Raw genomic sequence first — 57,425 nt, forward strand, 5'->3', positions numbered from 1 at the left:
GGGGCGGCTCCCCCCCCGGCCGCCCCGCTTCTCGCGCCGTTTTGGGGTGGTTTTTTTTTGGGCGGTTTACACCGGCCAAAACACACCCACGACTACCCGAGCAGAGCGTCGACGAAGGCACCGGGCTCGAAGGGCGCCAGGTCGTCCGGCCCTTCGCCCAGGCCGACCAGCTTCACGGGCACGCCGAGTTCGCGCTGCACCTGGAAGACGATGCCGCCCTTCGCGGTCCCGTCCAGCTTGGTCAGCACGATGCCGGTCACGTCGATGACCTCGGAGAACACCCGCGCCTGCATCAGGCCGTTCTGGCCGGTGGTCGCGTCGAGTACGAGCAGGACCTCGTCGACCTTCGCGAGCTTTTCGACGACGCGCTTGACCTTGCCGAGCTCGTCCATCAGGCCCGTCTTGGTGTGCAGGCGGCCCGCGGTGTCGATGAGCACAGTGTCGACGCTCTGGTCGATGCCGCGCTTGACCGCGTCGAACGCGACGGCGGCCGGGTCGGCGCCTTCCTTGCCGCGGACGACCTCGGCGCCGACGCGCTCGGCCCAGGTCTGGAGCTGGTCGGCGGCGGCCGCGCGGAAGGTGTCGGCCGCGCCGAGCACGACGGTGTTGCCCTGCGCCACGAGCACGCGGCCGAGCTTGCCGGTGGTGGTGGTCTTGCCGGTGCCGTTGACGCCGGCGACCAGCACGACGGCGGGCTGCTTCTGGCCGTCGACCACGTGCGGGAGCGCGCGGACGGCGCGGTCGCGCTCGGTCGACAGGGTGGACGTGAGGACCTCGTGCAGGACGGCGCGGGCGTCTTCGGAGGTACGGACGGCACGGCGCGAAAGCTCGTCGCGCAGTCTCGTGACGATCTCGCCGGTCAGTGCGGCGCCCAGGTCCGCCACCAGCAGGGTGTCTTCGACCTCCTGCCAGGAATCCTCGTCGAGGTCACCGGCGCCGAGCAGGCCGAGCAGGCCCTGGCCGAACATCGAGCGGGACTTCGACAGACGGCCACGCAGCCGCTCCAGGCGGCCGGTCGCGGGCTCGATCTCTTCGACGGGCGCCACCGGCTCGGCTTCGGGGAGCACGATGTCGACGACCGGGCGCTGCGGCGAGTCCCTCGGGACGGCCGCGTCGTCGCCGACGGCGGGCTGGCCGTCGGTCTCCGGCCGGTCCTCGACCGGGTGAGTCTCGCCGCCTGGCGCCAGCGCGATCCCGCTGCCTGCCTGGTAACTACCGCCCTTGGGTTTCTGCTCGACCTCGGCGGCCGCCTTGTTGTCCAGGCTGATGCGGCGCTTGCGCGCGATGATCAGCCCCGACACCAGTGCGACGACCAGCGCGAGTACGACTACGACGACGATCCAGAACCAGGGCGCGTTTGACACGGCCGTCATCTTCGCAGGTGCGTAGGCGACCGCACGCACCCACCGCTCCGCCAACGGATAACGATGTGTCAACCCGTTGGGACAAGAGTCAACGCCAGGGGTTGCGTCACGCGCTGTCGTGGACTAGACCACTCCGCGTGGTGGTGCCTACTTACGACGCCCTGCGGGTCGTCGGCCTGATCTCCGGCACGTCGATCGACGGCATCGACGTGGCGGCCGCCGAGTTGCATGTCGAAGGCGATCTGGTCGAACTCGTCCCCCTCGGCCATCGCGAACTCGAGTATCCCGAAGGGCTGCGGACGGACCTGCTCGCCGCGCTGCCGCCCAAACCGTGCAGCGCGGCCATGCTGACCCAGCTCGACACCCGCGTCGGCCAGGCGTTCGCCGAGGCCGCCAGGATCGGCGTCAACCGGCTCGCAGGCGGGCACGCGCACGTCGTCGCGTCGCTCGGGCAGACGGTGTACCACTGGGTCGAGAACGGCGTCGCGCACGGCACGCTCCAGCTCGGCCAGCCTGCGTGGATCGCCGAGCGCACCGGGCTGCCGGTGGTCGCCGACTTCCGCGTCCGCGACATCGCGGCGGGCGGGCACGGCGCGCCGCTCGCGAGCACGCTCGACGCGCTCTGGCTGCGCGACCTCGCCGAGACGAACGGGCACGCGGTCGCCGGGCTGAACATCGGCGGGATCGCGAACGTGACGGTCGTCGAGCCCGGCGGCGAGACGCTGGCGTTCGACACCGGCCCCGGCAACGCGCTGCTCGACATCGCCGCCACCGAGATGACCGGCGGCGAACTCCGCTGCGACATCGACGGCGCGCTCGCGAGCCGCGGTGTCGCCAGGCTCGATCTGCTGGAACGGCTGCTGCGCGACTCCTACTACGAACAGCCGGCGCCGAAGTCGACCGGCAAGGAGCATTTCCACGCCGAATACCTGCTCGCGGCGATGGCGGGCCTGCCGGAACTGTCCGGCGAGGACCTGCTCGCGACCCTCACCGAGCTGACCGCGACCACGATCGCCGAAGAATGTATGAGGTATTCGGTCAAAACGGTGGTGGCTTCCGGCGGAGGGGTGCAGAATCCCGCTCTCATGGGGGCATTGGTCAAGAATCTGCCCGGCACGGCGATCAAGACCAGCGACGAACTCGGGGTGCCGAGCGTCGCCAAAGAGGCGTACCTGACCGCACTGCTCGGCTGGCTCACCTGGACCGGCCAGGCCGCGAACCTGCCGTCCGCCACCGGCGCGACCGGTTTTCGTTTGCTGGGCAGCATTACGCCGGGCGACGGGCCGCTGCTACTGCCCACCCCTCTGTCCGAAACCGTCACCCGTTTGCGGGTTTCCGGGGTTACCGCCGAAAGGGTAGGAGAGTCGAATGCGCCCTCTTGATTTAACGATCGTCATACTCTATTTGGCGGCGATGCCGCTGATCGGCGTACTGGTCGGCCGCAAACAGAAATCGTCGGCGGACTACTTCGTCGGCGAGCGGAGCCTGCCGTGGCCCGCGGTGATGCTTTCGGTGGTGGCGACGGAAACGTCGACCTTGACCGTCATCAGCACGCCAGGCCTGGTATTCGGCAACGGATTCCTGTTCCTGCAGCTGGCTTTCGGCTACATCATCGGCCGGACGATCGCGGCGCTCGTGCTGCTGCCGCGGTACTTCAGCGGAAACCTGGTGAGCGCGTACGAGTTCCTGGGCAAGCGTTTCGGCAAGGGGCTGCAGGGCACGGCCTCGCTGACCTTCGTGATCACCCGGCTGCTGGCCGAGGGCGTGCGGCTGTTCGCGGGCGCGATCCCGATCAAGTTCATCCTGGCGCACTACGGCATCCACCTGGACTACTGGGCGATCGTCGTCATCGTGACCGTGCTGACGCTGATCTACGCCTACGTCGGCGGGATCAAGGCGGTCGTCTGGGTCGACGTCATCCAGCTGTCGCTGTACCTCGGCGGTGCGGCCGTCGCGGCGATCGTGCTGCTGAACAAGCTGCCGTCGGACTGGGCGAGCCAGGCTTCGGCCGACGGCAAGTTCATGCTCGTCGACTTCGGCAAGCATCTGCTGACCAGCCCGTACGCGTTCATCACCGCCGTGCTCGGTGGCGCCGCCCTGTCGATGGCCTCGCACGGCGCGGACCAGCTCATCGCGCAGCGCCTGCTGGCCACCCGCGGCCTGCGTGACGGTCAGAAGGCGCTGATCGGCAGCGGGATCTTCGTGACCATCCAGTTCGGGCTGTTCCTGCTGGTCGGCTCGATGCTGTGGGTGTTCAACGGCCGCAAGACCGTCAGCCAGCTCGGCATGCAGAGCTCGGACGACGTCTTCACCCGGTTCATCATCGACGATCTGCCGGTCGGCGTGTCCGGCCTGTTGATCGCGGGTGTGCTCGCGTCGACCATGGGCGCGCTGGCGTCGGCGCTGAACGCGCTGTCGACGTCGACCGTCGCGGACCTGTACCAGCGCTTCACGCACAGGTCGGCCGAAGACTCGAAGCTGCTCAAGCATGGTCGTTTGTGGACACTGATCTGGGCGATCGTGTTCGCGATCTTCGCGTCGATGTTCTCGACGACGAAGAACGCGGTCATCGAACTGGGCCTCGGCATCGTCGGCTACACCTACGGCGCGCTGCTGGGCGCGTTCCTGCTCGGCCTGCTGATCAAGAAGGCACGCCAGCTCGACGCGATCATCGCGTTCGTGGCGACCGTGGTGGGCATGGCCTTCGTGATCCTCGGCGTGAAGTTCAGCGCGAAGACGGGCGCGTTCATCGGCATCGACTTCAGCAAGGCCGCCGGTGACAAGGTCGCGCTCGCGTACCCCTGGTACACCCTGCTCGGCGTGGTGATCACGCTGGTCGTGGGCGGGCTGCTTTCGCTGCGCCACAAGACACCCGCGCCCGAACCCGAGCCCGAGGAAGAGCCCGCAGCGGCGTAGGGGTCGTGAGTGGTACGGCCGGTTAGAACCGGCCGTACCACTCACGAGCCTTTAGACAGTGACCGGTTCTTCCACGGGCGCGGCCTCTTCGGTGCGCAGGCGCTGCGAGATGACCTTGGTGATGCCGTCGCCCTGCATGCTCACGCCGTAGAGCGCGTCGGCGATCTCCATGGTCGGCTTCTGGTGGGTGATGATGATCAGCTGCGAAGACGCGCGCAGCTGCTCCAGCAACCCGATGAGCCGTCGCATGTTGGTGTCGTCGAGCGCGGCCTCGACCTCGTCCATCACGTAGAAGGGTGAAGGGCGGGCACGGAAGATCGCGACCAGCATCGCCACCGCGACCAGCGATTTCTCGCCACCGGAGAGCAGTGAGAGCCGCTTGACCTTCTTGCCGGGCGGGCGCGCTTCGACGTCGACGCCGGTGGCGAGCAGGTCGTTCGGCTCGGTGAGGATCATCCGGCCCTCACCGCCGGGGAACAGCACGTTGAACACGATCTCGAACTCGCGCGCGACATCTTCGTACGCCGACGCGAAGACCTCCAGGATCTTCTCGTCGACCTCCTTGATGACGGTCAGCAGGTCCTTGCGCGTGTCCTTGAGGTCTTCGAGCTGCGTCGACAGGAACTTGTAGCGCTCCTCGAGCGCCGCGAACTCCTCCAGCGCCAGCGGGTTGACCTTGCCCAGCAGCGCGAGGTCCTTCTCGGCGCGCTTGGAGCGGCGCTGCTGTGTCGCGCGGTCGAACGGCATCGGCGGCGGCGGGGTGACGTCCTCGCCGCGCTCTTTCGCCGCCTCGTACTCGGCCATCTCGCCGGCGCTCGGCGGCACCGGGACGTCGGGGCCGTACTCGGCGACGAGGTCGCTCAGTCCCATGCCGAAGTCTTCGGCGATCTTGGTTTCCAGTTGCTCCAGGCGAAGCCGCTGTTCGGCGCGCAGCACCTCGTCGCGGTGCACGGCGTCGGTGAGCTTCTCCAGCTCGCCGGTCAGCTCGCGGACCTTGCCGCGGATGCCGGACAACGCGGTCTCGCGGCTTTGCCGCTGGGCCTGCGCCTCGTCGCGTTCGGCGGCGGCACGCTGGACGGAGTGCTCGATGCGCTCCAACGCGATCTCGCCGCCGTCGACCACCGCGGTGGCGATGTCGGCGCCGCGCTGACGGGCGACGCGGGCCTTCTCGGCGCGGTCACGGGCCTGGCGTTCGGCGGCTGCCGCGCGGCGCAGGGACTCGGCCTTGCCCGCGATGCTGCGCGAGCGCTCTTCGGCGGTGCGGAGCTGGAGCCTGCCTTCCATCTCCTCCTGGCGGACGGTGGCCAGTTCGTCGGCGGCCATGTCGCGCTCGGCGGTGTCCGGGTCCTCGTCGACGGCCTCGTCGGCGACCATCGTGAGCCGCTCTTCCAGCTCGGCGAGCTGGGTCAGCGCCTGCTCGCGGCTCTGCTCGACCTTGAGGCGCTGGTTGCGCAGGCGCTCGACCTCGGCCTCGGCGGCACGCGCGGCCTGCTGCATGCGGTTGAGCCGCTCGGACGAGCGCGCCTTGCGGACCTTCGCCTCGCCCAGCGCTTCCTTCGCCTGGCCGACCTCGTCGCGTCGCGCCTGCTGCTCGGCGCGCGCGCCTTCCAGCTCGGCGCCGGTGCGCTCGAGCGACCGTTCCGCGGCGAGCAGCCTGTCCTGCGCCTCGTCGACGGCGGCCTGCACCTCGATGACGCTCTCGCGCCGCTGCGAGCCGCCCGCGGCCCAGCGCGACCCGAAGACGTCGCCTTCGCGGGTGACCGTGCTGACCTCCGGATGCACCGCGACCAGCCGCCGCGCCTCATCCAGACCGTCCACAATGGCCACAAGCTCCAGCGCGCGCTCGACGGCGGGGCGCAACGCTTCGGGAGCCCGCGCGACCTCACGGGCCCAGCGCGCACCGCCGGTAAGCGACGGCCAGCCGGAGTGGTCCACAGTGGACGCTCCGCCGCCGAGCAGGATGCCGGCCCGGCCGGAATCGTTGGTCTTCAAGTACTTCAACGCGGCGAGCGCGTCTTCGCCGCCCGCGACGGCGACCGCGTCGGCGACCGGGCCCAGCGCCGCGGCCAGCGCGACCTCGAAGCCGGGCTCGACGGTCAGCAGCGCGGCGACGGACCCGAGCAGGCCGGGCAGCTCGTGCGAAGCGCCGAGCAGCGCGCCGGCGCCGTCCTTGCGTCGCAAGCCCATCGAGAGTGCCTCGACACGCGCGCGCTCGGAAGCGATCTCGCGCTCGGTGGTGCGCTCGGCTTTGACGAGCTCTTCGACACGCGCCTTGGCCGAGTTGTTGGCCTCGACCGCGCGGTCGTGACGTTCCTGCAGGTCAGCGTCGTCAGACTCCTCGACACCGCCCTCGGCGCGCGCCTCTTCCAGCTCCTCGACGGCGAACTCGGCTCGCGCGGCGGCCTCTTCGATCGACACCGAGATGCGCTCGATCTCGTCCGAGGTGGCGCCGTTCTTCGAGCGCAATGCCTCGACCTGGCCGGTGAGCTTCGCGAGCCCCTCACGGCGGTCGGCGATCGCGCGGACCGCGGCCATGTGCGCCCGCTCGGCTGCCTGGACCTGCCGTTCGAGCTGCTCACGGCGTTGCACGGTCATCGACAGCAGCTCACGCGCCTCAGCGACGCCCTCGGCGAGCTCCGCTTCCTGCTCGGCGGCCTCCTCGGCCTCCATGAGCAGCTCGTCGGGATCACGCCCGCTGCTGTGGCCCGCGACGTCGGCCGACAGGTGCCGCTGACGCTCGATGGCGAGGCGGACGGTGCCGCGCAGGCGCTCGGCCAGCGCGGAAAGCTTGTACCAGTTGTCCTGTGCGGCAGCGAGCAGCGGCGCGTCCTCGGCGAGCGACGCCTCCAGGTCGGTCTCCTGCGCCGTGACCAGCTCCAACGCCTGCTCGACCTCGGCACGGCGCGCGCGGGCGGTCTGCTCGTCGGCCTCTTCGCGGGCGATCGCGTCGCGCTGGGTGACAAGATCGTCGGCATACAGGCGGAGGCGGGAATCCCGCAGCTCGGACTGCACGGACTGGGCCTTGCGCGCGATCTCGGCCTGCTTGCCGAGCGGCTTGAGCTGGCGGCGCAGCTCGGTGGTCAGGTCACCGAGGCGGTCGAGGTTGGCCTGCATCGCGGTGAGCTTGCGCAGGGCCTTTTCCTTGCGCTTGCGGTGCTTGAGGACACCGGCGGCCTCTTCGATGAACGCGCGGCGCTCCTCCGGCTTGGCCTCGAGGATCTGCGCGAGCTGGCCCTGGCCGACGATGACGTGCATCTCGCGGCCGATACCGGAGTCGGACAGCAGCTCCTGGACGTCCATCAGGCGGCAGGTGCTGCCGTTGATCTCGTATTCGCTCGCGCCGTCGCGGAACATGCGGCGGGTGATCGAGACCTCGGTGTACTCGATCGGGAGCGCGCCGTCGGCGTTGTCGATGGTCAGCGTCACCTCGGCGCGGCCCAGCGGCGCGCGGCCCGCGGTGCCGGCGAAGATGACGTCCTCCATCTTGCCGCCGCGCAGGTCCTTGGCGCCCTGGGTGCCCATGACCCAGCGCAGCGCGTCGAGCACGTTCGACTTGCCGGAGCCGTTCGGCCCCACGACACAGGTGATACCCGGTTCGAAACGCAGCGTGGTGGCCGAGGCGAAGGACTTGAAGCCCTTCAGCGTCAAGCTTTTCAGGTGCACTGGGTGCAGACCCCTCTGGCCTCGGGTTTTCCTCTGTCAATCGCCGAATGTTACCTGGGGTGCTCCGCCACTTGTGGGACGTGGGGGGCTAGCGCTCCACGAAGCCGGTCAGGCCGCCTTTCGGCGCGGACCACCGCTCGATGACCTGATCTACACGTCCGGGTGATTCTCCGGACCTCAAGCAGGTCAACAACCGCTCACAGTGGTCACGAGTACCCTCCGCTACCACCTCAACACGCCCGTCGCGCAGGTTGTTCGCACTGCCGACCACCCCGATCTCGAGTGCTTTCGCCCGGGTCCACCAGCGGAAACCCACCCCCTGGACCTGCCCGTGCACCCACGCCGTCAACCGGACCTCGTCAAGTTCCTCACTCACAGGACTTATTGTGCCGGTTGCGGAGGGTGAACTGTGAGCGTGCTCTAGCTCGCTGAGGGTGAATCGACGGTGATAACGTCCCCGTCCAGGGGTCCCCCGACCGTGGGAGTTTCACGGTTTCCCCGCTATCCCCGAAGTCCCCCATCGAGGAGCAAACAGCATGTCCCCTGGGCCCGAGGCGAGCCCGCGTATCTCCGTGGCGCCGCCGCGTGAGACGAACGGACTGATGCAGCGCACCGGATACGCCGTACTGGCGGTGGGCGGTCTCGTCGTGGCGACGGCGTTCGCCGCGGTCGCCGAACTGGCCGGACCCGGCGTCGGCCACGACGCCAGCGGCCCGGGGCTCGGCGGTGGCACCGGCTCCGGCCCCGCCACCCAGGTCATCCAGGGCAACGGCACCGCGGGCGGCCCCGAGACGATCCCCGGCGCCGGCGCGCCAGGAGCCCCGTCGTCCTCGTCGGCGGCCCCGACGACGGTCGTGAGCGTGGGCCCGGACGGCAAGCCGACCACCACGGTCATCGCCCCGCCACCCCCGCCCCCGAACCCCGGCGACCCCGGCACCACCCCGAACGACCCCGGCACCCCCACGCCGCCGACGACCCGGCCGACCAAGCCGACTTCCTCGGCTCCGTCGTCGCCGTCGTCACCCTCGCCGTCGTCGCCCGGCTCCCCGACCTCGTCCCCGATCACGACCAAGGTCGACCCGCCCTCCTCGGGCACCTCGCCGGGCGGCTCCCCCAGCCCCACGCACCCCTAACGGGGGCCGAAATGCCGTCGCAGCGCGCCTCGCGCTCGGGTTGGGTGAACGCGACCTGACCGCTGTTCTGCGAGGAGGAACCGTGCGGCGTTTCGTTCGACTCGTGGTCATGGCGCTCATGCTGGCCACCCTGCCGGTGATCGGGAGCTCGGCGGCAGGCGCCGTCGAGCCCGTGCTGACGGTGGCGCAGCGGCGCGCCTACCTCAACTACTACGCCCCGGTGATCTTCAAACGGGCCAACGAGGACAACGGCCAGGACGGCCGTGACTGGCTGACCAACTTCGATTTCGACCAGGACCAGAACTTCGCGACCAACCGGGTCAACTGGGTCGAGAGCGAGCGCTATGTCGCGGCTTCGGCGGCGAACGCGACCACCAGCCCGTATGCCGGGTGGCGCATCCGCCCGACGCTGTACACGTCCTTGATCGAGTACACCAGCGGCGGTGTGAAGTCGCTGGTGCTGCTCTTCCACGTGTACAACGCGGCGGACAAGCAAGGCGACGCCATCCACGACTGGGAACGGATCGAGATCGTGGTCCGCGGCGTCACCGGCACACCGGGCGCGGCCGGTGAGTACGTGAACAACTCGACCATCACGCATCACCACGAGCACATCATCCGCAAGCGCGGCGACTCCGGCTTCAACTTCATGACCACGCCGACCGGCAAGCACCTGATGGTCTGGCAGGCCGACGAAGCGGGCAGCGTGCTCGCCACGCACGCGCACGAGCTGCGGTACGTGAAGGACAGCTACGCCTCGCTGATCAGCCAGCCGGTGACGAACGACGCCGAGGTGGAGATCAGCGGCAAGGACGTCAACGAGAACGTCCACTACATCTTCGTCCCGCAGGCGTCTTCGAGCGCGGTGAGCGCCTGGGGCGCGAAGACGCTGAGCTTCGCCAACGCGTCGACGCTGATCGCCGGGCACGACAACGAGCACACCGTCGACTGGTACCAGGCCAAGCGGATCACTTACGAGCTGCAGGACATCGCCGACCTCATCCCCACCCACTGGTCGCAGAACCCGGCCTGGTCCAAGCACTGGCTGTCGTCGGCCGTCGACGACGTCGAACTGGAATCGCCGGTGGTCAACGAGCTGGGCGCGACCGAGGTGAGCACCGGGCGCCAGCGTTTCTACAGCAAGTCCCGCGACAACGGCGCCTCCGACCTGACCGACGACCGCGAAGGCCTCATCCACAAGGATTGGCTCTACGGCGCGTATTCCGCCGAAGCGGACGAGGACCGCGAAGGCTCCTCCGACGACTTCCCCGCTTATCAAGGGACTGGCACAGACAGTTCCGGCTGGACCCGCCAGCTCGCGAGCGGACGCCCCGATTCACCCAACGTGTACTGGTGGCAGCACGACTTCTTCGTCCACGATGGCACGGTCAACACCGCCGCCTCCCGCGAGAACGGCACCTGGCTGCGTGGTGCGTGGTACGCGGCGGCGAACGGCGGCTTCGACGGCCGCTGGGCCCAGCTCTTCGACGACTAGCCGAGTAGCGTCGCCGCGCTGCCGATCAGGTCGTTCCCGGCTGGGGTGACCGGAACGCCTTGCTGGATAAGCAAAGGCAAGGCGCCGGTCACCCCATACGTGACCGGACTGGCCGCGCGGCGGGCCTCCGGATCCAGTCCTATGTGGACGAGAGCACGCTTGACACGGTCGAGGCCATCGAGGCGTGAGTAGTCGGCCAGCCCTGACGTGACGATCGCGGCCCGCACACTGCTGCTCTGGCCGGGATACTGGCCTTCGTCGAACCCCGGCGCGGTGCCGAGCAGCGCGGCCAGCGAGCCGCCCCACGCCCCGATCCGCGCCGGGTCGACACCCAGCGCGCCCGCGTGCGCCTTGAGGAACCGGACCGCGCATTTGGCGTCGGTGAGCTGGGCGGGCCATGGCGCGGCCGGGGCGAGCCGGTAGTCGATCGAAGCGACCACGAACCCGCGGGCGGTGAGCTCCTTGAACAACGCGCCGTCGGTACCCGCGAGCCACGCACCCGGCCCTGCCGCCTTGCGCCCGCCGAGCACGAACTCGCCGCCGTGGACGTAGAGCACGACCGGTGCGCGCCGCGTGTCCCGCACCGCGGGCATGTGCAAGTCCATAGGCAGCGGGACGCCCTCAGGACGGCAGTATTCGACGGTGCTCATCCGCCCTGCTGGCAGTGCTGAGGCGATGACCGCGTCGCCCGGAACACCCGTTCCGGTGAAGCCGTCGGAAGCGGCGGTCACTCCGGCCGCGCTCGCCGCCAGTGTCACGATCAGCAGCGGGAAGCCCACGATCCACGAGGCGACCCACTTCGCGATCGACGGCGGCCTCGGATCACCGGTCGCGACGATCAGCAGCCCGAGCACCGCCACCGCCTGCAATCCCACGGCGAGGTAGTCGGTCCCGCCGAACACGGCGTCGGCGGGCTGCCAGGGATCCGGATCGCCGAGCTTGCCGAGCCCGCGCCCCGCCAGCCACACCACGACCCAGGCGCCGGCCGAGGCGGCGCCGATCAGCACCGTGCGCCGCGTCGGCCTGCTCCACAGCGCGACCACGGCCACCGTCTCGATCAACGCCAGCAGGCCGAACACCATCGCGTGGAGCTGCCACATCCGCCACAACGGCGGCAGCGTCACCGCCGGGATGGCGGCGCCGCCGAGCGCGGCCACGAACGAGCTGACGAGCAAGGGACCCCGCCGCAGCAGCGGCGTTTCCGTGCTCGTCGGCATCCACGGCCCCGCCAGTGAGTTGACCACCTCACCAGTGTGCCCTCGCCCTGGGGTCGTGAGTGGTATCGCCGGTTCTAACCGGCGTAAACACTCACGACCCCTCAAAGCTCGAAGCGGTAGCCCATCCCAGGCTCGGTCAGCAGGTGTCGCGGCCGCGAGGGCTCGGGTTCGAGCTTCCGCCGCAGCTGAGCCAGGTAAACCCGCAGGTAGTGCGACTCCGTCTCGTAAGTCGGGCCCCACACGTCATGCAGGATCTGCTTCTGCGCGACCAGGCGGCCCCGGTTCCGCACGAGCAGTTCCAGCACACCCCACTCGGTCTTGGTCAGATGCACCTCGGCCCCGTCTTTACGGACCTTCTTGGCCGCCAGGTCGATCGAGAACGTCCCCGTCTCGACCACCGCGTCGGCGTCCTCGCCCGCGGAAGCCGTCGACCGGCGCACGGCCGCGCGCAGCCGGGCCAGCAGCTCGTCCATGCCGAAGGGCTTGGTCACGTAGTCGTCGGCGCCCGCGTCGAGTGCCTTGACCTTGTCCGACGAATCGCCACGGGCGGACAGCACGATGATCGGGACCAGCGTCCAGCCGCGGATGCCCGCGATGACCTCGGTGCCGTCCATATCGGGCAGGCCGAGGTCGAGCACCACCACGTCCGGCTTGGTCTCGGCGACCGCGCGCAACGCGGCCGTGCCGTCGTGCGCGGTGATCACCTTGTAGCCGCGCGCCGACAGGTTGATCCGCAGCGCGCGCACGATCTGCGGCTCGTCGTCGACCACGAGCACGGTGCTCATCGGATTTCCTCCATGGCAGAACGATAGGCTGGCAAGGAAATCACCACGGTGAGGCCACCGCCCGGCGTGTCCTCGGCGCGGATGCCGCCGCCCATGGCCTCGGTGAACCCCTTCGCCACCGAAAGCCCGAGCCCGACGCCGGGGGTCGCGTCGCGGTCGCCGAGCCGCTGGAACGGCGCGAACGCCGAGTCGGCCGTGCCCTTCTTCAGCCCGCGGCCGTGGTCGACGATGCGCAGTTCGACATGGTCGGAATGCTCGCTCGCCCGCGCGGCGACCGGCTCGGTCGAAGCGCCGTGGCGCAACGCGTTGTCGAGCACGTTCGCGACAACGCGTTCCAGCAGGCCAGGATCGGCCAACACCGCTGGCAACGTGTCGTCGACGCACACCAGCACCGACTCCGAGTTGTCCACATTGGACAACGCGTGCGCGACGACCTCGTCGTAGCCGACCGGCCTGAGCAACGGCCGCACGGCGCCGGTCGCCAGCCGCGAGGAATCCAGCAGATTCTCGACGAGCCCCGCGAGCCGGTCGGCCGACAGCTCGATCGCCTCCAGCAGTTCGGCGGTGTCCTCTTCGGACAGAGTCAGATCCTCCGCGCGCAGGCTGCCGACCGATGCCTTGATCGACGTCAACGGTGTCCGCAAATCATGCCCCACGGCGGAAAGCAGCGCCGTCCGCAGCTCGGTCGCCTCGGCCTTGCGTTCGGCACGCGCGGCGGCCAGTGCCATCCGCTGCTGCCGCAACGCGAGCAGCGCCTGCCCCGCGACGGCTTCCAGCACCCGGCGATCCGAAGCGGGCAGCGCCCGCCCGCGCAGGGTCAAATGCACATCCGCGGTGACGGCGATGTCGACGTCCGCCTCATCGGGATCCCGGCAGACATCCTCGCCGGCCTGCTCGACCAGCGCCCAGCCGCCGTCGCTCTTTTCCAGCAGCGCCACCGAAACCAGCCCGAAGTTCTCGCGCAGCTTTTCGAGCAGCCGCCGCACGGGATGCTCGTGGGTCAGCACCGTCCGCGCGTAGGACGCGAGCAACGCGGCCTCCGTCCGTGCCCGCGCGGCCTGCGCCGCCCGGCGCGCGGCGATGTCGACGACGGTCGCGACCAGCACCGCCACCACGACCATCGCGATCAGCGTGATCACATTGCGCGGCTCGTGCACGGTCAGCGTGTACAGCGGCGGAGTGAAGAAGAAGTTCAGCAACCCGGCCGAAAACAGCGCCGCGAGCAACGCCGGGCCGAGCCCGCCGACCAGCGCCACGATGACGGTCGCGAGCACGTAGTCGATCACGTCGGTCGAGAAGTCCAGCTGTCTCTTCAGCACCAGCCCGATTCCCGTCGCGAACGCGGGCAGCGCCAGCGAGAGCGCCCAGCCCATCATCCGGCGCGACGGCGTCAGCGGGCTGTGGTCGAACCGGGCGCGCAGCCGCCCGCCCGCCTGCTGGTGCGTGACCGTGTGCACGTCGATCGCGCCGGACGCCTGCACGACCGCCGCGCCGATGCCCTCGTCGAACAGCCGCGCCACCCGCGACCGCCGCGACGTGCCGATCACCAGCTGCGTCGCGTTGACCCCGCGCGCGAAGTCGAGCAGCGCGTTCGGCACGTTGTCGCCGACCACCTGATGGAACGTCGCGCCGACGTCCTCGGCCAGCTTCCGGTACTTCGACACCGCCGTCGGCCCGAGCCCGGACAGCCCGTCGCCGCGCAACACGTGCACGACCTGCAGTTCCGCACCGGCCCGGGTCGCGATCCGCCGCGCGCGCCGGATGAGCGTCTCGCTCTCCGGCCCGCCGGTGATGGCGACGACGACCCGCTCGCGGGCCTCCCAGGTATCGGTGATCTTCTGTTCGGCGCGATATCGCTGCAGCGCGACATCCACCTGATCGGCGACCCACAACAAGGCCAACTCCCGCAAGGCGGTCAGGTTCCCTGGCCGGAAGTAGTTCCCGAGCGCGGCGTCGATGCGCTCGGCCGGATAGACGTTGCCGTGCGCGAGCCTGCGCCGCAGCGCCTCGGGGGTGATGTCGACGAGCTCCAGCTGCTCGGCCTTGCGGACGACCTCGTCCGGGATGGTCTCCTGCTGCGCGACGCCGGTGATCCGCTCGACGACGTCGTTGAGGCTCTGCAGGTGCTGGACGTTCACGGTGGACAGCACGTCGATACCGGCCGCGAGCAGCTCTTCGACGTCCTGCCACCGCTTCTCGTTACGCGAACCCGGCACGTTGGTGTGCGCGAGTTCGTCCACAATGGCCACTTCGGGCTTGCGCGCGAGCAGCGCGTCGATGTCCATCTCGGTGAACTGGGTGCCGCGGTGCACGAACTCGCGGCGCGGCAGCACCTCGATGCCGCCGAGCAGCTCGGCGGTCTTCTTGCGGCCGTGCGTCTCCACGATGCCCGCGACGACGTCGGTGCCGCGGTCGATCCGCCGCCGCGCCTCGCCCAGCATCGAGAAGGTCTTGCCGACGCCCGGCGCCGCGCCGAGGTAGATCCTGAGTTCTCCCCGGCGCGGCTTCACGGGCCTGCTTTCGGTGTCCACGGGACTTATCTTGCTCCCCCGGCGGCGTCACGCACGGCGAGATTGAGCTTCAGCACATTCACGCCGGGTAACACTCCTGCCGTGTTCGCCGCGACCAGCTCCCGCACCTTTGCTTCGGGGAGCCCGTTGGCCCTGGCCACCCGCGCGACCTGCAGGTTCGCGTAGTCGACGCTGATCGCCGGATCGACGCCCGAGGCCGATGCCGTCACCGCGTCGAGCGGCACCTGCGACGGCTGCACGCCCTCGAGAGCGGCGACGGCGGCCCGGCGCTTGGCGATGGCGTCGAGCAGGTCAGGGTTGGCCGGTCCCTTGTTCGACGCGCCCGACGCGGACGGGCTGCCCGCCGACGGTCGCGAGTGGAACCACTGGTCACCCTGCAGATCCACGCCGATCAGCGAGGATCCGACGGGCTGGTTGTTCTGCGTGATGATCGAGCCCTCGGCGTTGGATTCCAGTCCGGGGATCCGCGACACCAGCCACACCCCGAGCGGGTAGAGCACGCCGAGCAGCACCGTCAAGACGATCAGCACGCGCAGCCCGGCGAGAGTCTGCTTCAACAAGCCATTCATGGTGTTACCCGATTCCAGGGATGAGACGGACGAGCAGGTCGATGAGCCAGATGCCGAGGAACGGGCTGACGATCCCGCCGAGTCCGTAGATCAGCAGATTCCGGCGCAGCAGCGCCGAGGCCGACGACGGCCGGTATCGCACGCCGCGCAGCGCCAGCGGGATCAGCCCGACGATGATCAGCGCGTTGAAGATCACCGCCGACAGGATCGCCGACTTCGGCGTCGCCAGGTGCATGATGTTCAGCCCGCCGAGCTGCGGGTAGATGGCCAGGAACATCGCTGGCAGGATCGCGAAGTACTTCGCGAGGTCGTTGGCCACGCTGAACGTGGTCAGCGCGCCGCGCGTGATCAGCAGCTGCTTGCCGATCTCGACGATCTCGATCAGCTTGGTCGGGTTCGAGTCGAGGTCGACCATGTTCCCGGCCTCTTTGGCCGCCGACGTGCCGGTGTTCATCGCGACACCGACATCGGACTGCGCGAGCGCGGGCGCGTCGTTGGTGCCGTCACCGGTCATCGCGACCAGCCGCCCACCCTCCTGCTCCTTGCGGATCAGCGCCATCTTGTCCTCGGGCTTGGCCTCGGCGAGATAGTCGTCGACGCCGGCGTCCTCGGCGATCGCACGTGCGGTCAGCGGGTTGTCACCGGTGATCATCACCGTCTTGATGCCCATCGCGCGCAGCTCCTCGAACCGCGCCTTCATGCCGGGCTTGACCACATCGGACAGCCGGATCACGCCGCGCACGAACGCCTTGCCGCCGTCGACCTCGGCGACCACCAGCGGCGTGCCGCCCTGGCCGCTGATCTCGTCGACGACCCGCTCGGTCTCGTCGGGGACCTCGCCGCCGCGCTCGCGGACCCACTGCCGGACCGACGCGGTGGCGCCCTTGCGGACCTCGCGTTCGCCGACGTTGATGCCGCTCATCCGGGTCTGCGCGGTGAATTCCACGAACTCGGCGAGCTTCTCGTCCTCGGACGCGGTCTCGGTCAGGCCGTGGTCGCGGGCGACCAGCTCCAGGATGCTGCGGCCTTCCGGGGTTCCGTCGGCCAGGCTGGACAGGCGTGCGGCATGGGCGAGTTCCTCCACTGTGGACGTTCCGACCGGGATCAGCTCGGTCGCCTTGCGGTTGCCGAAGGTGATGGTGCCGGTCTTGTCCAGCAGCAACGTGCTGACGTCACCGGCCGCTTCGACCGCGCGGCCCGAGGTCGCGAGGACGTTGCGCTGCACGAGCCGGTCCATGCCCGCGATGCCGATGGCCGACAGCAGCGCGCCGATCGTGGTCGGGATGAGACAGACGAGCAGCGCGGTCAGCACGACCACGGACTGCTGGCTGCCCGAGTACCCGGCCATCGGCTGCAGCGCCACCACGGCGAGCAGGAAGATGATCGTCAACGTCGACAACAGAATGGTCAGCGCGATCTCGTTCGGCGTCTTCTGCCGGGAAGCGCCTTCCACCAACGCAATCATGCGGTCCACAAAGGACTCGCCGGGCTTGGTGGTGATCTTCACGACGATCCGGTCGGACAGCACGGTCGTGCCGCCGGTGACCGCGCACCGGTCGCCACCCGACTCTCGGATGACCGGCGCCGACTCTCCGGTGATGGCCGACTCGTCGACCGTCGCGATGCCCTCGACGACGTCGCCGTCGCCCGGGATCACCTGCCCCGCTTCGACGACGACCAGGTCACCGATGCGCAGGTCGACACCGGGCACGCTCTCTTCCGAGCCGTCCTCGGTCAGCCTGCGTGCGACAGTCTCCTTCTTGGACTTGCGCAGGGTTTCCGCCTGCGCCTTGCCTCGGCCTTCCGCGACGGCCTCGGCGAGGTTCGCGAACAGGACCGTGAACCACAGCCAGACCGCGATGAGGATCGTGAAGACGCTGGGGTCAGTGATCGCGAAGACGGTGGTCAGCAGCGAGCCGACCCAGACCACGAACATGACCGGGTTCGCCAATTGGTGCTTGGGGTTGAGCTTGCGCAGCGCGTCGGGGACGGACGTCCACAGCTGCCGCGGGCTGAACACACCGACGCCGATCCGCCGGGTTTCTTCCGCGTGTTTCATGACAGGACGTTCTTCGGTGATGGTCACGCGAGTGCCTCCGCGATGGGCCCGAGCGCGAGCGCCGGGATGAAGGTGAGAGCGGCGACGAGCACGACCGTGCCGGTCAGCATCGTGCCGAACAGCGGTCCGGTGGTGGGCAGCGTGCCCGCCGTCTCCGGCACCTTCCGTTGCGCGGCAAGGGAACCGGCGAGGCAGAGCACGGCGATGATCGGGATGTACCTGCCGAACGCCATCGCCACGCCGAAGCTGCTCTGGAACCAGTCGCTGGTCGCGGTCAGGCCGCCGAACGCGCTGCCGTTGTTGTTGCCGGTGGAGGCATAGGCGTAGAGCACCTCGGACAGGCCGTGCGCGCCACCGTTGCCGAGCGCCGCCGTGGTCGAGGGGAACATCAGCGCCAGCGCGGAGCCGAGCAGCACCACGGTCGGCATCGCGAGCATCGCGACGGCCGCGCAGGTGACCTCGCGCTTGCCGAGCTTCTTGCCCAGGTATTCCGGGGTCCGCCCGACCATCAGCCCGGCGAGGAACATCGCGATGATCGCCATCACGAGCATGCCGTAGAGACCGGTGCCGACACCACCCGGCGAGATCTCGCCGAAGAGCATGTTCAGCAGCGGACCGCCACCGCCGAGCGCGCTGAGACTGTCGTGCGCGCCGTTGACCGCGCCGGTCGAGGTGCCCGTGGTCGTGTTGGCGAAGATCGAGGTCAGGCTGGCGCCGAAGCGCTGCTCTTTGCCTTCCATACCACCGGATTTCGCCTCGGAGATCCAGGTGACGGCGAGCATCAGGCCCCACAGCAGGCCCATCACCGACAGCAGCACGGAGCCCTGCTTGCGGTTGCCGACCAGCTGCCCGAACGTGCGGGTCAGCGAAACCGGGATGACCAGGATCAGGAAGAGCTCGACCAGGTTCGTCCAGTAGTTCGGGTTCTCGAACGGGTGCGCCGAGTTGGCGTTGAAGATGCCGCCGCCGTTGGTGCCGAGTTCCTTGATGGCTTCCTGGCTGGCGGCGGGCGCCAGCGCGATGGTGCCCGAGGTGCCGTCCGGGTTCGTCACGGCGATGCCGGCCTTGAGGCTCTGGACGACGCCGAGCGCGATCAGGACCAGCGAGAAGACGAAGGCCATCGGCAGCAGGACACGGATCGTGCCGCGGGTGAGGTCCACCCAGAAGTTGCCGAGGCGGTCAGCCTGCGAACGGATGAACCCGCGGGTCAGCGCGATCGCGACGGACAGCCCGACCGCGGCCGACAGGAAGTTCTGCACCGTCAGCCCGGCCATCTGCACGAAGTGCCCCATGGTCGATTCGGGCACGTAGGACTGCCAGTTCGTGTTGGTGACGAAGCTGATCGCGGTGTTGAACGCGACCGCAGGCGAGACGGCGCCACGGCCGAGATCCCACGGCAGCAGCGGCTGCAGGCGCTGGAGCAGGTAGAGCAGTACCACCGAGACGAACGAGAAGCCGAGCACGCCCGCGGCGTAGGTCGGCCAGCGCTGTTCGGAATCGGGGTTGACGCGGAAGAGCTTGTAGAGGCCCTTTTCCACTTTCGAGTGCTTCTCCGACGAGAACACTCGCGCCATGTAGTCGCCGAGCGGCTTGTAAGCCACCGCGAGAGCGACTAAGAGGAGGCCGAGCTGGAGCAGCCCGGCCGTCGTGTCCGACATCAGAATTTCTCCGGTTTGATCAGAGCGATGAACAAGTAGACGATCAGGCCCAGCGCCAGCACGCCGCCGACGATGTTGGCCACCGTGCCCGCCCCGTTCACAGCCGTTCCAATCCGCGCAGCGTGAGCGCGAGCACCACGAAGACGCCGATCAACAGGACGGCGTAGAGCAAATCGGCCACTGTGCACCTCTCTTGACGTGTCACCCATCTGGCGACACGGCAACACTGCGCCCGTAGCGCTCTGTAATAACGGGCCGCTTACGACTCCTTGATGCGCTGGTAGTGGCCGTTTACGCGATCTTGATAGCCGGTGATCCACATCACAGCAAGTAGTGAATCGAGCACACACCGCCCGATTCGGGCAGACAACGAACCGAAACCGTGTTACACCTGAGTTACGTGTAGTTGTAGTAACTAAATAAATTCCCGGGAGGCAACGCATGTGCGGGATCACCGGCTGGGTCGCTTACGACTCGGATCTGACCAGGCAGCACCACACTCTCGACGCCATGACCGCCACCATGGCGTGCCGCGGCCCCGACGACTCGGGCACCTTCCTCCGGCCGCACGCCGGCCTCGGCCACCGCAGGCTCGCGATCATCGACCTGCCGGGCGGCAAACAGCCGATGAGCACGAACTCGGTCGCGATGGTCTACAGCGGTGAGGCCTACAACTTCACCGAACTGCGCGCCGAACTCACCAAACTGGGCCACCGCTTCGAAACCGACAGCGACACCGAGGTCGTGCTGCACGGCTACCTGCAGTGGGGCGAAAGCGTCGCCGACCACCTCAACGGCATGTACGCCTTCGCGATCTGGGACGAGCGCGAAGAAAAGCTCGTGATGATCCGCGACCGCATGGGCATCAAGCCCTTCTACTTCTACCCCACCGCCGACGGCGTCCTCTTCGGCTCCGAACCCAAGGCGATCCTCGCGAACCCGCTGGCACGCAAGGTGGTCGACGCCGACGGCCTCCGCGACCTGGTCACCATGACCAAAACCCCCGGCTGGTCCCTCTGGAAGGGCATGGAGGAAGTCCCGCCCGGCGCGATCGTCACGGTCGACCGCGGCGGCATCCGCTCCCGCGCCTATTGGAAGCTCGACGCCGTCGAGCACACCGACGACCAGGAAACGACGGTCGAGCGCGTCCGCGAGCTCATGACCGACATCGTCCACCGCCAGCTCGTCGCCGACGTCCCCCGCTGCGTCCTGCTCTCGGGAGGCCTCGACTCGAGCGCCGTCACCGGCCTCGCCGCCGCCCACCTCGCTTCCCAAGGCGAGCAGCTCCGCACCTTCTCAGTCGACTTCCTAGGCCAGGAACAGAACTTCCACGCCGATGAAATGCGCGACACCCCGGACTCCCCCTTCGTCCGCGACGTCGCCGCGCTGGTCGGCTCGGCCCACCGCGACATCGTCCTGAATCCCAGCGACCTCACCGACCCGGCCATCCGCCGAGCGGTCATCACGGCCCGCGACATCCCAGCAGGCCTCGGCGACATGGACACGTCCCTTTACCTTCTGTTCAAAGCCATCCGCGCGGAGTCCACGGTCGCCCTGTCCGGCGAATCGGCCGACGAGGTCTTCGGCGGCTACCGCTGGTTCCACGATCCTGAGGCCCGCAACGCCAAGACCTTCCCCTGGCTGGCCTTCCGAAACGCACTGACCACCGACCGCGCATCCCTGCTCAACAAAGACCTCCGCGACCGCCTCGACTTGCCGGCTTATGTCGCCGACCAATACGCGACAGCGGTCGCCGAGGTAGACCACCTCGACAACGCCAGCCCCTTCGAACAGCAAATGCGCACCATCTGCCACCTGCATTTGACCAGGTTCGTCCGCATGCTCCTCGACCGCAAGGACCGCGCTTCCATGGCCGTCGGCCTCGAAGTACGCGTCCCGTTCTGCGACCACCGCCTGGTCGAGTACGTCTACAACACACCCTGGTCTCTCAAGACCTTTGACGGCAGGGAGAAGAGCCTCCTCCGCCACGCCACCAAGCACGTACTCCCCCAGTCCGTCGCGGAGCGGGTGAAGAGCCCTTATCCGTCCACACAGGACCCTGCATACGCAGCGGCCTTGCAGCTACAGGTCAAGGAGGTACTCGCCGAGCCTGACCACCCGGTCTTCGACCTCGTCGACCGAAGCTGGGTCCACTCGGCAGCCGAGCTGGACAGCCACACCATGCCGAGCGACATCCGCACCGGTCTCGACCGGACGCTGGATCTCTACCACTGGCTGGACATCTACTCCCCCGAAATCCAGTACTGAGCCGAGCGGCCAGCAGAGCTTGGGTCGTGAATGTTGCGGCCGGTTCTCTTGAGGGAAAAGCCAAATCTGGTATGCCTTCCGGCTGTCTGAGCCGAAGGTGAAGCGAAAGGAGGAATCTGGACGTTCAACGGCCAGATTCCTCCACTCGCGAAGATCATCATCCGGGCGGTGTAGCGACCCTGGGTTGACGCTCCCGGCGGGGCGGCGATCACGCCGCTTTCGCGTTTCCCTCAATAGCCGGCCACAACACTCACGACCTTCGCGACCGAGCCACTAAGAACTCGCGGCATCACTCTCGTAGGCAGTAGTGTCCGGCTCCATGGAGGGAGAACGGCCGCTCGTTCGCGACAGCTACCCGAACTTGATCACCGAGTTGGTGTCGCTCCTCGAAAGCGAGGGCGAACACGCGCTGGCAACCTGTGCGAAGGACTTGCGCCTGGTCGGCGAATGCCAGTGCGGCGACGACTTCTGTCGAAGCATTCATACGGCGGAACATCCGCGAGGGCAGCCCTACGGATCAGGACATCGGTGCCTGCCGCTCGCGCCCTCACAGGGCATGCTGATCTTGGACATCGTAGACGGCCGGATCATGTACATCGAGGTGCTCCATCGAGCTACCTTGACCTAGCGGAAAGCCACGGGTCGTGAGTGTTGAGACCGGTTAGAACCCGCAACACTCACGACCCGTGCGGGCTTAGCGGCGGACCTCGTCGACGCGGACGGGGCGGCGTTCGCGGCGGGAGATCTCGCAGGCTTCGGCTACGTAGAAGGCTTCGAGTGCGTCCGCGACTCCGCATGGGCTGGTGGCGCGGCCGGCGACCACGGAGACGAAGACCTCGAGTTCGCGGGTGTAGGCGGGGCGGAAACGTTCCATGAAGCCGGGGTAGGCCGGACCGGCCAGTGCGACGACGCCGGGCTCGACCGAGCGCAGGGGGGCGCGGTCGTCGAGGCCGACGATGACGTTCGATCGCGAACCGAGTACTTCGAGGCGGACGTCGTAGCCTGCCGCGTTGTAGCGGGTGAGCGAGACGACCGCGAGGGTGTCGTCGTCGAGGACGAGGGTGGCCGCGGCCGTGTCGACGTCGCCCGCGTCGGCGAAGAATCGCTCGCCGCGGTTGGTGCCGAGCGCGTAGACCTCGGTCACCTCGCGGCCGCTGACCCAGCGGATGATGTCGAAGTCGTGGACGCCGCAGTCACGGAAGAGCCCGCCCGAGTGCTTGACGTACTCCGCGGGCGGGGGCGCCGGGTCGAGCGTGGTCGCGCGCAGGGTGTGGATCCAGCCGAGGTCGCCCGAGGCCACGGCCTCGCGGGCGGTGGTGTAGCCGGCGTCGAAGCGGCGCTGGAAGCCGATCTGCACCGGCACGTCCGAGCCGCTGATGCGGTCGATCACCGCGAGGGTGCCGTCGATGTCCGCGGCGACCGGCTTTTCGCAGAACACCGGGATGCCGGCGTCGACGGCCGCGGTGATCAGCTTCGGGTGGGCGTCCGTGGCCGCGGTGACCACCAGACCGTCCAAACCGGACTGGAACAGTGCGTCGATGCCGTCGGCGAACTCGACGTCGAGCTTGGCCGACATGGCACGCGCCCGCGCCGAGTCCACGTCGGCGACGACGACCGAGGTGACCTCGTCGAAGCTCTTGAGCGTCTCGGCGTGCGAGGTACCGATCCGGCCGGTACCTGCGAGTCCCAACCTCATAAGAATCCTCCAGTAGATAAAAGCTCAGCCGTGGGTGGGGAAGCCGAGGTCGACACCGTGCGCCTGCCGCGGCCAGCGTGCGGTGACCGCCTTGCCCCTGGTGTAGAAGTGCACGCCCTCGGCGCCGTGGACGTGGGTGTCCCCGAAGAGGGAGTCCTTCCAGCCGCCGAAGGAGTAGTAGGCCATGGGCACCGGGATGGGCACGTTGATGCCGACCATGCCCACGGTGACCCGGCGCTGGAACTCACGGGCGGCCAGGCCGTCCGCGGTGAAGACGGCCGTGCCGTTGCCGTAGGGATTGGCGTTGACCAGTTCCAGCGCCGCTTCGAAGGACTCGGCGCGCACGACCGCGAGCACCGGGCCGAAGATCTCGTCGGTGTAGATCGGCATTTCGGGGGTCACGTTGTCGAACAAGGTCGGGCCGACCCAGAAGCCACCTTCATGATCTTCCGGCGCGAACCCGCGCCCGTCAACCACCAATCGGGCACCCGCCTCGACTCCTGCATCCACATAGGACACAATGCGGTCGCGGGCAGCGCCGGTGACGACCGGGCCCATCTGGGAGGCGGAATCCGTGCCGGGGCCGGTTTTCAGGTCGCGTGTGCGCTCGGCGATCGCCTCGACCAGCTCGTCGGCGGAGTCCCCGACGGCGACGACCACCGAGATCGCCATGCAGCGCTCGCCCGCGCTGCCATAGCCCGCCGAGACGGCGGCGTCGGCCGCGCTCGCGATGTCCGCGTCCGGAAGCACGACCATGTGGTTCTTCGCGCCGCCCAAGGCCTGAACCCGTTTGCCCGCCGCGGTTCCGGTGGCGTAGACGTGCTTGGCGATCGGGGTGGAGCCGACGAACGAGGCGCCCGCGATGTCCGGGTGCGCCAGCAACGCGTTGACCGCGACCGCGTCACCCTGCAGGACGTTGAGCACGCCCGGCGGCAGACCTGCCTCGGAGAACAGCTCGGCCAGGCGCAGCGAGGCCGACGGATCACGGTCCGACGGCTTCAGCACGAAGGTGTTGCCGCAGGCGATGGCGATCGGGAACATCCACATCGGCACCATGACCGGGAAGTTGAACGGCGTGATCCCCGTGACCACCCCGAGTGGCTGCCGGATCGAGTAGGCGTCGATACCGCGCGAGACCTGCTCGGAATGCTCACCCTTGAGCAGTTGCGGGATGCCACAGGCGAACTCGACTACCTCCAGGCCGCGCTGCACCTCACCGGCGGCGTCGGAGAGCACCTTGCCGTGCTCGGCGGTGATCAGGGCGGCGAGCTCGTCACGGTGCGCGTCGACGAGCTCGCGGAACTTGAACAGGATGCGCACCCGCGAGGACAGCGAGCTGTCGGCCCAGTCCTGCGACGCCTTGACCGCCGAGGCGACCGCGGTGTCCACATCGGACTGGTCGGCGAGCACGACCTGCCGCGCGACCTCGCCGGTCGCCGGCTGGAAGATGTCGCCGCGGCGGGCGGACACGCCGGATGTGCGCGCGCCGTCGATCCAGTGCTGGACGAGTTCGGTCACAGTGCTTCTCCTACGGGGCTGGCGGTGGTCGACCGGACCACCAACGATGGGTGCAGCAGATGGCGGACGGGCTCCTCGCGGCCGTCACGCACGCGTTCGAGCAGCGCCTCGACGGCGAGCCTGCCCATTTCGGTCCTCGGCTGGTCAACAGTGGTCAGTGAGAGGTGACGCAGCGCGGCGAGCGAGGTGTTGTCGTAGCCGACCACGGAGATGTCCTCCGGGACCCGCAAACCCGCTTCCTCCAACCGGGAGATGGCACCGACGGCGTTGAAGTCGTTGCCTGCCACCACCGCCGTCGGCCGCTGGGCCAGCATGTACTCGTTGAGCATCTGCTGCATGGCCTTCTCGCCGGCGCTGTCGGTGTGCTCACTGTGGATGATCAGCGGCGGCAGGCCGTGCTTGGCCATCGCCGCGCGGAAACCACGCCGCCTGGCCGCCGCGCCCGCCGCGCCGCCACCGTCGAGGTGCACGATCCGGCGGTGGCCGAGCGCGACGAGATGATCGACCGCCAGCGCGGCGCCCGCCTCGCCGTCGTCGTTCACCGTGTCGATCTCCGGGGCGCGGGTCGTGCGCGACACCATGACCACCGGGCACTGCTTGACCGCGTCCTCGATGGCGAACGCGGGCATCACCGGCGACAGCAGGATGACACCGGCCGGGCGAAAGGAAAGCAGGCTCCGCAACGCCGAACGCTCACGCGTCGGGCTGCGGCCACCCGTGTTGAGGATCAGTTCGAACCCGGCCGCCTGCGCGGCCGCGTCGAGCCCCTCCACCACATCGGCGAAGAAGGCGTTGCGCAGATCGGAGACCATCACGCCGAGCACGGTCGACGTGCGGCTGGCCAGTGACCTGGCCATCGCGTGCGGGGAATAGCCGAGATCCTCCGCGGCCTTCAGCACGGCGAGCCTGCGCTGTTCGCTGACCTTCGGTGAATTCCTCATCACCAAGGACACCAGTGCGCGAGAAACTCCCGCACGGGCGGCCACATCCTCCATCGTCGGTCGCGACACCGTCACCTCCCCGATTCGCCCTTGACTTGCCGTGATCGACGTTACAAGATTAGAGCGCTCTAATCAATAGAGCGCTCTAACCGCCGACCGCGAGAGGCCCCGATGACAGCGTCGTCCAAGATCCGAATCGCCGCCGCCCCGATCTCCTGGGGGGTGTGCGAAGTGCCGGGCTGGGGCCGGGTGCTCGACGCGCCGACCGTGCTGGGCGAGATGGCCGAGCTGGGCGTCGACGCCACCGAACTCGGCCCGCCCGGGTACCTGCCGCGCGACCCGGCCGAGTTGCGGGCGCTGCTCGGCGACTACAAGCTGAGCCTGGTCGGCGGGTTCCTCGCCGTCGTGCTGCATGCCGAGCAAGCGGCCGCGCTGGCCGAGGCCGAGGATTCCGCGGCGTTGTTCGCCGCGTGCGGAGCGGAGGTGCTGGTGCTCGCCGCCGCCACCGGGCTCGACGGTTACGACGAACGGCCGCGGCTGAGCGACGCCGAATGGGCCACGCTCGTCGAAACCTCCGCCAAGATCAGTGAGATCGCCGCGAAGCACGGGCTCAAGACGGTGCTGCACCCGCACGTGGGCACGCACGTCGAAACCGAGCCGGAGGTCGAGCGGTTCCTCGCCGACTCGGCGCTGCCGCTCTGCCTGGACACCGGGCATCTGCTCATCGGCGGGACCGACCCGGTCGAGCTGGCCAAGCGGTACCCGGACCGGATCGGGCACATCCATCTCAAGGATGTCCGTGCGGAGATCGCCGAGGAGGTCCGCGCGGGCCGTCTCGGCTACACCGAAGCTGTCGGGCAGGGCATCTATGTCCCGCTCGGCGAAGGAGATGTGGACGTCGAGGCACTGGTGCGCTTCGTCCACGCGGGGGGATACGGAGGCTGGTACGTCCTCGAACAGGACACCGCCCTCGGTGAAGCGAGCCCGGTCGACGGTCCACGCCGTGACACCGAGCGCAGCCTGCAGCACCTGACCGAGATCGCCGACCGACTCTAGGAGAGACAATGAAGTCCCTGACAGCCAAGAAATGGATGCTCGGCCTCGCCGCAGGCCTCGTGCTCACCGCGTGCAGCGGCCCCACCGCCGACAAGCCTGCCGCGACCGGCGCCGCCGACGCGCCCGCGCAGAGCGGTGACCTGCGCATCGCCGTGATCACCCACGGCAGCGCGGGCGACGCGTTCTGGAACGTCGTCAAGAACGGCTCCGAGGCCGCCGGCAAGCAGCTCGGTGTGAAGGTCGAGTACAACTCGGACGGCGATCCCGGCGCCCAGTCGAAGCTGATCGACAACGCGGTCGCGCAGAAGGTCGGCGGGCTCGTGGTCTCGATGGCGAACCCCGAGGCGCTCAAGACCTCGATCGGGAACGCGGTCAAGGCCGGTATCCCGGTGATCACCATCAACTCCGGTGAGGACCGCAGCGCCGAGTTCGGCGCGCTCGCCCACGTCGGCCAGAGCGAGGGTCTCGCGGGCCAGGGCGCGGGACAGCGGCTCAAGGCGGCAGGCAAGACCAAGCTGCTCTGCGTCATCCACGAGGCGGGCAACGTCGGCCAGAACCAGCGGTGCGACGGCGCGAAGCAGAGCTTCGGCAATGTCCAGACGCTGCAGGTCGACATCAACAACCCGACCGACGCGCAGGCCAGGCTCAAGGCGGCGCTGCAGTCGGACCCGTCGATCGACGCGGTGCTCGCGCTGAACTCCCAGGTCGCCGCCGGCGCGATCACCGCGGCCAAGGGCGCGAACTCGAAGGCGCAGGTCGCCACGTTCGACCTCAACGCCGACGTGGTCGCCGCCATCAAGGACGGCAGCATCCTCTTCGCCGTCGACCAGCAGCAGTACGAACAGGGCTACCTGCCGATCGTGTTCCTCAAGCTCTACAAGGAGAACGCGAACACCATCGGCGGCGGGAAGCCGGTCCAGACCGGGCCCGGTTTCGTCGACAAGAGCAACGTCGACGCCATCGCACCCTACGCGCAGCGAGGTACCCGGTAATGGCCGTAGCAGCGCCCGCGCGGGCGGATGAACGGATAGCCAAACCCAGGCTGAGCGATCGGCTGATCGTCCGGCCGGAGATCGGCGCGCTGCTCGGCGCCGTGCTCGTCTTCGTGTTCTTCTCCGTGGTCACCGACCAGTTCCTGAGCCCGCTCGGGGTCTCGACCTGGCTGGACGACTCGTCGACGCTCGGCATCATGGGCGTCGCGGTGGCGCTGCTGATGATCGGCGGCGAGTTCGACCTGTCCGCCGGGGTGATGACCGCGTCGACGTCCTTGGTCACCGCCATGCTGGCGACACAGGCAGGCTGGAACGTGTGGCTCGCGCTGCTCGCCTCGCTGGCGTTCGCGCTGGCGGTCGGGGCGTTCAACGGCTGGCTGGTGATGAAGACCGGGCTGCCGAGCTTCATCGTCACGCTCGGCACCTTCCTGGCGCTGCAGGGGCTGAACCTCGGCATCACCAGGCTGGTCACCGGCACGGTCCAGGTCTCCGGTATGCGGGCGACCGACGGCTACGAGTCGGCAGGCGCGCTCTTCGCGTCCACTTTGGACATCGGGGGCACGCAGTTCCAGATCTCGATCGTCTGGTGGATCATCGTGGCCGCGGTGGCCGCGTGGGTGCTGGTGCGCACCAAGTTCGGCAACTGGATCTTCGCGGTCGGCGGCTCGCTGCAGAGCTCGCGTGCCGTCGGTGTCCCGGTGGTGCGCACGAAGATCCTGCTGTTCATGACCACGGCCTTCGCGGGCTGGATCGTCGGGTCGATCAACATCCTGCGGTTCGCCAGCGTCCAGGCGAACCAGGGCATCGGCCTCGAACTCCAGTACATCATCGCGGCGGTGGTCGGCGGCTGCCTGCTGACCGGCGGGTTCGGCTCGGCGGTCGGCGCGGCGATCGGCGCGCTGATCTTCGGCATGGCCAGGCAGGGCATCGTGTTCGCCCGCTGGGACAGCGACTGGTTCATGCTCTTCCTCGGCGTGATGCTGCTGGCCGCGGTACTGGTCAACAACACCTTCCGGCGACGCGCGGAAAGGGTACGGCGATGAGTCTGATCCAGGTCAAGGACATCGGGAAGACCTACGGCAGCGTCATCGCGCTGCGCGATGTGTCCACTGTGGTCAACGCGGGCGAGGTCACCTGCGTGCTCGGCGACAACGGCGCCGGCAAGTCCACGCTGATCAAGATCCTCGCCGGGGTGCATCAGCACGACCGTGGCGAGTTCCTGGTGGAGGGCGAGCCGGTCCGGTTCAACTCCCCGCGCGAGGCGCTCGACCGCGGCATCGCGACGGTGTACCAGGACCTCGCGGTGGTGCCGCTGATGAGCGTCTGGCGGAACTTCTTCCTGGGCTCCGAGCCGACCGTCGGCTTCGGGCCGTTTCGCGCGCTGGACCGCAAGACCGGGCGTGAGACGACCAAGAAGGCGCTGTCCGACATGGGCATCGACCTGCGTGATGTCGAGCAGCCGGTCGGCACGCTGTCCGGCGGTGAGCGGCAGTGCGTGGCGATCGCGCGTGCCGTGCACTTCGGCGCGAAGGTGCTGATCCTCGACGAGCCGACGGCGGCGCTGGGCGTCAAGCAGGCCGGTGTCGTGCTCAAGTACGTGGCGCAGGCCCGCGATCGCGGGCTCGGGGTCGTGCTGATCACGCACAACCCGCACCACGCGTATCCGGTCGCGGACAGGTTCCTGCTGCTCAAGCGGGGCGCGGCGCTCGGCTCGTACGAGAAGTCCGAGATCGACATCAACGAGCTCACCCGGCAGATGGCGGGTGGCGCCGAGCTCGAAGCACTCGAGCACGAACTGCGGCAGGTGGAAACGGGATGAACCTGGAAGCACTGACGATCGGCCGGGTCGGCGTCGACCTCTACCCCGAGCAGAGCGGGGTGCCGCTGGCCGGCGTCAGCACTTTCGCCAAGTCGCTCGGCGGCACCGCGACCAACGTCGCGGTCGCCGCCGCGCGGCTCGGGCGGCGGACGGCGGTGCTGACCAAGGTCGGCCCCGACGGGTTCGGCGACTACGTGCGCGAGGCGCTGGCCGGGTTCGGGGTGGTGCCCGAGCACGTCGGCACCTCCCCCGGCCTGCAGACACCCGTGGTGTTCTGCGAGCTGAACCCGCCAGCCGACCCGCCGTTGCTGTTCTACCGCGCGCCGATCGCGCCGGACCTCACGATCACGGACGAGGACGTGCCGTGGGCGGTCATCGAGTCGGTGCCGCTGCTGTGGGTCACCGGCACCGGTGTCTCGGTCGAACCGGCGCGCACCACCCAGCGCAAGATCCTCGAAACCCGCGCGCGGCGTGAGCACACCGTGCTCGACCTGGACTACCGGCCGATGTTCTGGCCGGATGTCGAGGCGGCGCGCGCGGAGATCGGCTGGATGCTCGACCACGTCACGGTCGCCGTCGGCAATCGCGCCGAGGCGGAGGTCGCGGTCGGCACGGCGGACCCGGACGTCGCGGCGGACCGGATGCTCGAGCGCGGGCTGAAGCTCGCGGTGATCAAGAAGGGCGCCGATGGCGTGCTGGTCGCGACGCCGGACGGCCGCTGGACCGTGAAACCCCAACGCGTCGAGGTCGTCTGCGGGCTCGGCGCGGGTGACGGGTTCGGTGGCGCGCTGATCCACGGACTGCTGTCCGGCTGGGATCCCGTGCGCATCGCCGAGTACGCCAACGCGGCGGGCGCGCTGGTCGCGTCGCGGCTGGCCTGCGCCGACGCGATGCCGACCGCCGAAGAGATCGAGGAGCTGCTGTGAGCCTGCTGACCGACGAGCGCTGGAACGAGCTGCTGCGCACGCGCGTCACCGATCCGGGTGCGATCAAGCGGGCGTACGCGCACCGGCGACGGCGCAAGCTGTTGTCGGACAAGGGAACCCTGTTCCTGGTCGCGGCCGATCACCCGGCGCGTGGCGCGCTCGGCGTCGGCGACGACCCGATGGCCATGGCCGATCGGCGATCGCTGATCGAGCGGCTGCTGGTCGCGCTGGAGAACCCTGCCGTCGACGGGCTGCTCGGCACCCCGGACGTCGTCGAGGAGCTGCTGCTGCTCGGCGCGCTGCACGACAAGGTGGTCATCGGCTCGATGAACCGCGGCGGGCTGGCAGGCGCGGACTGGGAGATCGACGACCGGTTCACCGGCTACGACGCCAGGTCACTGGTCGACTTCCGGCTGGACGGCGGCAAGATGCTGCTGCGGCTGGTCGACTCGGACCCCGGCACGGTGCCGACGCTGCAGGCCTGCGCGCAAGCGGTCTCGGAGCTGGCCGCGCACGAGCTGATGGCGATGGTCGAGCCGCTGCCCTACGACCGCGACGCCGACGGGAAGCTGGTGCTGCAGAAGGACGCGGAGTCGCTGGCACGCGCGGTCGCGGTCGCGTCGGGCATCGGCGTGACCTCCGCGCACACCTGGCTGAAGATCCCGGCGCCCGAGGACGCGGCCGTGCTGAACGCGACGACGTTGCCGGTGGTCGTGCTCGGCGGGGTCCCGTCGGCCGACCCGGCCGCCGATCTCGCGTCGTGGGGACGGGCGTTGCGCCACCAGGCCGTGCGTGGTCTCGTGGTGGGCAGGACGTTGCTGTATCCGCCGGATGGGGATGTCGGCGCGGCCGTCGAGGCCGCCGCGAAGATTCTGGAGGCCGCCAAGTGAGCAAGCTGCACCGTCCATTAGGGACACTGAGCGACGGCCAGGACCCGATCCGGCTGAGCCCCGACTCCGCGGGCTGGAACTACAGCGGCCTGCGGGTGCTCAGGCTCGAAGCCGGTGAGACGCGGGTGCTGCACACGGGCGAGTACGAGGCGTTCGTGCTGCCCTTGGCCGGTTCCTGCGTGGTCAGGGTCGACGGCCGGACCTTCGAACTGCAGGGCCGCGAGTCGGTGTTCAGCCGGGTCACGGACTTCGCGTACGTGCCGCGTGACGCCGAAGTCGAACTGTCCACTTCGGATGGTATCGAGGTCGCGTTGCCGATGGCGCGCTGCGTGAACCGGCTGGAGCCCAAGTACGGGTCTGCCGAGAACGTGCCGGTCGAGGTGCGCGGCGCGGGCCAGGCGACGAGGCAGGTGACCAACTTCGGCACGCCCGGTGTGTGGGACCACGCGGACAAGCTCAACGCGTGCGAACTCATCACGCCGGGCGGCAACTGGTCCTCGTACCCGCCGCACAAGCACGACGAGGCGACCGAGTGCGAGGTGATCAACGAGGAGATCTACTACTTCCGCGTCGCGGGGCGCGACGGTGTCACGCCGAGCCGCGAGGGCTTCGGGCTGCACCGGACCTACACCACCGACGGCGAGCTCGACGAGGACGTCGCGGTGCGCGATGGCGATGTTTTCCTTATCCCACGCGGATATCACGGGCCGTGTGTGGCCGCGCCCGGGTACCCGTTGTATTACCTGAACGTGCTCGCCGGGCCCGCCGCCGAGCGGTCGATGGCGTTCTGCGACGACCCGGCGCACAGCTGGATCCGGGAAAGCTGGGCCGAGCAGGAGCTCGACCCGCGGTGCCCGGTGACGAGCCACGAAGGGCGGCTCTCATGAAGCTGACCACCGCGCAGGCGCTCGTCCGCTGGATGCTCGCGCAGCGCTCCGAAACGCTCGACGGCCGAGAGGTCCCGCTGTTCCCCGGGGTGTTCGCGATCTTCGGGCACGGCAACGTGCTCGGCCTCGGCACCGCGCTCGAGGAGCACCGCGACGAGATCCCCGTGTGGCGCGGGCACACCGAGCAGGGCATGGCGCTGGCCGCCGTCGGGTACGCGAAGGCGACGCACCGGCGTCAGGTCGGCGTCGTGACCTCGTCGATCGGGCCCGGCGCGCTGAACATGGTGACCGCCGCCGGGGTCGCGCACGCCAACCGGCTGCCGGTGCTGCTGCTGCCGGGTGACACGTTCGCCAGCCGTGCGCCGGACCCGGTGCTGCAGCAGGTCGAGCATTTCGGCGACGCGACGGCGACGGTCAACGACGCGTTCCGCGCGGTCAGCCGCTACTTCGACCGGATCACCAAGCCCGAGCAGCTGCTCTCGACGCTGCCGCAGGTCGCGCGCGTGCTCACCGACCCGGCCGACGCCGGGCCGGTCACGCTGGCCTTGCCCCAAGACGTGCAGGTCGAGACGTTCGACTTCCCGGAGTCGCTGTTCGCGCCGGTCACGCACCGGCCGCTGAGGCCGAGGCCGGACCAGCGTCAGCTGGTCGAAGCCGCCGGCGTGCTGCGTGCGGCGCGCAAGCCGTTGCTGGTGCTGGGCGGCGGAGTCCGGTACTCCGGCGCCGGGCGTCGCGCGGTGGAATTCGCGGAGCGCCATGGCATCCCCGTCACCGAGACCACGGCCGGGCGCACGCTGGTCCCGCACGATCACGCGCTCTTCGCGGGGCCGCTGGGTGTCACCGGGTCGACCTCGGCGAACGTGCTCGCGGCCGAGGCGGACGTGGTGTTCGCCGTCGGGACGCGGCTGCAGGACTTCACGACGGCGTCCTGGACGGTCTTCTCACCCGACGTCCGGCTCGTCACGCTGAACGCGGCGAGGTTCGACGCGGTGAAGCACGGCGCGCTGGCGGTCGTCGGTGACGCCGACGCCGGGCTCGCGGACCTCTCCGAACTGCTGGAGAGCTGGGTCGTCACGCCGGGCTGGACCGAGCGCGCGGCGATCGAGCGCGGACGGTGGGACGCGCATATCGACGGTCTGCGCGCCTACGAGTCGGGAGTGCCGACGTACGCGCAGGTGGTGGGCGTGGTCAACGACCTGTCCGAGCCACGCGACTACGTGATGACCGCGTCCGGCGGCATGCCGGGTGAGCTGCTCGGCGGCTGGCGCGCGACCGGCGAATCCACAATGGACGTCGAGTACGGCTTCTCCTGCATGGGCTACGAACTCGCGGGCGCGTGGGGCGCGGCGATGGCGCACGACGGGCTCGTCACCACGATGCTGGGTGACGGCTCGTACCTGATGCTCAACTCGGAGCTGTTCTCGGCGGCGTTCGCCGGGCATCCGTTCGTCGCGGTGGTCTGCGACAACGACGGCTACGCGGTGATCGCGCGGCTGCAGGAAGGCCAGGGCGGCAGGCCGTTCAACAACCTGTACGCCGACTGCCGGTCCGGGCACGCGGCGCCGCCGCGTGTCCACTTCGCCAAGCACGCGGAGTCCTTGGGCTGCGCGGTCTTCACGGCCACCGGTTTGGACGACGTGCGCGTCGCCTACGCGAAGGCGCGTGAAGCGGCCGTGGCCGAGAAGAGGCCCGCGGTCGTGGTGGTCGCTACGCAACCGAACGCTTGGACCGAGGCCGGAGCCTGGTGGGAAGTCGGAGTGCCCGAACACCTCGCGGGGCGGCCGGCGTACGACGAGGCCAAGCCGGGCCAGGTCAGGTACTTGGGGTAAAGGGCTCGTGAGTGTTCCCGACGGTTAGAACCGCCGGGAACACTCACGACCATCACCCAGGCGACACGCCGTGGGGCACCAGGAGGAGGGGCGCCCCCGAGCCGTCGGCTTTCACCGACCAGATATCGCCACCCAAGCCGTAGAGGACCGACTCCTCCCGCCACAAGGGCTGGTCGTCGACCAACCGCGTTTCCGCGAGCACGGTTTCCCGCATGGTCGACAGTTCGAGCACGGCTATCCGCCAGCCGTCCCCGAAGCGTTTCTTGAACGCGACCCGCGTGCCGTCCGGTGAGAGCGACGGGCATTCGACGCCGTCGCGCAGCACCTTGGCGCGGAACTTCGCGAAGTCCCCTTCGATCAGGTACGTATGCCCCTTGCTGCCCAAGGTGGCATAGAACCGGTTGCCGTCGGGCGCGAACGTGATGCCCCAGTAGTTGACGTCGTTCGCGTAGTAGCGCTCGCCGTCGCGGAAGACCGCGAGCTGCTCGATCGACTTGATCAGCTTGTCTTCCTGCGTGTCGTAGACCCCGGCGCGGGTCGAGAAGCCGGTCTCCGCGTAGGAGTCGCCGCTGACGAACAACGTCCAGTAGGCGAACCGCCCGTCCGGCGACACCCGCGCCCGGCTGGGTGTGCCGGGCAGCGTCTCCTTGTGGTGGACACGCAGGTGTTCGTCGACGATCAGGACGTCGGTCTCGGGCGGCAGCGTACCGGGCTGGACGGCGAGGCACAGCCCGGTACGTTTCGAGAACGCGAACCGGTCGCAGCTCAGGCCGCTGAGCTGCCGGGGGCCGGTGGTCGCCCCCACCGGAACGGCACCCACCTTGCCGAAACCGGGGCCTTCCGCGGTGTTGCGGAACAGGAGGTTCTCCTGCGCCAGCATCACCTCCCCCTCGGCGACGGGCACGGCGTTCTCGGTGGCGCCACCGCTGCCCGTGCGTGCGTAGGCGACATAGCCGACGGCCACCCCGGCCAGCACGAGCACCGCGGCGAGCAGCACGAGCAGCTTCTTCTTCACGCAGAAACCTCCAGCGGTTTGACGACGGCGGCGATCACGACCACCGCCACCAGCGAGGCGACCACCACGAGCAGCGCCACGCGCATGTCCCACATCGTCCACAGCAGGCCGAACAGCACCGAGGACAGCATCCTGGCGATCGCCTGACCGGTCTGGACGAGCGCGAGCCCGCCCGCCCGGATGTTAGCGGGCAGGAGCGGTCCGGCGGCGGCCATCAGCACGCCGTCGGTGGCCGCGTAGAACACGCCGTGCAGCACCAGCGCTAGCACGCCGAGCCACCATGCCGTCGGTCCACACAGGACGACCAGCGCCACGGCGAGCGCGACATGCCCGCCGAGGAAGACCTTCCACCGCCCCGCCCGGTCGGCGAGCCTGCCGAACGGGATCGCCAGCAACAGGAACACGCCGGCGGTTCCCAAGGGCAGCAACGGGAAGTAGACCGCGCCGACGTCCCAGCGGCGCTGGAGCACCAGGTAGACGAACGAGTCGCCGATGGTCACGAGACCCAGGAGTGCCGCCCAGCCGCAGACTCGTCGAACCGATGCCTGGCGCAGGACCGCGAGTGTCTCACGGAGGGTTACCCTTTCTCTCTCAACGGGTTTACGGTCACGGACGAACAAGCCCAGCACCAGCACCCCGACGATCGCGATGCAGAAGCTGGCGAAGAAGACAGACGTGTAGCTGCCGAGGCTGATCCACAGCACACCCATCGCCACGAGCGGGCCGAGGAACGCGCCGACCGTGTCCATCGCCCGGTGCACGCCGAACGCGCGGCCGAGCGACGCCGGCTCGCTGCTCAGCGAGATCAGCGCGTCACGCGGGGCCGTGCGCAGTCCCTTGCCGGTGCGATCGGCGGCCAGTACCGCGCCGATCGCACCGACAGAGGACCCGGCCGCCATCAGCCCGAGCTTGCAGACGGCGGAGAGCCCGTAGCCGAAGCCCGCCACCGCCTTGAGCCGGTGCCAGCGGTCCGCCGCGTGCCCGCCCAGCAGGCGGACGATCGCGGTGGCGCCGGCGTACATGCCGTCGAGCAGCCCGAACTGCAAGGGGTTCAGCCCGAGCCCGACGACCAGGTACAGCGGGAGCACGGCGGTGACCATCTCCGAGGAGATGTCCGTGACCAGGCTGACCATGCCGAGCGCGATGACGTTGCCCGCCACCCGCCCGGCCACGGGGGTGTCCGTGGCCGGGCGGTCAGTCGTGATGTACATGATCAGTGGCAGGTGTAGGTCGGGCTGCTGTCGAGCACCTTGCTGTCCAGCCCGATCAGCTGACTGGTGAACGAGTTGTCCGTCATGGTCAGCTTGAGCACACCGTGTGTCTTGAGCATCTTGGCGGTAGTCGCGTGCGCCGTCTTCAGGGGATACAGGCCGGCGCCGCCCATGCCGCCGAGGATCTCCACCGGACCGGCCGGGTTGGCATTGCCGTTGGCGTCCTGCGGGATGAATCGCTCATAGTGGTGGTCGTGGCCGTTGAGCACCAGGTCGACCTTGGCGTCGACCAGCGGCTGCCACAACACCTGCGCGCCGGAGTTGTCGCCGTGGTCGCCGGAGCTCCACCGCGGGTGGTGGAAGTACGCGGCGACGCAGCCCTTGGTGTTCGCCGCCAGGTCCGCCTTGAGCCAGGCCACCTGAGGCGGGTCGGCCGCGGCGTTCAGCCCGTCGCCTTCCTCGACGACGAAGTCGTTCGAGTCGAGCGAGATGAAGTGCCAGTTGCCCATGTTCCAGCTGTAGTACCGCTTGCCGTCCGGTTTGGCGATCGTGCCGAAGTACTTCTCGTATCCGGCGAACGGCGGGCTGTCGTAGGTGTCGTGGTTGCCGACGGAGGGCTTGGTGATGCTCTTGAACTTGCCCCACGTCTTGTCGTAGTAGTTCGTGTAGTCCGAGTAGTGCGCGTCGTCGTACTGGTTGTCACCCATGGTGATGACCGCGGCGGGGTTCATGGCCTGGACGAGAGCCGCGGTCTTGGGGTGGATGCAGGAGGACGAGCTGGCGGTGCACTGCTCGGCGATGTCACCGGCCGCGGCGAGCACGAAGCTGCCGCCGCCACCGCCTGCCGGGGTCGTCACCGCGAGCGCGGTGCTGACGCCGGACACGTTGCCGGCACCGTCACGGGCGCGGACCGTGTACGAGTATGCGGTCTCCGGGGAGACTGTGGTGTCGGTGTAGGAGTTCGTGGCCGAGGTGCCGACCACTGTGCCACCGCGCAGGATGTCGTAGCCGTCGACGGCCACGTTGTCGGTGGAGGCCGTCCAGCTCAGCGCCACGCTGGAGGCGGCGACCGCGTCCGCCTTCAGCCCGGCCGGCGTGCTCGGCGGCTGCGTGTCACCGGTGGTGTCGGTGACGCCGTACACCTGGAGTTCCCAGAGTGAGTAGCCGTAGCTCGTGCCGCGGGCGGTGCCGACGACGCGGACGTACCGGCCTCGTCCGGTCAGCCCGGTCCGATCGTCGATCCCGCCGTCGCCGGCGTCGTTCGTGTCCACTGTGGTCCACGTCGTGCCGTCGGCCGACAGCTCGATGCGGTACCTCTTGGCGTAGGCGACTTCCCAGTTCAGCTTCACCCGGTGCACGGCGGCCGACTGGCCGAGGTCGACCCTGATCCACTGCGGATCCGAGCCTTCGGCGCTGGCCCAGCGGGTCGTGGTGCTGCCATCCACGGCGTACTTCCCCGCGTACGAGGAACTTTCCTGGCTGGAGGTGGCGGTGATCTTTCCTTGCGACAGCAGGACGTCGGCGGCTGCCGACGTCGCTGTCATGGTCATGGGCAGTAGTACTGCCGCGGGTATGAGCACAGCTAAGGCTCGTTTGATAGTGGTCACTTCGGGAGCTCCTCTTGGCCGGACGGCTGGCAGGGAGAGAAGTACGTGTACAACGGGTAAACAGTAAAGAAAGTTTCTTAACTAACAAGTCCCGCGACTGTAGCCCGTCCCTTTTTCGCCTAGCAAGACCATCCCCTGGATGTCGTAACCCAGTAGTTATGCGAAAGCCCCCTCCGCTGCGCGGTGCGCAACGGAGGGGGCTTCACTTGCGCCGATCCATGTCAGCAACGCGGCACGACATGCACCGTCCCGTGCAACGTATCCGGTACCAGCAAAGAGTTTGCTCGCTCATCGAGCAGGAAATCCGCGGTCGTGCTACGGCCCACGCCGGACAGCAGCACCTGGACGTTCTCGCCGTCGCGATCCATTTTCCAGACCGTGCCGTTGTCGAAACTCGACACATAGATGGAGCCGTCGTGACCCTGTGCGACACCGTCCGCACCACGAAAACCGGTGGCGATGATCTTTTTGCGATCCTGTTCAAGATCGGTTTCGACAACGTTGCCATAGAACATGTCGACCATCAGCAGCCGACCCGGCTTCCGGCTCGGCGCGACGCCATTCAGTACGAGCGTCTTGCGAGAAGGCTTGACCACCTCGGTGATCTTGCCCGTCAACGGGATGCGGTAGACCCGCGCGGAGGACGGGATGGCCGCGCCCTGAGGGCTGTCGACCGGCCAGAGGTAGCCGTTCGGGTCGCGCATGAAACCGCGGCCGCCCATTTCACTCACGTACACGGCGTCGCCGTCTTCCGCCGCGGCCACATCATTGAGGAACTCGATGGTCTTCGGGAAAGAAGCGGGAGTGGCGAGCACCTTTTTCACGCCGTTTTTGTCGATCGTCCACACTGTCGTCGTGTCGGCGACGACAAGATACTTCCCGGTGAACGCGATACCTCGCGGATTGTCGAGCCCGGTGGCGAAAGTGGCGACCGCTCCGGTCTTCGGATCGAGCGTGCGGACCTCGCCGTCGTTCCTGCCGAGCTCGGGCGCACCCTGGATGGTCACGAAAACCTTGCCGTCAAAGCCTTTCGTGACACTCTCGGGCCGCGCGCCGACGGTGAAGGAGACCGCGGCGGGAACGGCGACGGCCGGGCCGGTGAACGTCAGTGTCGCGACGGCCGCGAGCAGCGCGGCACGCGAAGACCATTTGTGCGGAGGCATGGCGGCAGAGTCGCACGGCGGATATCGGCTTAGCCAGAAGGAAAGGCGAAGTTCGGCGTTTCAGCCCATTGAATGTTTCAATGACCGAGAAGCTCATTGATTTCGCGCACCGCTGAGCGGCCCGCCCGATTCGCGCCGACCGTGCTCGCGGAAGGCCCGTAGCCGACCAGATGCAGCCGCGGCTCGGCGACGACGCGGGTTCCGTCCAGCTTGATGCCACCGCCCGGCTCGCGGATGCGCAGCGGCGCGAGATGGTCGATCGCGGCGCGGAAGCCGGTCGCCCACAGGATGATGTCGGCCGCCTGCTCGGTGCCGTCCGGCCACACGATGCCACGCGGGGTGATCCGCTCGAACATCGGCTTGCGGTCGAGGATGCCGTCCGCCTGAGCCTGGCGAACCTCGGGAGTGAGCGCCAGGTCGGTCACGCTGACCACGCTCGCGGGTGGCTTGCCCGCGCGCACCGCGCGCTCCACCTTCGCGACGGCCTCGCGGCCCCAGTCTTCGGAAAACGGGCCGGAGCGGAAGACCGGTGGCCGTCGCGTCACCCAGGTCGTGCCGCGGGCGACGGTCGCGATCTCCATCAACAGCTGGATCGCCGAGGTCCCACCGCCGACGACCACCACACGCTTGCCGCGGAACTCCCCCACGCCGGTGTAGTCGGCGGTGTGCAGCTGACGCCCGGCGAAGGTCTCCTGTCCCGGATAGTGCGGCCAGAACGGGCGATCCCAGGTGCCGGTCGCGCTGATCACCGCGCGCGCCGACCAGGACTCGGCGGCACTCGCGACCACGAGCCGGTCCTCGGCACGGCTCACCGAGAGCACGTCGACCGGGCGCTGGACCGGCAGATCGTAGGTGCGCTCGAAGCGGTCGAAGTACTCCGAAACGACCTCGGACGCGGGCCTGCTCTGATCCGGCGTGCCCAGCGCCATTCCCGGCAGGTCGTAGAGCCCGTGCACCTTGCCGAGCACCAGCGAGGGCCAGCGATACTGCCACGCGCCGCCCGCGCGTTTGCCGTGGTCGAGCACGACGAACCCGCTGCCGTTCCGGAAACCGGTCCGGCGCAGGTGATAGGCGGCCGAAAGACCGGCCTGTCCGGCTCCGATCACGACTACGTCGGTCTCGTGGTCCGCGCTCATATCGGGTTCAACGGGAACCGTCGCCGGATATTTCGCGGTTTCGGTCACACGCCAGGGCGTGTTTCTCGGATCGGGTGCGATGAGAGTCGTGATCCAGGTGGTTCCTGGCGGTACCGCGAGATCATCCTCGTACCGGGTTGTACTCGGGTGATCCCGCGGTGCCGCCAGGGGCCGCCTGGGCGCGGCTATCGCGCATCCGATCCGAGAAACGCGCCCTAGCGGCGAAGCAGCTTCCTGATCAGCAGGAAGGCCGCGATCGCCGCGCCGATGGCGAGCACCGGGCGCAAACGTTTGGCCACCGAGTCGCCCGCGAGTTCGACCAGGTCGATCGACTCGGACTCCGGGATCGGGGGCACGCTGCGCAGCTGAGGCCGTTCGGGTTCCGGCTCGGGCTCTTCGGGAGTGCCGAGCTTCTCGGCCAGCCGCGCCGCGAACTGGTCCAAGATCTTGCCGCCGACCTCGCTGATCATCCCGCGCCCGAACTGGGCGGGCTTGCCGGTGACCGAAAGCTCGGTCGCGACCGCGCCGTGGGTGCCGCCGTCGCGCTCGGTCAGCGTGAGGGTGACCGTGGCGGACGCCGTGCCCGCGCCGCGCGCGTCCTTGCCCGCCGCCTTGATGACGACCTTCTTCGCGGTTTCGTCCTTCTTGAGGAATTCGCCGGTGCCCTTGTAGAGCAGGGAGATCGGCCCGAGCTTGACCTTCACCGTGCCGCTGAACGTGTCGCCCTCGACCTTCGTGACCGTCGCGCCCGGCATGCAGGGCGCCACGTACTCGGGGTCGATCACGGCCTTCCAGACGTCCTCGACGCCTGCCGGAACGGTGAATTCATGGTCGAGCCGCACGGGCCGACCTCCCTTCTGGTTACGTGCCGATCGCCGACGCGAGCGCCCTGCCGGTGAGCACGCGGGCGAGCTGCTGCCGGTATTCGGCGTCGGCGTTGCCGTCGACGGGCGGGCTGGTGCCCTCGGCCGCGTGCGCGGCGGCCGCCGTGATCGCTTCGGCCGTGGCGGGCTGGCCCACCAGTGCCTGTTCGACGCCGGTGGCGCGCATCGGCGTCGAACCCATGTTCGTCAGCGCGACCCTGGCCTCGGTGATCGTGGCACCGTCGGTCCGCACCGCGGCCGCGACGGCGACCATCGACCAGGCCTGCGCGACGCGGTTGAACTTCTCGTAGTGCGAGTACCACCCGGTGTGCTTCGGCACCCGCACCTCGACCAGTATCTCGTTCTCCGCAAGTGCGGTGGTGAACAAGTCCTGGAAGAACTCCGCGGCGGGCACGCTCCGGCGGCCGTCCGGTCCCGCGATGACCAGTTCGCAGTCCAGCGCGAGCACCGGCGCGGGCAGGTCACCGGCGGGGTCGGCGTGCGCGAGCGAGCCGCCGAAGGTGCCGCGGTGACGCACCTGCGGATCGGCGACCGTGTCGGTGGCGCGGGCCAGCAGCGCGGCGTGCTCGGCGACCAGGTGATCGCGTTGCACGTCGTAGTGCGTGGTCATGGCGCCGATGACGAGCGCGTCGCCGTCCTCGCGGACCCCGCGCAGCTCGCCGATCTTGCCGAGGTCGACCAGCAAGGTCGGCGTGGCGAGCCGCATGCGCAGCACGGGAAGCAGGCTCTGCCCGCCCGCGATCACCTTGGCATCCTCACCGGCTTCGGTGAGCGCGCGGATCGCTTCGTCCACTGTGGATGGTGCGACGTAGTCGAAACTCGCGGGAATCACTGCGCACCTCCGGATGCGTCGATCGAGCCGAGTCCGCCACCGGCTTCGGAGCCGATATCGCCGGCGGCCTTCGTCCCGTGCTGGATGGCGTGCCACACGCGCATCGGCGTCATCGGCATCTCGATGTCGGTCACCCCGAAATGCCGCACCGCGTCGACGACCGCGTTGACAACGGCGGGCGTGGACGCGATCGTGCCCGCCTCGCCGACTCCCTTGGCGCCCAAGGGGTTCGTGGTCGACGGGGTTTCCGTGCGGTCGGTGGTGAACGAGGGCAGGTCGGCCGCGGACGGCAGCAGGTAGTCCGCGAACGTGCCCGTGGTCAGCGTGCCGCTCTCGTCGAACACCGCCTCCTCGAACAACGCCTGCGCGATGCCCTGCGCGAGCCCGCCGTGCACCTGGCCCTCGACGATCAACGGGTTGACCGCCACGCCGACGTCGTCGACGCAGACGTAGCTGCGCAAGGTGATCCGGCCCGTCTCGGTGTCCACTTCGGCCGCACAGAGGTGCGTGCCGTGCGGGAACGAGAAGTTCTCCGGGTCGTACGTGGCATCGGAATCCAGCGACGGTTCGATGCCGTCCGGCAGGTTGTGCGCCATGAACGCGGCGAACGCGACCTCCTGGATACTCGTCGCCTTGTCGGTGCCCTTGACGGTGAACTGCCCACCGGCGAATTCGAGATCGTCCTCCGAACATTCCATGAGGTGCGCGGCGATCGTGCGAGCCTTCCCGATCACCTTCTCCGCCGCCTTGATGACCGCGATCCCGCCGACGGTCAGCGAGCGCGATCCGTAAGTGTCCAAGCCCTTGTGGGAGGACTGAGTGTCGCCATGCAGCACTTCGACATCTTCGAACGGCACACCGAGCTGGTCCGCGACGATCTGGCTCCACGCCGTCTCATGGCCCTGGCCGTGCGCGGAGGACCCGGTGACGACTTCGACCTTGCCGGTGGCGAGCATCCGGATGGCGGCGTGCTCCCAGCCACCCGCGCCATAGGCCAGTGAACCGAGGACCCTGGACGGCGCGAGGCCGCACATCTCGGTGAACGTCGAGATCCCGATGCCGAGCTGGATCGGGTCGCCGCTCGCGCGCCGCTCCGCCTGCTCGCGGCGCAGGCCGTCGTAGTCGAAAAGCTGCTTGGCCTTCTCGGTCGCGGCCTCGTAGTTGCCCGAGTCGTAGGTCAGCCCGCACACCGTGGTGAACGGGAACTCCTCGTGCTTGATCCAGTTCTTCTCGCGCAGCTCCATCGGGTCCATGCCGAGTTCGGCCGCCAGCTCGTCCATGATCCGCTCGACGGCGAATGTCGCCTCCGGACGGCCCGCGCCGCGATAGGCGTCGGTGAGCGTGGTGTTGGTGAACACGTTGGTGCAGGCGAAGTGGTACGCCGGGAACTTGTAGATCGCGTTGAACATGAACGCGCCGAGAATCGGCACACCCGGCCCGACCAGTCCGAGGTACGCGCCCATGTCGGCCTTGAGGTCGGCCTTCAGCCCGAGCACCGTGCCGTCGCGCTTGGCCGTGATCGTGATGTCCTGGATCTGGTCGCGGCCGTGGTGCGCGGTGAGCATGCACTCGGAGCGCGTTTCATTCCATTTCACCGGTTTGCCGAGCTTCTGCGCGACGGCCAGCGCCATCGTCTCCTCGGGCAGCACGGCGATCTTGCCGCCGAATCCGCCGCCGACGTCCGGCGCGATCACCCGGAGCTTGTGCTCGGGGATGCCGAGGGTGAGGGCTGCCATCGTCTTGAGGATGTGCGGGATCTGCGTCGCCGACCACAGGGTGATCTGCGTGCCGGTCGGGTCGACCACGCAGGCCCTGGGCTCCATGAACGCGGGCACCAGCCGCTGCTGGCGGAAGCGCCGGGTCACCGTGACTTCGGCGTCGCCCGCGGTCTCGGCGAAGCTCGCGCCCGTGCCCGCTTCGCCGGAGTCGAACACCCACACCGCGTTGGTGTTGGTGCCGAGTTCCTCGTGCACCAACGTCGCGTCCTCGGCGAGCGCGGTCTCGAGGCCGAGCACTACCGGCAGCTCTTCGTAGTCGACTTCGATGTACTCGAGCGCGTCGTGCGCCTCGGCCGCCGTGCGCGCGGCGACCACCGCGACGCCTTCACCGGCGAAGTTCACCTGGGTGGCGGCGAGCATCGGGCGGCGCGGCGACTTCATGTCCGGGGTGATCGGCCACGCGCAGGGCATGCCGACCTCGCTCGCGGGATCCAGGTCGGTGGCCGTGAAGACGGCGACGACACCGGCGGCCTGTTTCGCCGCGGAGGTGTCGATGCTGAGGATCTTGGCATGCGCGTGCGGGCTGCGCAGCACAGCGAGATGCAGCATGCCGGGCAACGTCATGTTGTCCGTCCACCTGGTCCGCCCCGTGATCAGCCGCTCGTCTTCCTTGCGGCGCCGGGACTTTCCTACCTCCGGCTCGATGGTGGCGGTCATCATTCGCCCCCGATGCCCACGTGCGAGGCGCTTTCCTGCGACGACATCCGCTCGGCCTCAGGCCCGGCGCCCGGCCGCATGTGGTGCGCGGCGTCGCGGACCGCGCGCACGATGTTCTGGTACCCCGTGCAGCGGCAGAGGTTGCCTTCCAGTCCTTCCCGCACGGCTTTTTCGTCAGGGTCGGGGTTGTCCGCCAGCAGGTCGATCGACTGCATGATCATGCCCGGCGTGCAGAAACCGCACTGCAGCGCGTGATTGTCGTGGAACGCCTGCTGCACCGGATGCAGCTTGCCCTCGCGGGCAAGTCCTTCGATCGTGGTGATCTCACAGCCGTCGGCCTGGACCGCGAGCACCGAGCAGGACTTGACGCTGTGCCCGTCCAGATGGACGGTGCAGGCGCCGCAGTTGCTGGTGTCGCAGCCGACCACGGTGCCTACCTTGCCGAGCCGTTCACGCAGATGGTGCACGAGTAGCGTGCGCGGTTCGACCTCGTCGCTGTACTTGGTACCGTCCACGGTGACGGTGATGCGCATTGCGGTCTCCAGTGCTGGGAGCGGGTGTGATCGGACTCACTTTCGAGCGTGCTACTTCCCGTTCCCCGGTACAACCCCCCACCTGTGCGAGCGCCTCGGCCGATCCGCAGCTGCGGTTTTCTGGGCTTTCCTGACCCGAATTCGCGGAGTTCCGCTGTACTCCATTCAGCCGAGCGACAAAATTTACTGCACCCGGTCGAGAAATCCGTTGGTGATCAACCATCCGACATTGATCGGTGTCGGCGCACCGGGCACCAGAGTGGCGTCGAGCTGATATTGGGTACCGCCACCCGGCTGCGCGAACCACGGCGCGATCGGACCCGAATGGACCTTGAACTCCTTGGCCACCTTGTACACGTGGTAGTTGCACGACGCGGCCGGGATGCTGGTCAGGCTCTGCGGCGGGATCGACCGGGACGAGTACGGCGCGCCTTTCGGCGCCAGGAATGAGCCGTACTCGCTGCCGAAACGATCAATGGCGAGCCCTGGGCTCAGTGAGATGGCGAATTGGATCGGGGTGCCGTCGGGGTAAAGGACATAGCCGTCCTTGGGCGGATAACGCCAGGAAGAAGCCGTCGAATCGTAGAAGGCTTCGAGGAATCGCTGTTCGGTGAGGTATCCCGTTCGCTGGTACCCGCGCAGTTCCCTGCCGACGTCGCCTGCCACCGGCAGCTTTTCCGGGCCGAGGCGCTTGTCCCCGTGGTAGAAGGTGTCCGAGCATTCGGTGGCCCTGCCGGTCTCCTGCGCGTAGGCGGTGGTCGGGGCGAGCAGCAAGGCGAGCGCCGCGAAAACCGTGGCTGTGCGTTTGAAGGGCATGCACTCGACCTCACCGCAAAAACCCTTGCGGTGTCGAGAGTCTGAACGGGTTAGCCGTGAATGCGGCCGCTCAGCTCCGCCAGCCGACGGCCACCGCCGCCCCAGCGCAGTGCGATGATCTCCGCCGCGATGGACACCGCGGTCTCCTCAGGCGTGCGGGCTCCGAGGTCGAGCCCGATCGGCGAGGAAAGCTTCTCGAGTTCGTGCTCGGTCAGGCCGGCGTCGCGCAGGCGGGAGAACCTGTCGTCGTGCGTCTTGCGTGAGCCCATCGCGCCGACGTAGCCGACGTCGAGGCGCAGCGCGAACTCCAGCAGCGGCACGTCGAACTTCGGGTCGTGGGTGAGCACGGCGATCGCGGTGCGGCGGTCGATCTTGCCCGCGTCCGCCTGCGCCTTGAGGTAGCGGTGCGGCCAGTCGACGACGACCTCGTGCGCGTCGGGGAACCGGCTGGCGGTGGCGAACACCGGCCGCGCGTCGCAGACGGTGACCTCGTAACCCAGGTAGGCGCCCATTTTGGCCATCGCGGTCGCGAAGTCGATCGCGCCGAAGACGAGCATCCGGGGCGGCGGCTCGAAGGAATTGACGAACACGGTCATGCCCTCGCCGCGGCGCTGGCCGTCCGGGCCGTAGTGCAGGACGTCGGTGCGCCCGGTGGCGAGCAGCCCGCGCGCGTCGTCGGCGACTGCGTCGTTCATCCGGGACGAGCCCAGCGTGCCGGTCACCCGGTCCGGCCAGACGATCAGATGACGGCCGATGAGCCCGGTCAGCTCGTGCTCGATCACCGTGACGATCGCGACCGGCTGCCCGTCGCGCACGGATTCGACGACCTCGCCCAGCTCCGGCAACGTCTCGCGGTCGATCCGCTCGACGTAGATGTCGATGATCCCGCCGCAGGTCAGCCCCACCGCGAACGCGTCGTCGTCGGTGACGCCGTAGCGCTGCAGAACGGGCGTACGGTCCTCGACGACCTGCTGGGCCAGCTCGTAGACGGCGCCCTCGACACAGCCGCCGGACACACTGCCGGTGACCTCGCCGTCCGGCCCGACCAGCATGGCCGCGCCGGGTTCCCTCGGCGCCGACGAGAACGTCGCCACCACGGTGCCGACTCCGACGGTCTCGCCCGCCGACCAGCGGCGGTGCAACTCGTCCAACACATCACGCATTGCGGATCTCCACGAGCAGTCGTTCCAGAGTCGCCAGGCTGTGCCCGGCGAGCAGCGCGTCCAGATGCGGCAGCGCGGCGGCGATCCCGGACTGCACCGGTGCGTAACCGTCGCGCCCCGCATGGGGATTAACCCAGAGTACGGCGTGCGCGAGCCTGCGTGCCCGCGCGAGCTGGTCGGCGAGCAGGCTCGGGTCACCCCGTTCCCACCCGTCGGAGAAGATCACGACCACCGCCTGCCTGGCCAGACCCCGCTGTCCCCACCGGTCGAGAAAGACCCTGAGCGTCTCGCCGAGCCGTGTCCCGCCCGCGAAATCCGGCACGGCTTCCCCGGCCGCGAGCATGGCGCGCTCGGGATCACGCTGCCGCAGCTGCCGGGAGACCCTGGTCAGCCGGGTGCCGAGGGTGAAGACCTCCACGCTGGACGGCGCGCTCCTGACCACCACGTGCGCGAACCGGAGCAGCGCGTCGGCGTACGGGCTCATCGAACCGGAAACGTCGATGAGCAGTACGACGCGCCGGGGCCGTCGCGCGCGGTCGCGATACGCGAGCTTGGTGAGTTCACCGCCGCCCGCGAGCATGCCGCGCAGCGTCCTGGCCGGGTCGAGCCGCCCTCGTTTCGACCGGCGCTGCCGGAGTGATGATCTTTGGGGTGGTACCGGGCGGAGCACGGCGAAAAGCTCGCGGAGATGTTCGCGCTCGGCGATCGAAAGTTCGCCGAGGTCGCGGTGCCGCAGGATCTCGGTGTCGCTCGCGGCCGCGTTGAGCTGTTCGGGGGTCTGGGAGGACTCGCCGTTCTGACGACCCGCGGTGAGCGTGGCCATTTTCGACTTGCGCTCACGGGTGACGGGTTTGGCCGCGCGCCGCGGCGGCTCATCGCCGAACCAGCGCGCGAAAGCGTCTTCGTAGCGGGGCAAGTCGTCGGGGTCCGCGCAGAGGGTCAGCCTGCCTGCCCAGTAGAGCTGGGCGGGCTCGGCGAGATCGAGGCGCTCGACCGCGTCGAGGTACGCCTGCACGCGATGCGCGTCGCAAGGCAGACCGGCCTCACGCAACGCGGTCGCGAAGCCGACGAAACCCGGAAGCGGATCCATGCGTCCATTGTGCGCTCTTCGAAGGAATAAGTGCGGTCTGGCGGCCGATCCTCCCCAGGCCGGGCGCCAGACCGCGCTCTTCGCAGCGACCATGGCCTGGTAGCGAGTAGGCCGGGCGCGAAGAGATCGGGGAAAGCTGGTTGATGGGCATAACAGTGACCGAACGAATCGCGATGGTCAAAGGAATTAACCGGCGCTACGGTAGGCACATGATCTTGCGCCGCTTGGCCTTCGCGGCACTCGCCGCTCTCACCGTGACCACCGCGCTCACCGTCCCCGCACAGGCTTCGGCGCCGACACCGGTCGTGTTCGACACCGACATGGACTTCGACGACGCGGCCACGCTCGCGTATCTCTGCCAAGCGCACAAACGGCATCGCATCGAACTGCGCGCGGTCACCGTGGTCAACAACGGATCCGGAACTCCGGGCCGCGCGCTCACGCATACCCGCACGATTCTCGAAAAATGTGGCCTGAGCGGCATTCCGGTGGCCGACGGCTCGGACAAGGGCGTCAACACGCCGACTCCGGACGCGCGCGCCTGGACCGAGAAGGTGCTTTCCGGAGCACTCGGGGACGGGAATCGGCTGGACCGTCCTTCGGTGCTTCCGGCTTCGCTGCTGTTCGCGGCGAGTGTCCTCACGGCACGGACGCCGGTCGTGGTGGTCGCGACGGGTCCGCTCACCACCGTCGCGAAGGCGACGAGGCTGCCGGGTGTCGCCGAGAAGATCAGCCGGATTTCGGTGATGGGCGGTGCGTTCGGCGTCGCGGGCAATGTCGAAGCGCCGGGAGCCGACGGCACGCAGGAGACCAATCTCTGGCTGGATCCGGTATCGGCACGCGAGGTGTTCCAGCGGTCACGTGTGGACATCGTGCCGCTCGACGCTACCAACGACGTGCCGATCACGCCCGCTTTCGTGCACCGGCTAGGTGCCGGTAGCACTGCGGAAAGCCTTATGGTGCACGGAATCCTGACGCAGCCGGACATCTGGCCGTTCATCGAGCAGGGTGTCGGCTACTGGTGGGACACGCTCGCCGCGTCGGCCGCTTTCGACGCGACGAGCCCGGTCGAGTTCCGCCAAGACCGCGTCGACGTCGTGGTGACCGGGAAATCAGCCGGGCGAACGGTCATCAGCGCCGACGGCACGCCGCAACGCGTTGGCCACCATGGGAATCTCACCGCTTACGAGGCGGGCTACTTCGCGATGCTCAACGGGGGTTAGGCGAACAGGCTGTCGAGTTTGGCGCGGACACGGTCGAGGTCTTCGCTGTACTTGAGCACCGCGCCGAGGGTGCGGGCGGCGGACTCGGCGTCGAGTTCGTCGCGGCCCAGCGCGAGCAACGCCCGCGTCCAGTCCAGTGATTCGGCCACGCCGGGCGGCTTGAGGAGTTCGAGCTCGCGCAGCCGGCGGACGGCGACCGCGACCTGGGTGGCGAGCCGTTCGCCGACGCCGGGCAGGCGCCTGCGCAGGATGGCGACCTCGCGGGTGAGGTCGGGATGGTCGAGCCAGTGGTAGAGGCAGCGGCGCTTGAGCGCGTCGTGCACCTCGCGGGTGCGGTTCGAGGTGAGCACCACGATCGGCGGGCGCTGCGCGCGGATCTCGCCGAGCTCGGGGATGGTGACCGCGTTTTCGTCGAGCAGCTGCAACAGGAACGCCTCGAACTCGTCGTCGGCGCGGTCGATCTCATCGATCAGCAGTACGCACGGCGCTTCGCGCAGCGCCCGCAGCAACGGCCTGGCCAGCAGAAACCGCTCGGTGTAAAGCGACTGCTCGGCCGTTTCGACGTCGAGTGCGCCGTTGGCGGCTTCGAGTGCGCGCAGGTGCAGGAGCTGGCGTGGGAAGTCCCATTCGTACAGTGCCTGCGCGGCGTCGATGCCCTCGTGGCATTGCAGGCGGATGAGCGGGAGTTCGAACGCCTGCGAGAGCGCGACCGCGAGCGAGGTCTTGCCGGTGCCGGGTTCACCCTCGCAGAAGAGCGGGCGGCCCATGCTCAAGGTGAGGAACGCGGCGGTGGCCACGCCGTCGTCGGCGAGGTAGCCGACGGCGCCGAGCTTGTCCGCCATCTCCTCGGGAGTCATGGGTTCGAATCTACTCGGGCGCGAAGCGCCTCCGTTGAGAGTGGCGGTGGGAGACGGGCGGGCGTAGGTCACCTGGGCGGTCGACGTCGCGTCCAACTCCGAGGTCGGCGCATTCGACCAGTTGGAGGTCGGTTCTGGTGGCGAGCCAGTCGCGGGCGCCGCGATCACCGCGCGCGGTGTCGGCGATCTCCGGCCACCAGCGCCTGCCGAGCAGCACGGGGTGCCCGGGGACGCCGTCATAGCTCGCGCGCGCGGCGGCTTCCGGGCCCGCGGTGGCACGGACCCGCTCGATGATGTCCGGGCCCACCCAGGGCAGGTCGACGAGGTGCACGAGCACCGAACCGGCCTCCGTCGCGGCGAAGGCGTCGAGCCCGGCACGCAGGGAGGCGCCCATGCCGGTCGGCCAGTCTTCGGCGTCAACGGCGATCGACGGGTCGGGCAGCAGCGCGCGAACCTGGTCGGCCTCGGCGCCGAGCACGACGCGGATCGGCGCGCAGCCGCCCTCGGTCAGCGTGCGCAACGCACGCAGCAGCAAGGGTTCGCCGTCGAGTTCGGCCAGTGCCTTCGGGCCGCCGAAGCGGCGTCCGGCGCCGGCCGCGAGGAGCAGGCCGCCTGCTTCAGCCACGCCTGGCCCTGGCGGGCGAGGTGATGGCGAGGTCGTTTTCGATGCGCTTCGCCGCGTTGAGCAGCGGCGGCAGCAGCTCCTCGCGCATGGATTCCGGGGTCGTGCGGCTGGCGTGGGTGGACAGGTTGACGGCCGCAATGATGCGGCCCTGCCGGTTGCGGATCGGCGCGGCGACCGAGCGCAGGCCCTCCTCGAGTTCCTGGTCGACCATCGCCCAGCCTTGCGCGCGGACCTGCGCGACCTCGGCGCGCAACGCGTCGTCGGAGGTCAGCGTGTGCGCGGTGAGCGGGTCGAGCTTGGCGACCATGAGGTACGCCTCGAACTCGGCGACGCTCAGCCCGGACAGCAGGACATGGCCCATCGAGGTGGCGTAGGCGGGGAACCGGGTGCCGACGTTGATGCTGACCGTCATGATCCGCGACACGGCCACGCGCGCGACGTACACGACGTCGGTGCCCTCCAGCACCGAGACCGAACTGGACTCGCGCACCTCGGCGGACAGGAACTCCAGGTGCGGCTGCGCGACCTCGGGCAGCGACATGCTGGACAGGTAGGAGTAGCCGAGCTCGAGCACCTTCGCGGTGAGCGAGAAGTACTTGCCGTCGGTGCGGACGTACCCGAGATCGGTGAGCGTGAGCAGGAACCGGCGAGCGGCGGCCCTGGTCAGCCCGGTCGAGCGGGCCACGTCACTGAGGGTGAGCTCGGCCGCGTCGGCATGGAACGCCTTGATCACCGCCAGGCCCCGTTCCAGCGACTGCACGTGGTGCGCGCCGCGCTCTGCCTCTTCCATTTGCCCAGCTTATCCCGTGGGTACCTCCCCCAGCTCGGTCAGGACACGTTGCGCGATCGCGAAAGCCGCGTTCGCGGCGGGCGCGCCGACGTAGACGGCGGTGTGGAGGATGGTCTCGCTGATCTCTTCGACGGTGAGTCCATTGTGGATTGCCACACGGACGTGCATGGCCAGTTCTTCGTGCGCTTGCAACGAAGTGAGCACGCCGAGGGTAATGAAGCTGCGGGTACGCCGGTCGATGCCGTCCCGTGCCCACACCGAACCCCAGGCCGAGCGGGTGATGTAGTCCTGGAACGGCTGGGAGAACGAGGTGGCCGCGGCGGTGGCCCTGTCGACGTGCGCGTCGCCGAGTACCTCGCGCCGCACCTTCATGCCTGTTTCGTAAAGATCGTCAGTCATCGCTCCCCTTGAGGTGGTCCAGGATGAGCGGGGTGAACGCCTCGGGCCGCTCGACATTGCCGAGGTGCGCTGCGCCTTCGACGATCTCCAGCCGGGCGCCGGGGATCCCGTCCGCGATGCGCTGGGCGTGCTCGACCGGGGTGGCCACGTCCTCGCCGCCCGCGATGACCAGCGTCGGCGCGGTGATCTTCGGCAGGTCGCCTGCCAGGTTCATCCGCTCGAGCGCCTGGCAGGACGCGATGTAGCCGTCCTGGGGCGTGCTGACCAGCATGGTTCGCAACGCCTGGCGATCACCGGCGAACGAAGGGGTCACCCAGCGCGCGAGGCCGCCGTCCGCGATGGCTTCGAGCCCGCCGTCCCGGACCGTGTTGACCCGGTCCACCCACATGCTGGGCGGGCCGAGTTCGGCCGAGGTGCAGCAGAGGGTCAGCGAGCGGATCCGTTCCGGCGCGTGCGCGCCGAGCCACATCCCGGTCATGCCGCCGAGCGAAAGCCCGACGAGGTGCGCGCGCTCGATGTCCAGTTTGTCCAGCAGCGCGACGACGTCCTCGCCGAAATCGGCGATGCTGTACGGCCCCGGCGGCACGGGCGAGTCGCCGTGACCGCGGTGGTCGTAGGCGATCGCGCGGTAGCCCGCCGCCGCCACCGCGCGGACCTGGTCGTCCCACATGCGCAGGCTGCTGCCGACGGAACCGCTGAACACCACGGGGCTGCCGTCACCGAGGGTCTCGTAGTGCACCGCGACGCTCATGCGTGTCCTTTTCGCTTGTGGTGAGCCGAAAGCGCGCGCTCGACGAAGGTCTGGGCGCTCCCGAGGTACCCCGACGGGTCCAGTAACCCCACAATACCGGCGCGGTCGAGATGCTTGCCCACCAACGGATGCGCGGCCAGCAGATCCACCAGCGCCCCCTCTCCCGCCGCGGCGCGGCGGCTGCAGTCGGCGACCGCGTCGTGCGCGGCGAGCCGCCCTGCCTTGTCCACCAAGGCTCCGGTGACCCGCTCGGTCATCAGCTCATCGCGGACGTTCTCCCGCATCGCGCGTTCGTCGACGCGCAGCCGTTCGAGACTCGTGCGCAGCCAGTGCACGGCCGAGCCGGTGCCCCGCAGCAATTCCTGCAGTGGCCGCCACTCGGCGTGCCACGCGCCCGCCGCCCGCTGATGATCTTGTTCCATCGCGGCGAAGACACTCGCGACCAGCCCCGGCGCCGGGCGGGCGCAGGCCAGCACGGCGACCGCGGCGACCGGGTTTCGCTTGTGCGGCAAGGTGGACGAACCGCCGGATCCGGCCGGTCCCGCTTCGAAGACCTCACCGATCTCGGTCTGCGCCAGCAACGTGACGGTCCGCGCGATCCGCGCGGCGACGCCGTCGACCTCACCCAGCAACCCGGTGAGTTCGGCGACACGAGTGCGTTCGGTGTGCCAAGGCAGCTGAGGCTCGTCCAGCTGGAGTCGCTCGCTGAACGCCTTGACCACGGCCGGGCCGTGCTCGCCGTAGGACGCGAGCGTGCCCGCCGCCCCGCCCAGCTGCGCGGCCGGGCGATACGCGCCGAGCCTGCCGATGACCGTGTCCAACCCGGACAGCCAGCTCGCCACCACACACCCGAAGGTGGTGGGCAAGGCCTGCTGCAGGAGGGTACGCCCGGCTTGGACGGTGCGGGCGTACCGCTCGGCGAGTTCGGCCGCGCGGTCCGCGCAGGCTTCGAGGTCCTCGAGCAGCGGGACGAGCGCACGGGCGACCACCAGCATGAGCGCGCTGTCCAGCACGTCCTGGCTGGTCGCCCCGAAGTGGACATACCCGGCGGCGTCCCCGTGGACCTGAGTGGTCAGCGCCCGCACGAGCGGCCCGGCCGGGTTCCCGATCGCGACGGCCTGCGCCCCCAATTCCACGACGTCGTAGTACTCCGCGCGGCACGCCTCGGCGATGTTCCTGGCGTGCGCTGGCTGGAGCAGCCCGGCGTCGGCGAGCGCGCCCGCGAGCGCGGCCTCGACGTCGAGCATGGCCTGCAGCCACGCTTGATCACCGAGTTCCGCCCGCACCGGGCCCGCCGCCAGAAGTGGATCGAAGAGGTCAGACATCGAAGAACACTGTCTCGCCCTCTCCTTGAAGGCGCACGTCGAAGCGGTAGCCGTCCTCGGTCTTCGTCGCGATCAAGGTGTGGCGGCGGTCCTCGGGAACCAGGGCGAGCACCTGGTCGGCGCCGTTGTCCTCGTCTTCGAAGTAGATCCGCGTGACCACCCGATGGAGCAGCCCGCGCGCGAGCACGCTGACGTCGATGTGCGGCGCCTGCGGCTCACCGCCGGCTCCCGGAACGGCACCGGGGACGACGGTCCGGATCCCGTACTGCCCGTCCGGGTCGGTCGGGCAGCGTCCGAAGCCACGGAAGCCGTTCCCGGCCGCGCCACGCGGGTCGTCGGGGTGATCGAAGCGGCCGTCGGCGTCGGCCTGCCAGGTCTCGACGAGCGCGTCCGGGACCGGCTCGCCTGCCCCGTCGGACACCGTGCCCCGGATCCAGATCGCGCCGGGTGTGCCGTCGGGAACGACCTCGGGCCCGTCCGCCCAGGGCAGCCCGATCGACAGGAACGGCCCGACCGTCTGCGAAGGCGTGCTCATTCGTCTTCCTCCTCCTCGTCTTCGAAGACCGAGGCGTCGCGGCCGCGCAGGACGATGTCGAACTGGTAGGCCAAGGCCCAGTTGGCCTCGGTGCGGTCGAGGTCGAAGCGGGAGACCATCCGCTGGCGGGCCTTCTCGTCCGGGATGGAGTTGAAGATCGGGTCCTGGCCGAACAGCGGGTCGTCCGGGAAGTACATCTGGGTGACCAGCCGCTGGGTGAACGCCGTGCCGAACACCGAGAAGTGGATGTGCGCCGGGCGCCAGGCGTTGTCGTGGTTCTTCCACGGGTACGCGCCCGGCTTGATCGTGGTGAAGGTGTAGCGGCCGTCGTCGTCGGTCAGCGTGCGGCCGACCCCGTCGAAGTTCGGGTCCAGCGGCGAGGGCCAGCGGTCCCCGGTGTGCTTGTAGCGCCCGCCCGCGTTGGCCTGCCAGATCTCGACGAGCGAGTTCCGCACCGGCCTGGCGTCGCCGTCGAGCAGCCTGCCGGTGACGATGATCCGCTGGCCCTGCGGCTCCCCCGCGTGCTGGCGGGTGAGGTCGTTGTCGAACTCCCCGAGCCTGCCGGGGCCGAGCAGCGGGCCCGTGACCTCGGTGAGCTGCTGCGGCAGCAGCACCAGCGGCTGCCGCGGGTGCCGCAGCTTGGTCGAGCCGTAGCCCGCGTAGTCCAGCGGCGGATGGGTGCCGTCCGGATCACGTGCGTACCGCGGCAACCGCAGGTCTCCCATGGGTTTCCCTCCTAAGCCTCGATGACGACGGCCAGTCCCTGGCCGACTCCGATGCAGATGGCGGCCAGGCCCCAGCCACCACCGCGGCGGCGCAGTTCGTAGGCCAGCGAAGCGAGGATCCGCCCGCCGGACGCGCCGAGCGGGTGGCCGATCGCGATGGCGCCACCGTTGACGTTGACGATCGCCGGGTCGAGCTTCGGCCAGTCGGCCAGGCACGCGAGCGACTGCGCGGCGAAGGCCTCGTTCAGCTCGACCGCCTTGAGGTCTTCCCAGCCGATCCCGGCCCGCTCGAGCGCGATCTCGGCCGCCTTGACCGGCCCGATGCCGAACACATCGGGGTCGACACCCGCCGCACCGCGCCCGGCGATCCTGGCCAGCGGCTGCTTGCCGAGCCGGTCCGCCGCGGCCGCGTCACCGAGCAGCAGCGCGGACGCTCCGTCGTTGAGCGGGGACGAGTTGCCTGCCGTGACCGTCCCTTGTGGACGGAAGGCCGGCTTGAGCTTGGCCAGCTTGTCCGTGCTCGAATCCGGCCTGATGCCCTCGTCCCGTTCGAGACCTTCGACCGCGACGACATGCGTGTCGTAGAAGCCGTCATCCCAGGCTTTCGCCGCGTTGACATGGCTCTTGACCGCGAACGCGTCCTGCTCGTCGCGGCCGATGCCGTAGCGCTCGGCGAGCAATTCGGTGGACTCTCCGAGCGAAACCGTCCACCGCTCGGGCATCTCGGGGTTGACCATGCGCCAGCCGAGGGTGCTGGAATGCAGGGTCTGTGGCGTGCTCGGGAACGCCTTCTCCGGCTTGAGGAGGATCCACGGCGCCCGGCTCATCGACTCGACGCCGCCCGCGACGACCAGCGAAGCATCGCCGACCTGCACCGCCCGGCTGGCCTGCATGACCGCGTCGAGCCCTGACCCGCACAGCCGGTTGACCGTGCTGCCCGGCACCGAAGTCGGCCACCCGGCGAGCAGCGTGGCCATCCGCGCGACGTTGCGGTTGTCCTCGCCGGCGCCGTTGGCGTCGCCGAGGATCACCTCGTCGACCGTCGCCGGGTCGAGGTCGTTGCGCTCGCCGAGCGCCTTGACGACGGTGGCGGCGAGATCGTCGGGACGGACGCCGGACAGCGCGCCGCCGTAGCGGCCGAACGGGGTCCGGACCGCGTCGAGGATGAAGGCCTGCTCGGTCATGCCGCTTTCAGCTCCCTCAGAACGCCGAGTTCGGCATCGGTCGGCGCCGGTGTCACGCCGAGATCCGGCGAGACCTTGAGATTCCAGCCGGTGGCGGCGCGGACCTGGTCCAGTTCGATGCCGGGATGGAGTTCGGTCAGCACCAGCTCACTGGTCCCGGGATCGGGCCGCAGGATGCCGAGGTCGGTGACGACCAGCGTGGGACCCGCGCCGGGCAGGCCGAGGCGTTCGCGGTCGCCCTTGCCGGTGCCGTGACCGAACGAGGTGATGAAGTCGACCCGCTCGACGAACGCGCGTGCGCTTTGCCGCAGCACCACGAAGACCTCGCGGCAGGAGGCGGCGATCTCGGGCGCGCCGCCCGCGCCGGGCAGGCGGACCTTGGGATCGTGGTAGTCGGAACCGATGACCGTGGTGTTGATGTTGCCGAACTTGTCCAGCTGCGCGGCGCCGAGGAAGCCGACGTCGATCCGGCCAGGCTGGAGCCAGTAGTTGAACACCTCCGGCACGCTGATCACCGCGTCCGAGGTGTCGGCCAGCTCACCGTCCCCAATGGACAGTGGCAGCCGGGAAGGCTTGGCGCCCAGGCAGCCCGACTCGTAGACCAGGGTGAGGCCGGGTGCGTGGGTGCGCCTGGCCAGGTTCGCCGCCGTGCTCGGCAGGCCGATGCCCACGAAGCACGACATCCCGTCGCCGAGCGCGCGCGACGCGGCCACGCTCATCATCTCGTCCGAGCTGTACTCGCTCATGCCGCCACCCCCGCCAGCCACTTGCCGAACTCCTCGCGATCACGGCTGATCGCGTCCCATGCCTGGTAAGCGTCATTGTCGCGCTCGTAATACCCCGCCGCGTAGGACGGCGAAGCGCCACCGGGGACCTCGGCGACCGCGGTGACCACCCAGGCTGGCAGCACCACG

51 protein-coding genes (1 of these 51 only partly in view) are annotated in these 57,425 nt (G+C 69.0%); 15 read left to right on the forward strand and 36 right to left on the reverse strand.

The window, feature by feature from the left end; all coding sequences use genetic code 11:
• Positions 1–92: 92 nt before the first annotated feature.
• Positions 93–1,364 carry a signal recognition particle-docking protein FtsY gene (ftsY, locus tag ACFV15_RS09645; RefSeq protein ID WP_378349773.1) on the reverse strand — a complete coding sequence of 424 codons (1,272 nt, stop codon included), beginning with the start codon at positions 1,362–1,364 and terminating at the stop codon, positions 93–95.
• Between the two features lie 140 nt (positions 1,365–1,504).
• Here ftsY and ACFV15_RS09650 point away from each other — a divergent pair, with 140 nt between their 5' ends.
• Both ACFV15_RS09650 and ACFV15_RS09655 read left to right on the forward strand, forming a co-directional pair.
• Positions 1,505–2,746: an anhydro-N-acetylmuramic acid kinase gene (locus ACFV15_RS09650; RefSeq protein WP_378349867.1), complete on the forward strand. Its 1,242-nt coding sequence runs from the start codon at positions 1,505–1,507 to the stop codon at positions 2,744–2,746.
• Positions 2,733–4,280: a sodium:solute symporter gene (locus ACFV15_RS09655; protein ID WP_378349774.1), complete on the forward strand. Its 1,548-nt coding sequence runs from the start codon at positions 2,733–2,735 to the stop codon at positions 4,278–4,280. The genes ACFV15_RS09650 and ACFV15_RS09655 overlap by 14 nt, the downstream gene beginning before the upstream one ends.
• A 51-nt stretch (positions 4,281–4,331) precedes the next feature.
• Here ACFV15_RS09655 and smc read toward each other — a convergent pair whose 3' ends face one another.
• Positions 4,332–7,943, reverse strand: coding sequence for a chromosome segregation protein SMC (gene smc, locus ACFV15_RS09660; protein WP_378349775.1), 3,612 nt, complete (start codon positions 7,941–7,943; stop codon positions 4,332–4,334).
• A gap of 88 nt (positions 7,944–8,031) precedes the next feature.
• A complete protein-coding gene (locus tag ACFV15_RS09665; RefSeq protein ID WP_378349776.1) occupies positions 8,032–8,319 on the reverse strand; it encodes an acylphosphatase in 288 nt (95 codons plus the stop codon).
• Positions 8,320–8,479: 160 nt separating this feature from the next.
• Here ACFV15_RS09665 and ACFV15_RS09670 point away from each other — a divergent pair, with 160 nt between their 5' ends.
• A complete protein-coding gene (locus ACFV15_RS09670) occupies positions 8,480–9,076 on the forward strand; it encodes a hypothetical protein (RefSeq protein ID WP_378349777.1) in 597 nt (198 codons plus the stop codon).
• Between the two features lie 82 nt (positions 9,077–9,158).
• A complete protein-coding gene (locus ACFV15_RS09675; protein WP_378349778.1) occupies positions 9,159–10,571 on the forward strand; it encodes a hypothetical protein in 1,413 nt (470 codons plus the stop codon).
• Here ACFV15_RS09675 and ACFV15_RS09680 read toward each other — a convergent pair.
• The 7 genes from ACFV15_RS09680 to kdpF form a co-directional block, all read right to left on the reverse strand.
• Positions 10,568–11,815 (reverse strand): alpha/beta hydrolase fold domain-containing protein, encoded by a 1,248-nt coding sequence (locus ACFV15_RS09680; protein ID WP_378349779.1) that lies wholly within the window; start codon positions 11,813–11,815, stop codon positions 10,568–10,570. The genes ACFV15_RS09675 and ACFV15_RS09680 overlap by 4 nt on opposite strands.
• 74 nt (positions 11,816–11,889) lie before the next feature.
• The gene (locus ACFV15_RS09685) at positions 11,890–12,573 is read right to left on the reverse strand and encodes a response regulator (protein ID WP_378349780.1); all 684 of its coding nucleotides are present in this window, start codon (positions 12,571–12,573) and stop codon (positions 11,890–11,892) included.
• Entirely contained in the window at positions 12,570–15,104 is a 2,535-nt protein-coding gene (locus ACFV15_RS09690) for a DUF4118 domain-containing protein (protein WP_378349781.1), read from the reverse strand. The genes ACFV15_RS09685 and ACFV15_RS09690 overlap by 4 nt, the downstream gene beginning before the upstream one ends.
• A 5-nt stretch (positions 15,105–15,109) precedes the next feature.
• Positions 15,110–15,673: a potassium-transporting ATPase subunit C gene (locus ACFV15_RS09695; RefSeq protein WP_378349782.1), complete on the reverse strand. Its 564-nt coding sequence runs from the start codon at positions 15,671–15,673 to the stop codon at positions 15,110–15,112.
• Between the two features lie 4 nt (positions 15,674–15,677).
• Positions 15,678–17,759 carry a potassium-transporting ATPase subunit KdpB gene (kdpB, locus tag ACFV15_RS09700; RefSeq protein WP_378349783.1) on the reverse strand — a complete coding sequence of 694 codons (2,082 nt, stop codon included), beginning with the start codon at positions 17,757–17,759 and terminating at the stop codon, positions 15,678–15,680.
• The gene (kdpA, locus tag ACFV15_RS09705; RefSeq protein WP_378349784.1) at positions 17,756–19,390 is read right to left on the reverse strand and encodes a potassium-transporting ATPase subunit KdpA; all 1,635 of its coding nucleotides are present in this window, start codon (positions 19,388–19,390) and stop codon (positions 17,756–17,758) included. Before kdpA ends, kdpB begins: the two co-directional genes overlap by 4 nt.
• A complete protein-coding gene (gene kdpF, locus ACFV15_RS09710; protein ID WP_091297258.1) occupies positions 19,390–19,491 on the reverse strand; it encodes a K(+)-transporting ATPase subunit F in 102 nt (33 codons plus the stop codon). The genes kdpA and kdpF overlap by 1 nt, the downstream gene beginning before the upstream one ends.
• Positions 19,492–19,831: 340 nt before the next feature.
• Between kdpF and asnB the strand changes: the two genes are divergently transcribed.
• Together asnB and ACFV15_RS09720 are read left to right on the forward strand one after the other, a co-directional pair.
• Entirely contained in the window at positions 19,832–21,658 is a 1,827-nt protein-coding gene (gene asnB / locus ACFV15_RS09715) for an asparagine synthase (glutamine-hydrolyzing) (protein ID WP_378349785.1), read from the forward strand.
• Between the two features lie 319 nt (positions 21,659–21,977).
• Positions 21,978–22,286 (forward strand): hypothetical protein, encoded by a 309-nt coding sequence (locus ACFV15_RS09720; RefSeq protein ID WP_378349786.1) that lies wholly within the window; start codon positions 21,978–21,980, stop codon positions 22,284–22,286.
• Positions 22,287–22,352: 66 nt separating this feature from the next.
• Here the strand turns inward: ACFV15_RS09720 and ACFV15_RS09725 are convergent, their stop codons facing one another.
• The 3 genes from ACFV15_RS09725 to ACFV15_RS09735 are packed head-to-tail and all read right to left on the reverse strand — an operon-like array spanning position 22,353 to position 25,882.
• Positions 22,353–23,354: a Gfo/Idh/MocA family oxidoreductase gene (locus ACFV15_RS09725; RefSeq protein ID WP_378349787.1), complete on the reverse strand. Its 1,002-nt coding sequence runs from the start codon at positions 23,352–23,354 to the stop codon at positions 22,353–22,355.
• 24 nt (positions 23,355–23,378) lie between these two features.
• Positions 23,379–24,872, reverse strand: coding sequence for a CoA-acylating methylmalonate-semialdehyde dehydrogenase (locus ACFV15_RS09730; protein ID WP_378349788.1), 1,494 nt, complete (start codon positions 24,870–24,872; stop codon positions 23,379–23,381).
• Entirely contained in the window at positions 24,869–25,882 is a 1,014-nt protein-coding gene (locus ACFV15_RS09735) for a LacI family DNA-binding transcriptional regulator (RefSeq protein ID WP_378349789.1), read from the reverse strand. Before ACFV15_RS09735 ends, ACFV15_RS09730 begins: the two co-directional genes overlap by 4 nt.
• 102 nt (positions 25,883–25,984) lie before the next feature.
• On the opposite strand from ACFV15_RS09735, the gene ACFV15_RS09740 reads away from it, so the two are divergent.
• Genes ACFV15_RS09740 through iolD form a run of 8 tightly spaced genes read left to right on the forward strand, consistent with a single transcriptional unit; the run spans position 25,985 to position 34,212 of the window.
• Positions 25,985–26,869 (forward strand): TIM barrel protein, encoded by an 885-nt coding sequence (locus ACFV15_RS09740; protein ID WP_378349790.1) that lies wholly within the window; start codon positions 25,985–25,987, stop codon positions 26,867–26,869.
• Between the two features lie 8 nt (positions 26,870–26,877).
• Positions 26,878–27,861, forward strand: coding sequence for a sugar ABC transporter substrate-binding protein (locus ACFV15_RS09745; RefSeq protein WP_378349791.1), 984 nt, complete (start codon positions 26,878–26,880; stop codon positions 27,859–27,861).
• Complete coding sequence (locus tag ACFV15_RS09750) at positions 27,861–28,904, forward strand: ABC transporter permease (RefSeq protein ID WP_378349792.1); 1,044 nt, start codon at positions 27,861–27,863, stop codon at positions 28,902–28,904. The genes ACFV15_RS09745 and ACFV15_RS09750 overlap by 1 nt, the downstream gene beginning before the upstream one ends.
• The gene (locus tag ACFV15_RS09755) at positions 28,901–29,680 is read left to right on the forward strand and encodes an ATP-binding cassette domain-containing protein (RefSeq protein WP_378349793.1); all 780 of its coding nucleotides are present in this window, start codon (positions 28,901–28,903) and stop codon (positions 29,678–29,680) included. Before ACFV15_RS09750 ends, ACFV15_RS09755 begins: the two co-directional genes overlap by 4 nt.
• Entirely contained in the window at positions 29,677–30,606 is a 930-nt protein-coding gene (iolC, locus tag ACFV15_RS09760; protein ID WP_378349794.1) for a 5-dehydro-2-deoxygluconokinase, read from the forward strand. The genes ACFV15_RS09755 and iolC overlap by 4 nt, the downstream gene beginning before the upstream one ends.
• Positions 30,607–30,608: 2 nt before the next feature.
• The gene (locus ACFV15_RS09765) at positions 30,609–31,496 is read left to right on the forward strand and encodes an aldolase (protein WP_378349868.1); all 888 of its coding nucleotides are present in this window, start codon (positions 30,609–30,611) and stop codon (positions 31,494–31,496) included.
• Positions 31,493–32,383 (forward strand): 5-deoxy-glucuronate isomerase, encoded by an 891-nt coding sequence (iolB, locus tag ACFV15_RS09770; RefSeq protein WP_378349795.1) that lies wholly within the window; start codon positions 31,493–31,495, stop codon positions 32,381–32,383. The genes ACFV15_RS09765 and iolB overlap by 4 nt, the downstream gene beginning before the upstream one ends.
• Positions 32,380–34,212, forward strand: a complete 1,833-nt coding sequence (gene iolD / locus ACFV15_RS09775) for a 3D-(3,5/4)-trihydroxycyclohexane-1,2-dione acylhydrolase (decyclizing) (protein ID WP_378349796.1) — start codon at positions 32,380–32,382, stop codon at positions 34,210–34,212. The genes iolB and iolD overlap by 4 nt, the downstream gene beginning before the upstream one ends.
• Positions 34,213–34,264: 52 nt before the next feature.
• Here iolD and ACFV15_RS09780 read toward each other — a convergent pair whose 3' ends face one another.
• The 12 genes from ACFV15_RS09780 to ACFV15_RS09835 all read right to left on the reverse strand — a co-directional run bounded on the left by ACFV15_RS09780 (position 34,265) and on the right by ACFV15_RS09835 (position 48,097).
• Positions 34,265–35,227: a TolB family protein gene (locus tag ACFV15_RS09780; RefSeq protein ID WP_378349797.1), complete on the reverse strand. Its 963-nt coding sequence runs from the start codon at positions 35,225–35,227 to the stop codon at positions 34,265–34,267.
• The gene (locus ACFV15_RS09785) at positions 35,224–36,438 is read right to left on the reverse strand and encodes an MFS transporter (protein ID WP_378349798.1); all 1,215 of its coding nucleotides are present in this window, start codon (positions 36,436–36,438) and stop codon (positions 35,224–35,226) included. The genes ACFV15_RS09780 and ACFV15_RS09785 overlap by 4 nt, the downstream gene beginning before the upstream one ends.
• Positions 36,439–36,440: 2 nt before the next feature.
• Positions 36,441–37,988, reverse strand: a complete 1,548-nt coding sequence (locus tag ACFV15_RS09790; protein ID WP_378349799.1) for a discoidin domain-containing protein — start codon at positions 37,986–37,988, stop codon at positions 36,441–36,443.
• A 278-nt stretch (positions 37,989–38,266) separates the two neighbouring features.
• Positions 38,267–39,052 carry an SMP-30/gluconolactonase/LRE family protein gene (locus ACFV15_RS09795; protein ID WP_378349800.1) on the reverse strand — a complete coding sequence of 262 codons (786 nt, stop codon included), beginning with the start codon at positions 39,050–39,052 and terminating at the stop codon, positions 38,267–38,269.
• A gap of 233 nt (positions 39,053–39,285) precedes the next feature.
• On the reverse strand, positions 39,286–40,344 hold the full coding sequence (locus tag ACFV15_RS09800; RefSeq protein ID WP_378349869.1) for an NAD(P)-binding domain-containing protein: 1,059 nt from the start codon (positions 40,342–40,344) through the stop codon (positions 39,286–39,288).
• Between the two features lie 215 nt (positions 40,345–40,559).
• Complete coding sequence (locus tag ACFV15_RS09805) at positions 40,560–41,186, reverse strand: SRPBCC family protein (RefSeq protein ID WP_378349801.1); 627 nt, start codon at positions 41,184–41,186, stop codon at positions 40,560–40,562.
• 19 nt (positions 41,187–41,205) lie between these two features.
• The gene (locus tag ACFV15_RS09810) at positions 41,206–42,060 is read right to left on the reverse strand and encodes an FAD binding domain-containing protein (protein ID WP_378349802.1); all 855 of its coding nucleotides are present in this window, start codon (positions 42,058–42,060) and stop codon (positions 41,206–41,208) included.
• A complete protein-coding gene (locus ACFV15_RS09815; protein ID WP_378349803.1) occupies positions 42,057–44,495 on the reverse strand; it encodes a xanthine dehydrogenase family protein molybdopterin-binding subunit in 2,439 nt (812 codons plus the stop codon). Before ACFV15_RS09815 ends, ACFV15_RS09810 begins: the two co-directional genes overlap by 4 nt.
• On the reverse strand, positions 44,495–45,028 hold the full coding sequence (locus ACFV15_RS09820; RefSeq protein WP_370943512.1) for a (2Fe-2S)-binding protein: 534 nt from the start codon (positions 45,026–45,028) through the stop codon (positions 44,495–44,497). Before ACFV15_RS09820 ends, ACFV15_RS09815 begins: the two co-directional genes overlap by 1 nt.
• Before the next feature lie 183 nt (positions 45,029–45,211).
• Positions 45,212–45,844, reverse strand: a complete 633-nt coding sequence (locus ACFV15_RS09825; RefSeq protein WP_378349804.1) for a TNT domain-containing protein — start codon at positions 45,842–45,844, stop codon at positions 45,212–45,214.
• 50 nt (positions 45,845–45,894) lie between these two features.
• Positions 45,895–47,007 (reverse strand): XdhC family protein, encoded by a 1,113-nt coding sequence (locus ACFV15_RS09830; protein ID WP_378349805.1) that lies wholly within the window; start codon positions 47,005–47,007, stop codon positions 45,895–45,897.
• Positions 47,000–48,097, reverse strand: a complete 1,098-nt coding sequence (locus ACFV15_RS09835) for a VWA domain-containing protein (RefSeq protein WP_378349806.1) — start codon at positions 48,095–48,097, stop codon at positions 47,000–47,002. The genes ACFV15_RS09830 and ACFV15_RS09835 overlap by 8 nt, the downstream gene beginning before the upstream one ends.
• Positions 48,098–48,306: 209 nt before the next feature.
• Here ACFV15_RS09835 and ACFV15_RS09840 point away from each other — a divergent pair, with 209 nt between their 5' ends.
• On the forward strand, positions 48,307–49,320 hold the full coding sequence (locus ACFV15_RS09840; RefSeq protein WP_378349807.1) for a nucleoside hydrolase: 1,014 nt from the start codon (positions 48,307–48,309) through the stop codon (positions 49,318–49,320).
• Here ACFV15_RS09840 and ACFV15_RS09845 read toward each other — a convergent pair.
• The 11 genes in view from ACFV15_RS09845 to ACFV15_RS09895 are tightly spaced (at most 11 nt apart) and all read right to left on the reverse strand, a layout consistent with a single transcriptional unit that may run on beyond the window.
• A complete protein-coding gene (locus tag ACFV15_RS09845) occupies positions 49,317–50,177 on the reverse strand; it encodes an AAA family ATPase (protein WP_378349808.1) in 861 nt (286 codons plus the stop codon). The genes ACFV15_RS09840 and ACFV15_RS09845 overlap by 4 nt on opposite strands.
• Before the next feature lie 10 nt (positions 50,178–50,187).
• Positions 50,188–50,802, reverse strand: a complete 615-nt coding sequence (locus tag ACFV15_RS09850; protein WP_378349809.1) for an NTP transferase domain-containing protein — start codon at positions 50,800–50,802, stop codon at positions 50,188–50,190.
• Positions 50,795–51,592: an IclR family transcriptional regulator C-terminal domain-containing protein gene (locus tag ACFV15_RS09855; protein WP_378349810.1), complete on the reverse strand. Its 798-nt coding sequence runs from the start codon at positions 51,590–51,592 to the stop codon at positions 50,795–50,797. Before ACFV15_RS09855 ends, ACFV15_RS09850 begins: the two co-directional genes overlap by 8 nt.
• Positions 51,593–51,601: 9 nt before the next feature.
• Positions 51,602–51,991, reverse strand: coding sequence for a 4-carboxymuconolactone decarboxylase (gene pcaC, locus ACFV15_RS09860; protein WP_378349811.1), 390 nt, complete (start codon positions 51,989–51,991; stop codon positions 51,602–51,604).
• Positions 51,984–52,742, reverse strand: a complete 759-nt coding sequence (pcaD, locus tag ACFV15_RS09865; RefSeq protein WP_378349812.1) for a 3-oxoadipate enol-lactonase — start codon at positions 52,740–52,742, stop codon at positions 51,984–51,986. Before pcaD ends, pcaC begins: the two co-directional genes overlap by 8 nt.
• Complete coding sequence (locus ACFV15_RS09870; RefSeq protein ID WP_378349813.1) at positions 52,739–54,067, reverse strand: adenylosuccinate lyase family protein; 1,329 nt, start codon at positions 54,065–54,067, stop codon at positions 52,739–52,741. The genes pcaD and ACFV15_RS09870 overlap by 4 nt, the downstream gene beginning before the upstream one ends.
• Positions 54,060–54,602, reverse strand: coding sequence for a protocatechuate 3,4-dioxygenase subunit alpha (pcaG, locus tag ACFV15_RS09875; RefSeq protein ID WP_378349814.1), 543 nt, complete (start codon positions 54,600–54,602; stop codon positions 54,060–54,062). Before pcaG ends, ACFV15_RS09870 begins: the two co-directional genes overlap by 8 nt.
• The gene (gene pcaH / locus ACFV15_RS09880; protein ID WP_378349815.1) at positions 54,599–55,327 is read right to left on the reverse strand and encodes a protocatechuate 3,4-dioxygenase subunit beta; all 729 of its coding nucleotides are present in this window, start codon (positions 55,325–55,327) and stop codon (positions 54,599–54,601) included. Before pcaH ends, pcaG begins: the two co-directional genes overlap by 4 nt.
• Before the next feature lie 11 nt (positions 55,328–55,338).
• A complete protein-coding gene (locus ACFV15_RS09885; protein ID WP_378349816.1) occupies positions 55,339–56,511 on the reverse strand; it encodes a thiolase family protein in 1,173 nt (390 codons plus the stop codon).
• Positions 56,508–57,257 carry a CoA-transferase subunit beta gene (locus ACFV15_RS09890; RefSeq protein ID WP_378349817.1) on the reverse strand — a complete coding sequence of 250 codons (750 nt, stop codon included), beginning with the start codon at positions 57,255–57,257 and terminating at the stop codon, positions 56,508–56,510. Before ACFV15_RS09890 ends, ACFV15_RS09885 begins: the two co-directional genes overlap by 4 nt.
• Positions 57,254–57,425 carry the final stretch of a CoA transferase subunit A gene (locus tag ACFV15_RS09895; protein ID WP_378349818.1) on the reverse strand. It continues 629 nt past the right edge of the window, so only the last 172 of its 801 coding nucleotides appear in the window; its start codon lies off the right edge, out of view — the gene reads right to left on this strand; the stop codon is at positions 57,254–57,256. Before ACFV15_RS09895 ends, ACFV15_RS09890 begins: the two co-directional genes overlap by 4 nt.

Source organism: Amycolatopsis sp. NPDC059657 (genome assembly GCF_042734395.1).
GTDB lineage: Bacteria > Actinomycetota > Actinomycetes > Mycobacteriales > Pseudonocardiaceae > Amycolatopsis.

What these genes read in the sequence shown, in the direction of transcription:
- ACFV15_RS09655 (WP_378349774.1), top strand. Translation starts at nt 2,733, where the DNA reads ATGCGCCCTCTTGATTTAACGATCGTCATACTCTATTTGGCGGCGATG.
- ACFV15_RS09670 (WP_378349777.1), top strand. Translation starts at nt 8,480, where the DNA reads ATGTCCCCTGGGCCCGAGGCGAGCCCGCGTATCTCCGTGGCGCCGCCG.
- ACFV15_RS09685 (WP_378349780.1), bottom strand. Translation starts at nt 12,573, where the DNA reads ATGAGCACCGTGCTCGTGGTCGACGACGAGCCGCAGATCGTGCGCGCG.
- ACFV15_RS09695 (WP_378349782.1), bottom strand. Translation starts at nt 15,673, where the DNA reads ATGAATGGCTTGTTGAAGCAGACTCTCGCCGGGCTGCGCGTGCTGATC.
- kdpA (WP_378349784.1), bottom strand. Translation starts at nt 19,390, where the DNA reads ATGTCGGACACGACGGCCGGGCTGCTCCAGCTCGGCCTCCTCTTAGTC.
- asnB (WP_378349785.1), top strand. Translation starts at nt 19,832, where the DNA reads ATGTGCGGGATCACCGGCTGGGTCGCTTACGACTCGGATCTGACCAGG.
- ACFV15_RS09720 (WP_378349786.1), top strand. Translation starts at nt 21,978, where the DNA reads ATGGAGGGAGAACGGCCGCTCGTTCGCGACAGCTACCCGAACTTGATC.
- ACFV15_RS09725 (WP_378349787.1), bottom strand. Translation starts at nt 23,354, where the DNA reads ATGAGGTTGGGACTCGCAGGTACCGGCCGGATCGGTACCTCGCACGCC.
- ACFV15_RS09740 (WP_378349790.1), top strand. Translation starts at nt 25,985, where the DNA reads ATGACAGCGTCGTCCAAGATCCGAATCGCCGCCGCCCCGATCTCCTGG.
- ACFV15_RS09745 (WP_378349791.1), top strand. Translation starts at nt 26,878, where the DNA reads ATGAAGTCCCTGACAGCCAAGAAATGGATGCTCGGCCTCGCCGCAGGC.
- ACFV15_RS09750 (WP_378349792.1), top strand. Translation starts at nt 27,861, where the DNA reads ATGGCCGTAGCAGCGCCCGCGCGGGCGGATGAACGGATAGCCAAACCC.
- ACFV15_RS09755 (WP_378349793.1), top strand. Translation starts at nt 28,901, where the DNA reads ATGAGTCTGATCCAGGTCAAGGACATCGGGAAGACCTACGGCAGCGTC.
- iolC (WP_378349794.1), top strand. Translation starts at nt 29,677, where the DNA reads ATGAACCTGGAAGCACTGACGATCGGCCGGGTCGGCGTCGACCTCTAC.
- iolD (WP_378349796.1), top strand. Translation starts at nt 32,380, where the DNA reads ATGAAGCTGACCACCGCGCAGGCGCTCGTCCGCTGGATGCTCGCGCAG.
- ACFV15_RS09785 (WP_378349798.1), bottom strand. Translation starts at nt 36,438, where the DNA reads ATGTACATCACGACTGACCGCCCGGCCACGGACACCCCCGTGGCCGGG.
- ACFV15_RS09790 (WP_378349799.1), bottom strand. Translation starts at nt 37,988, where the DNA reads ATGACCATGACAGCGACGTCGGCAGCCGCCGACGTCCTGCTGTCGCAA.
- ACFV15_RS09800 (WP_378349869.1), bottom strand. Translation starts at nt 40,344, where the DNA reads ATGAGCGCGGACCACGAGACCGACGTAGTCGTGATCGGAGCCGGACAG.
- ACFV15_RS09815 (WP_378349803.1), bottom strand. Translation starts at nt 44,495, where the DNA reads ATGACCGCCACCATCGAGCCGGAGGTAGGAAAGTCCCGGCGCCGCAAG.
- ACFV15_RS09820 (WP_370943512.1), bottom strand. Translation starts at nt 45,028, where the DNA reads ATGCGCATCACCGTCACCGTGGACGGTACCAAGTACAGCGACGAGGTC.
- ACFV15_RS09825 (WP_378349804.1), bottom strand. Translation starts at nt 45,844, where the DNA reads ATGCCCTTCAAACGCACAGCCACGGTTTTCGCGGCGCTCGCCTTGCTG.
- ACFV15_RS09830 (WP_378349805.1), bottom strand. Translation starts at nt 47,007, where the DNA reads ATGCGTGATGTGTTGGACGAGTTGCACCGCCGCTGGTCGGCGGGCGAG.
- ACFV15_RS09835 (WP_378349806.1), bottom strand. Translation starts at nt 48,097, where the DNA reads ATGGATCCGCTTCCGGGTTTCGTCGGCTTCGCGACCGCGTTGCGTGAG.
- ACFV15_RS09840 (WP_378349807.1), top strand. Translation starts at nt 48,307, where the DNA reads ATGATCTTGCGCCGCTTGGCCTTCGCGGCACTCGCCGCTCTCACCGTG.
- ACFV15_RS09845 (WP_378349808.1), bottom strand. Translation starts at nt 50,177, where the DNA reads ATGACTCCCGAGGAGATGGCGGACAAGCTCGGCGCCGTCGGCTACCTC.
- ACFV15_RS09855 (WP_378349810.1), bottom strand. Translation starts at nt 51,592, where the DNA reads ATGGAAGAGGCAGAGCGCGGCGCGCACCACGTGCAGTCGCTGGAACGG.
- pcaC (WP_378349811.1), bottom strand. Translation starts at nt 51,991, where the DNA reads ATGACTGACGATCTTTACGAAACAGGCATGAAGGTGCGGCGCGAGGTA.
- pcaD (WP_378349812.1), bottom strand. Translation starts at nt 52,742, where the DNA reads ATGAGCGTCGCGGTGCACTACGAGACCCTCGGTGACGGCAGCCCCGTG.
- ACFV15_RS09870 (WP_378349813.1), bottom strand. Translation starts at nt 54,067, where the DNA reads ATGTCTGACCTCTTCGATCCACTTCTGGCGGCGGGCCCGGTGCGGGCG.
- pcaG (WP_378349814.1), bottom strand. Translation starts at nt 54,602, where the DNA reads ATGAGCACGCCTTCGCAGACGGTCGGGCCGTTCCTGTCGATCGGGCTG.
- pcaH (WP_378349815.1), bottom strand. Translation starts at nt 55,327, where the DNA reads ATGGGAGACCTGCGGTTGCCGCGGTACGCACGTGATCCGGACGGCACC.
- ACFV15_RS09885 (WP_378349816.1), bottom strand. Translation starts at nt 56,511, where the DNA reads ATGACCGAGCAGGCCTTCATCCTCGACGCGGTCCGGACCCCGTTCGGC.
- ACFV15_RS09890 (WP_378349817.1), bottom strand. Translation starts at nt 57,257, where the DNA reads ATGAGCGAGTACAGCTCGGACGAGATGATGAGCGTGGCCGCGTCGCGC.